At 54.5% G+C, this 57671-nt stretch carries 40 protein-coding genes and 3 tRNA genes (1 of these 43 running past the window's edge); 20 read left to right on the top strand and 23 right to left on the bottom strand.

What is annotated here, in order from left to right:
- The 8 genes from ppk1 to P1X16_RS07295 all read right to left on the bottom strand — a co-directional run.
- Positions 1–1498 carry the 5' portion of a polyphosphate kinase 1 gene (gene ppk1 / locus P1X16_RS07330; protein ID WP_277227293.1) on the bottom strand. 836 nt of this gene lie to the left of the window's left edge, so 1498 of the gene's 2334 nt are visible here — the first part of the coding sequence; the start codon lies at positions 1496–1498; the stop codon falls past the left edge of the window.
- Positions 1499–1565: 67 nt separating this feature from the next.
- A complete protein-coding gene (locus tag P1X16_RS07325) occupies positions 1566–1946 on the bottom strand; it encodes a RidA family protein (RefSeq protein WP_277229482.1) in 381 nt (126 codons plus the stop codon).
- Positions 1947–2095: 149 nt separating this feature from the next.
- Positions 2096–4072 carry a DNA topoisomerase (ATP-hydrolyzing) subunit B gene (gyrB, locus tag P1X16_RS07320; protein ID WP_277227292.1) on the bottom strand — a complete coding sequence of 659 codons (1977 nt, stop codon included), beginning with the start codon at positions 4070–4072 and terminating at the stop codon, positions 2096–2098.
- A 1088-nt stretch (positions 4073–5160) separates the two neighbouring features.
- Positions 5161–5949 carry a DUF1206 domain-containing protein gene (locus P1X16_RS07315; protein ID WP_277227291.1) on the bottom strand — a complete coding sequence of 263 codons (789 nt, stop codon included), beginning with the start codon at positions 5947–5949 and terminating at the stop codon, positions 5161–5163.
- A 431-nt stretch (positions 5950–6380) separates the two neighbouring features.
- Positions 6381–7046: a DUF4468 domain-containing protein gene (locus P1X16_RS07310; protein ID WP_277227290.1), complete on the bottom strand. Its 666-nt coding sequence runs from the start codon at positions 7044–7046 to the stop codon at positions 6381–6383.
- Between the two features lie 236 nt (positions 7047–7282).
- A tRNA-Arg gene (locus tag P1X16_RS07305) sits at positions 7283–7356 on the bottom strand.
- Positions 7357–7396: 40 nt separating this feature from the next.
- Positions 7397–7470: transfer RNA gene (locus P1X16_RS07300), tRNA-Pro, on the bottom strand.
- Positions 7471–7550: 80 nt separating this feature from the next.
- Positions 7551–7638: transfer RNA gene (locus tag P1X16_RS07295), tRNA-Ser, on the bottom strand.
- A 200-nt stretch (positions 7639–7838) separates the two neighbouring features.
- On the opposite strand from P1X16_RS07295, the gene P1X16_RS07290 reads away from it, so the two are divergent.
- The 6 genes from P1X16_RS07290 (at position 7839) to P1X16_RS07265 (ending at position 19333) form a co-directional block, all read left to right on the top strand.
- On the top strand, positions 7839–8810 hold the full coding sequence (locus P1X16_RS07290; protein ID WP_277227289.1) for a VWA domain-containing protein: 972 nt from the start codon (positions 7839–7841) through the stop codon (positions 8808–8810).
- Positions 8807–9802 carry a tetratricopeptide repeat protein gene (locus P1X16_RS07285; protein WP_277227288.1) on the top strand — a complete coding sequence of 332 codons (996 nt, stop codon included), beginning with the start codon at positions 8807–8809 and terminating at the stop codon, positions 9800–9802. Before P1X16_RS07290 ends, P1X16_RS07285 begins: the two co-directional genes overlap by 4 nt.
- 151 nt (positions 9803–9953) lie before the next feature.
- A complete protein-coding gene (locus P1X16_RS07280; protein ID WP_277227287.1) occupies positions 9954–11138 on the top strand; it encodes an acetyl-CoA C-acyltransferase in 1185 nt (394 codons plus the stop codon).
- Positions 11139–11409: 271 nt separating this feature from the next.
- Positions 11410–15936, top strand: a complete 4527-nt coding sequence (gene gltB, locus P1X16_RS07275; protein ID WP_277227286.1) for a glutamate synthase large subunit — start codon at positions 11410–11412, stop codon at positions 15934–15936.
- A gap of 137 nt (positions 15937–16073) precedes the next feature.
- Positions 16074–17549, top strand: coding sequence for a glutamate synthase subunit beta (locus tag P1X16_RS07270; RefSeq protein WP_277227285.1), 1476 nt, complete (start codon positions 16074–16076; stop codon positions 17547–17549).
- Positions 17550–17887: 338 nt separating this feature from the next.
- On the top strand, positions 17888–19333 hold the full coding sequence (locus P1X16_RS07265) for a toxin-antitoxin system YwqK family antitoxin (RefSeq protein ID WP_277227284.1): 1446 nt from the start codon (positions 17888–17890) through the stop codon (positions 19331–19333).
- Positions 19334–19346: 13 nt separating this feature from the next.
- On the opposite strand, the gene P1X16_RS07260 is transcribed toward P1X16_RS07265, so the two are convergent.
- From P1X16_RS07260 to P1X16_RS07220, 9 genes are all read right to left on the bottom strand, one after another.
- Positions 19347–20645: an ATP-binding protein gene (locus tag P1X16_RS07260; RefSeq protein WP_277227283.1), complete on the bottom strand. Its 1299-nt coding sequence runs from the start codon at positions 20643–20645 to the stop codon at positions 19347–19349.
- Between the two features lie 48 nt (positions 20646–20693).
- Positions 20694–22076, bottom strand: coding sequence for a sigma-54 dependent transcriptional regulator (locus tag P1X16_RS07255; RefSeq protein WP_277227282.1), 1383 nt, complete (start codon positions 22074–22076; stop codon positions 20694–20696).
- A 103-nt stretch (positions 22077–22179) separates the two neighbouring features.
- Complete coding sequence (locus tag P1X16_RS07250) at positions 22180–23376, bottom strand: FtsX-like permease family protein (RefSeq protein ID WP_277227281.1); 1197 nt, start codon at positions 23374–23376, stop codon at positions 22180–22182.
- Positions 23377–23401: 25 nt separating this feature from the next.
- Positions 23402–24649, bottom strand: a complete 1248-nt coding sequence (locus P1X16_RS07245; protein WP_277227280.1) for an ABC transporter permease — start codon at positions 24647–24649, stop codon at positions 23402–23404.
- Between the two features lie 464 nt (positions 24650–25113).
- The gene (locus P1X16_RS07240) at positions 25114–25704 is read right to left on the bottom strand and encodes a sigma-70 family RNA polymerase sigma factor (RefSeq protein WP_277227279.1); all 591 of its coding nucleotides are present in this window, start codon (positions 25702–25704) and stop codon (positions 25114–25116) included.
- A gap of 74 nt (positions 25705–25778) precedes the next feature.
- Positions 25779–26522, bottom strand: coding sequence for an ABC transporter ATP-binding protein (locus P1X16_RS07235; RefSeq protein WP_277227278.1), 744 nt, complete (start codon positions 26520–26522; stop codon positions 25779–25781).
- A 403-nt stretch (positions 26523–26925) separates the two neighbouring features.
- Positions 26926–28371, bottom strand: a complete 1446-nt coding sequence (locus P1X16_RS07230) for a TolC family protein (RefSeq protein ID WP_277227277.1) — start codon at positions 28369–28371, stop codon at positions 26926–26928.
- Positions 28372–28378: 7 nt separating this feature from the next.
- Positions 28379–29626, bottom strand: coding sequence for an efflux RND transporter periplasmic adaptor subunit (locus P1X16_RS07225; protein WP_277227276.1), 1248 nt, complete (start codon positions 29624–29626; stop codon positions 28379–28381).
- Between the two features lie 260 nt (positions 29627–29886).
- Entirely contained in the window at positions 29887–31488 is a 1602-nt protein-coding gene (locus P1X16_RS07220) for a family 43 glycosylhydrolase (protein ID WP_277227275.1), read from the bottom strand.
- 1639 nt (positions 31489–33127) lie between these two features.
- On the opposite strand from P1X16_RS07220, the gene P1X16_RS07215 reads away from it, so the two are divergent.
- The 9 genes from P1X16_RS07215 (at position 33128) to P1X16_RS07175 (ending at position 44834) form a co-directional block, all read left to right on the top strand.
- A complete protein-coding gene (locus P1X16_RS07215) occupies positions 33128–35584 on the top strand; it encodes a TonB-dependent receptor (protein ID WP_277227274.1) in 2457 nt (818 codons plus the stop codon).
- 523 nt (positions 35585–36107) lie between these two features.
- On the top strand, positions 36108–36551 hold the full coding sequence (locus tag P1X16_RS07210; RefSeq protein ID WP_277227273.1) for a carboxypeptidase-like regulatory domain-containing protein: 444 nt from the start codon (positions 36108–36110) through the stop codon (positions 36549–36551).
- A 152-nt stretch (positions 36552–36703) separates the two neighbouring features.
- The gene (locus tag P1X16_RS07205; RefSeq protein WP_277227272.1) at positions 36704–37084 is read left to right on the top strand and encodes a hypothetical protein; all 381 of its coding nucleotides are present in this window, start codon (positions 36704–36706) and stop codon (positions 37082–37084) included.
- Positions 37085–37572: 488 nt separating this feature from the next.
- Positions 37573–37923: a hypothetical protein gene (locus tag P1X16_RS07200; protein WP_277227271.1), complete on the top strand. Its 351-nt coding sequence runs from the start codon at positions 37573–37575 to the stop codon at positions 37921–37923.
- Between the two features lie 125 nt (positions 37924–38048).
- Complete coding sequence (gene hisS / locus P1X16_RS07195; protein WP_277227270.1) at positions 38049–39458, top strand: histidine--tRNA ligase; 1410 nt, start codon at positions 38049–38051, stop codon at positions 39456–39458.
- 119 nt (positions 39459–39577) lie between these two features.
- Positions 39578–41080: a histidine ammonia-lyase gene (hutH, locus tag P1X16_RS07190; protein WP_277227269.1), complete on the top strand. Its 1503-nt coding sequence runs from the start codon at positions 39578–39580 to the stop codon at positions 41078–41080.
- Positions 41081–41283: 203 nt separating this feature from the next.
- Positions 41284–43215 carry a gliding motility-associated C-terminal domain-containing protein gene (locus tag P1X16_RS07185; protein ID WP_277227268.1) on the top strand — a complete coding sequence of 644 codons (1932 nt, stop codon included), beginning with the start codon at positions 41284–41286 and terminating at the stop codon, positions 43213–43215.
- Between the two features lie 178 nt (positions 43216–43393).
- Positions 43394–43723, top strand: a complete 330-nt coding sequence (locus P1X16_RS07180) for a YbaB/EbfC family nucleoid-associated protein (RefSeq protein WP_277227267.1) — start codon at positions 43394–43396, stop codon at positions 43721–43723.
- Positions 43713–44834 (top strand): glycosyltransferase family 2 protein, encoded by a 1122-nt coding sequence (locus P1X16_RS07175; protein WP_277227266.1) that lies wholly within the window; start codon positions 43713–43715, stop codon positions 44832–44834. Before P1X16_RS07180 ends, P1X16_RS07175 begins: the two co-directional genes overlap by 11 nt.
- 71 nt (positions 44835–44905) lie before the next feature.
- On the opposite strand, the gene P1X16_RS07170 is transcribed toward P1X16_RS07175, so the two are convergent.
- On the bottom strand, positions 44906–45124 hold the full coding sequence (locus P1X16_RS07170) for a PspC domain-containing protein (protein ID WP_245124465.1): 219 nt from the start codon (positions 45122–45124) through the stop codon (positions 44906–44908).
- A gap of 234 nt (positions 45125–45358) precedes the next feature.
- Here P1X16_RS07170 and P1X16_RS07165 point away from each other — a divergent pair, with 234 nt between their 5' ends.
- Both P1X16_RS07165 and P1X16_RS07160 read left to right on the top strand, forming a co-directional pair.
- The gene (locus P1X16_RS07165; protein WP_277227265.1) at positions 45359–47086 is read left to right on the top strand and encodes a tetratricopeptide repeat protein; all 1728 of its coding nucleotides are present in this window, start codon (positions 45359–45361) and stop codon (positions 47084–47086) included.
- Positions 47087–47723: 637 nt separating this feature from the next.
- On the top strand, positions 47724–48707 hold the full coding sequence (locus P1X16_RS07160; protein WP_277227264.1) for a pyruvate dehydrogenase complex E1 component subunit beta: 984 nt from the start codon (positions 47724–47726) through the stop codon (positions 48705–48707).
- Positions 48708–48804: 97 nt separating this feature from the next.
- On the opposite strand, the gene P1X16_RS07155 is transcribed toward P1X16_RS07160, so the two are convergent.
- Both P1X16_RS07155 and P1X16_RS07150 read right to left on the bottom strand, forming a co-directional pair.
- The gene (locus P1X16_RS07155; protein WP_277227263.1) at positions 48805–50205 is read right to left on the bottom strand and encodes a hypothetical protein; all 1401 of its coding nucleotides are present in this window, start codon (positions 50203–50205) and stop codon (positions 48805–48807) included.
- Between the two features lie 132 nt (positions 50206–50337).
- On the bottom strand, positions 50338–51801 hold the full coding sequence (locus tag P1X16_RS07150; RefSeq protein WP_277227262.1) for a hypothetical protein: 1464 nt from the start codon (positions 51799–51801) through the stop codon (positions 50338–50340).
- Positions 51802–51934: 133 nt separating this feature from the next.
- Here P1X16_RS07150 and P1X16_RS07145 point away from each other — a divergent pair, with 133 nt between their 5' ends.
- A complete protein-coding gene (locus P1X16_RS07145) occupies positions 51935–52483 on the top strand; it encodes a DinB family protein (RefSeq protein WP_277227261.1) in 549 nt (182 codons plus the stop codon).
- A 52-nt stretch (positions 52484–52535) separates the two neighbouring features.
- Here P1X16_RS07145 and P1X16_RS07140 read toward each other — a convergent pair whose 3' ends face one another.
- Both P1X16_RS07140 and P1X16_RS07135 read right to left on the bottom strand, forming a co-directional pair.
- Positions 52536–52985 (bottom strand): thioesterase family protein, encoded by a 450-nt coding sequence (locus tag P1X16_RS07140; protein ID WP_277227260.1) that lies wholly within the window; start codon positions 52983–52985, stop codon positions 52536–52538.
- Between the two features lie 142 nt (positions 52986–53127).
- Complete coding sequence (locus P1X16_RS07135) at positions 53128–53862, bottom strand: methyltransferase domain-containing protein (RefSeq protein WP_277227259.1); 735 nt, start codon at positions 53860–53862, stop codon at positions 53128–53130.
- Positions 53863–54069: 207 nt separating this feature from the next.
- Here P1X16_RS07135 and P1X16_RS07130 point away from each other — a divergent pair, with 207 nt between their 5' ends.
- Positions 54070–54462 carry a hypothetical protein gene (locus P1X16_RS07130; RefSeq protein ID WP_277227258.1) on the top strand — a complete coding sequence of 131 codons (393 nt, stop codon included), beginning with the start codon at positions 54070–54072 and terminating at the stop codon, positions 54460–54462.
- Positions 54463–54955: 493 nt separating this feature from the next.
- Here P1X16_RS07130 and P1X16_RS07125 read toward each other — a convergent pair whose 3' ends face one another.
- Positions 54956–56842, bottom strand: a complete 1887-nt coding sequence (locus P1X16_RS07125) for a CHRD domain-containing protein (protein WP_277227257.1) — start codon at positions 56840–56842, stop codon at positions 54956–54958.
- Between the two features lie 191 nt (positions 56843–57033).
- Between P1X16_RS07125 and P1X16_RS07120 the strand changes: the two genes are divergently transcribed.
- Positions 57034–57510, top strand: coding sequence for a nucleoside deaminase (locus P1X16_RS07120; protein WP_277227256.1), 477 nt, complete (start codon positions 57034–57036; stop codon positions 57508–57510).
- Positions 57511–57671 lie beyond the last annotated feature (161 nt).

Raw genomic sequence — 57671 nt, 5'->3', positions numbered from 1 at the left:
ATTCTGACACGTCATGACCGTACACATCGTTGGTAGTGAGTAAGCTCACGTCGGTATACAGCTTGCTGGTTTGCTCGTTGTAGTTGCCCGACCCAATGTGCATGTAGCGCGTCACCTTCTCTCCTTCCTTGCGGATAATCATCAGCATCTTGGTGTGCGTCTTGTACTTCGACACGCCGTAGATGACAAAGCAGCCAGCCTTTTCCAGCCGTGCCCCTTCCCGAATATTACGTTCCTCATCGAAGCGCGCTTTGATTTCAAACAAGACCGATACGTGCTTGCCGTTCTCGGCCGCCTTCAGCAACGCCGCCGACACCCGCGAATCTTCGGCAAGGCGGTAGATGGTTTGCTTGATACCTAGCACCTGCGGGTCTTCCGCCGCTTGCTCCAGCAAACGCACCATCGGCTCGATACTGTTGTACGGATGGTGCAGCAGCACATCGTGGTGCTTGAGGTACTCAAACAGGTTCTCATCGGCACCCTCGGGTAAGCTCAGGGGGGCCACGGGTGCAGGCAGCCGTGAGCCACGGTTGCGGAAGTTAGGATGCTTCAGAATCTGGAGCAGCCCCTTCAAATCAATCAGCGAATTGATAACGAAGACGTTGCCATTATCAATTTTCCAGCGCTCCTTCAGCACCGACATGAGCAAGGCCGACGTGTTGGATTCCACTTCCAGCCGCACTACCCGCCCCCGCTTACGGGTCTTGAGTCCCTGCTGGAGTTCCTTGATAAAGTCGGTATCTATATCCTCCGACTCTTCCAGTGTGAAGTCTCCGTTGCGGGTAATGCGGAACAAGTCGGCTGACTCGATGCTGACGTTGCGGAACAACTTAGGCAAGTTGGCGCGCACGATTTCCTCGATGGGCACGAATATCACCTTGTCTTTGCGACTCAGTTCAAAGAAACGTGACAAGTTCTGCGGAATCTGCACGAACGTAAGGCGCTCCTGCCCCTTCTCAGTTTCTAAGTCGCCATTGCCCGTCCGCGTCACTACGCCCAGAATCAGCATCTGGTTCATCATCAACGGAAAGCCGTGGTACGAATCGTACACCATAGGCGTGAGCAGCGGGAAGATGGTGTTTTTGAAATAGCCATCTACCTTTTTCAGCTCCACTTCCGTTAAGTCCTCCATCTTCAATATGTTGAAGCCGTTCTTCTCGAACTGTGGCTTCAATTCATTGATGTAGGTGAGCGACTGATCGTTCACGAAGCGGTGCGCGAAGTCGAGCAGCTTACGCCGAAAGGGCAACTCGCGCAGCCCCGAATAGTCGACTCGCTCCTTGCCATAATCGAGGTAATTATACAACGACCCCACCCGAATCATGAAAAACTCGTCGAGGTTGGACGATGTGATACTCAGGAACCGCAACCGGTCAAATAGCGTCCGGCCCGGATCCTTGGCTTGGTCGAGGACACGGTAGTTGAAGCGCAGCCAGCTTAAGTCGCGGCTGATATATTTGCTTTTGCGGATGAGGTCGGCAGATTTGAATAGCTTCATAGTACTAAGGCAGCGCGGAAAAACGGGGTAAGATACGGGTTTACAGCCCGGAAAGGGCATTTTAAGATTAAGAAATGATGGCCGTTGCCTCAATTTCTACTAGCAGCCGGGCATCAATCAGGGCTCGGACTTCCACCATGCTCGAAGCCGGTCGGATGTCTTTGAATATTTCTCCGTGGGCTCGCCCGACACTTTCCCACTGCGAAATATCAGTTACGTAAATCCGAGTCCGCACGACATCCGTTAGCGCCGCGCCGGCTTCACCCAGCGCCGCTGCAAGCTTCTCTAGTATCCGTTTGGTTTGGGTGTAAGCGTCGTCGCCCGTTACTACCTCCCCGTCTTGTGCTGTGGTGCCAGCCACTTCTACTACATTTCCCACCCGGACGGCCCGTGAATATCCTACTATTGGCTCCCACGGAGCTCCAGAACTAATGTTTTGACGCATGATCTAAATCACCTTCTCACTGTACGTACTGTGCTTGCAAAACACTAAACGTTGCTGCACATCGAGCTACGCCGAAATGTGCTTACTTCTAGGTATTAAACAGTAACCAACAAAAAAGGCCCACTTTGCAGCGGGCCTTTTCTTATTTCCAATTACACATCGAGCTTAGCGTATTTAGCGTTTTTCTCGATGAAGTCGCGGCGGGGCGGTACCTCGTCGCCCATCAGCATGGCGAATAAGTGGTCGGCTTCAGCGGCCGATTCCACGTCCACACGCTTCAGAGAGCGAGTATTGGGTTGCATGGTAGTGGTCCAGAGCTGCTCGGCGTTCATCTCGCCAAGACCCTTATAGCGCTGCACGTTTACCGTCTCCGGCTTACCGCGGCCCATTTCATCCTGAGCAGCTATGCGCTCCTCTTCGGTCCAGCAGTAGCGTTCTTCCTTACCGCGCTTCACCAGGTAAAGCGGTGGCAAGGCAATGAAGATGTACCCCTTGTCAACCAGCTCACGCATGTAACGGAAGAAGAAGGTCAAGATCAGGGTCCGAATGTGCGAGCCGTCGATGTCGGCGTCGGTCATGATAATGATCTTGTGGTAGCGCAGCTTGTCAAGGTTCAACGAGCGGCTGGAGCTGCCGTCGTCCTCGTCAGTTTTCTTTTCGAAGCTCACGCCGAGGGCCGTAATCATGTTCCGGATTTCCTCGTTTTCGTAGATGCGGTGCTCCTGCGCTTTCTCTACGTTCAGAATCTTACCACGCAGCGGCAGAATAGCCTGGAACGCACGGTTACGCCCTTGCTTGGCAGTACCACCAGCCGAGTCACCCTCAACCAAGTACAGCTCGCAAACCTCGGGGTCTGACTCCGAGCAATCGGCCAGTTTGCCAGGCAGGGAGTTGGAACCTAGTACAGTTTTACGCTGCACCATTTCGCGCGCTTTGCGGGCGGCAATACGGGCCCGGGCAGCCAGAATCACCTTCTCGATGATGATACGAGCTTCCTTGGGGTTCTCCTCCAAATACTGGTTGAGGATTTCGCCTACTACAGTGTTCACCGCGCCACTCACATCGGAGTTGCCAAGCTTGGTTTTGGTCTGACCTTCAAACTGCGGCTCAGCCACCTTCACTGAAATAACAGCTGTAAGGCCTTCGCGGAAGTCGTCGCCCTGAATCTCCACCTTGGCTTTTTCAAGCATCCCCGATTTATCGGCATACGCCTTCAGGGTACGAGTGAGAGCCGAGCGGAAGCCCGCTACGTGCGTGCCGCCCTCGATGGTGTTGATATTGTTGACGTAGCTGAAGATGTGCTCCTGGTACGAGTCGTTGTACTGCAACGCCACTTCCACAGGTGTGCCGCCCTTCTCGCTGATAACGTGAATTGGGTTGGGCATAAGCACCATACGGCCAGCGTCGAGATACTGCACGAACTCGCTGAGACCACCTTGCGAGTAGAACACTTCCCCTAGGAAGGTGCCATCATCGTTTTTCTCACGACGGTCAGTGAGCGTAATGCGAATGCCTTTGTTGAGATACGCCAGCTCGCGCAAACGATTGGCTACAGTTTCATACTTGTAGACGGTTTCGGTGAAGATAGAATCGTCGGGCAAGAACTCTACTTGCGTACCGTGCTCCTCGGTATCACCAATTTCCTTTACGGCGTACTGTGGGACGCCAATTTTGTACTCCTGCTGATAAATGTGCCCATTGCGGCGCACAGTCACTTTCAGGTCCTGGCTGAGTGCGTTAACGCAGCTCACCCCTACCCCGTGCAAACCACCGGATACTTTGTAGGAGTCCTTATCGAATTTGCCACCAGCGTGCAGCACGGTTAGCACCACTTCCAAAGCGGAGCGGCCTTCCTTTTGGTGGAAATCAACAGGAATACCCCGGCCGTTGTCACGGACGGTAATAGAATTGTTTTCGTTGATGGTTACTTCAATCTGGTCGCAGTGGCCGGCAAGGGCTTCGTCGATAGAGTTATCAACTACTTCCCACACCAAATGGTGCAGTCCTTTGATACCGGTGTCGCCGATGTACATGGAGGGACGCTTGCGCACGGCCTCCAACCCTTCCAGTACCTGAATGCTATCGGCAGAGTACTGATCGTCGGCTCTTTTCTCTTTCGTTTCGCTCATGTTTCGGGCGTAAGTTTAGCGGTTGTGCTATCCTACAAAAGTACCGATTTTATTGCGTTTTTACCAGCGTTTGCCACAATTATGCTATATATCTACAGCAAAAAATCCACTAAAAAATACTCGTAAAAAAAGCCCGGTTTACAGGCTACGAGAAACGCTTTTTAAGTGGCTGATAGTGTTCAGTTTCTTCAGCCACTGCCTCTAGTATATCTAGCATTTAACGCCATCAGAATAACTGTTTTCAGTGGATGCCTACTCCTAAAACGACCAGTCCATTTTTGCATAAGAAATGCCTCCGTTAACCACTGGGTACTTTGGCTACTTTGAGGCTAGCTCTATGATTGCCTTCCTCAAAATCTTTGTGGTAGAATAACCTGATTACTTGAGTACCACAGCTACTTACCAACACTGCCTTTGCTGGCTGACGAACAACACAGTGAAGGCACTGCAGGCTGGCTGCTGACGGCTGTTGCCGCAGATACTATTTTGTGCACGACTATGCCACACGAAATGTGATATAACCAATAAGTACCAAACGCACTTGCCAAACCTGCGTACAGTCTCCGTTGTGTGCATCAGCCATTGTGCGGCTTTGCTGTTTGCTGGCGAAGAAGGCACTAGGTTGCTTGTACTATAGAGTTGAATATAAGAAACAGCCTAATCGAACAAGTGTCCAATTTTCGAGATATATGAGTGCAGCTGCTTCGCCTTGGATTCTACGAGTTGACAAACTTCCTCAGCCCGGGCAACAGGTATTAGTATACGTACCTACTGCCTGGCAACAGATAACGGTTGCCGCTTTCAAAATTCCCACCACTGCGGGGGCCAAACATATGTTTGTAGCTCCTGACCGCAATGGTGTTAACCGTTACGTAAAGGGCGTAACTCATTGGATGCCCTTGCCTGAACCGCCTGCCAACTAATCTTGGTGGGCACATTTAGGAGCTATACAACCCCTTTTGCCAAGGTGAGTTTTATTGTCAGTCAACCTAACCGCGGTTCGACTTTCTTTTGCCTTTACTATTACCCCCGAAACAAGAACCAGAAAGAGCGTCGCCCCAACCTGTGTCTGTTGTCGGTGCACGTGGCTAAGCTACCTTGAGCGGGAAGTAGCGGGCCATGATGAACATAAACAAGCCGAATAAGAAGATTCCTCCTGCCAGCAGCAGCAACCAATTACTGCCATTTGGTAAGCGTCCAACTAGCTCCAGCAAGTCGTCTATACTTTTCACATACCTGGGGTTCTTCATCCAAGCGGCTCGGAATAAATAGTAGCCCATGCCTGCTAGTATGGCAGATTGAGTGATGAATCCTACTGCTCCTATTAAGCGAATCAGGGCACGCCAGAAATAAGCTAGCTCATCAATTCTTAAGCTTTTGTATAACCCTTGGGTTATGGCTTTTTTAAGTTGTACAAGTGCCCAAGTAAGCATAATAGCTCCTGCTGTCACTACCAACCATTCTCCTCCATCACGGTGCAGGAGCTGGGCTACCCAGAGTTGTTTGGAATTTTCACTCCCTGCCTGAATACCGAATACGAGCTTAAATGTCGTGACGGCCAAGCTTCCGTAAGTAATACCGCTTAGCAGGTAGGTGAATCGATGCAACAATCCACCTGGGCTCTTGCCTTTTTGATAAGGATCCTCAATGGTTTCCACTACCCGCCATACAGTATGAGCCGATAAAGCTAGCGCTATCAATACCAATACAAACCGGCCCAAAGGCTGAGAAAACAAAGTTTCTAGCACCTGGCGTTGATTAGGCTCTTTGCGGCTTAAACCCAACGCCATACGCGCCGCGAAAGTCGCCACGCCACAAAACAGAAAGCCCTTTACAACGTAGCTCCAGCGGGCCATTACCTGCACCGTTTTTTTCACTGGATGCGGCAGCTTTGGCTCAGTAGTCATATCTAAAAAAAGGATCTGATATGACTAGCAATACCAACATCTAATAGCTATTTAGAAGAAAGGTTAGTTAATACAATCTCTAGAGCTCAAGCTTACTACGTGATTTAAGAAAGTAAAGCTTAGAAGAAGTTTTATTGCAAGAATATAACGAAGCCTATATACCCACTCTAGGGACCCAGCGGATTCTTTATATCAAGGCCAGTGACAAGTTAGAGGTATGCAGAAAGGTAATTGTGTAGCTAGCTATAAAAGCACGGGCGTGCCTACTATGGCTTATGCTCATAGTAGGCACGCTTACTTGCCTGTACTAATTCCGTGCTTGCATCCAGATGTAGCAAGGTATTACACCTTAGATAGTATGGTGCAGGCACCTCGCAAGTACAGCAGCGTACTAAGTACTGCTACCAGTCCTGTGCTGTAGACGTAGCAAGAGCAGTGTTCAGTGATTTCACTATCTCTGCCATTTGCTCCTGCACCGCACCTTTGTATTGTTGCAATGGGTCAACCGGAGCAACAAAAACTGGCTGCTTCTTGCGACTAGCTACGGCCTTGATACCTTGAGTAGGCTTTCTAGCAGCCACTACAGCCTTATGCGGAGGCGTAACTGGTACACTACGCGTTGGAGATTGCACCTGTGGACTATCTACCCTCGCGGCCATTAAAGTAGCAGCCAACGTGGTAGTAGTATCCATCTGGTTTTGCAGATCCTTCAGCTGATAGCGGTAACGCCCATCGTTGGCCTCCAACGTGAAAATGAACCATACCCGATGGCCTCGGCTCTTTTCGTTACCTGCCAATTTCACTCGGGTAGACCCTTTGCCTACAAGCGAACCATTTTCTGTGTTGGTAAGCATGAGCGGATTAGATGCATCAATGAAGTGTGCAGCAAACCAGTTTTTTGCTCGGTTTTGCAGTTCCACTCTCGTAATGCCAGGCACTTGCACCTCGCCCTCATACTTAACTTTGTGACCGGCGCTATCAACCGTATTCGGAGCCTTTCTGGCTTGGATTTGTGCTTGAGCCACAACACTACTCAACACACAGAGCGAAAGCAAGATTGTTTTCATAGTGGCCAAATCTACAAAAACACAAAGGAAAAAACCTATTCCTTATCGTTATCTTACAAAAAGCAGTGTACCTATCTAGTTTATTTACTCAAATCCTAAAATCTTACTCCGCTTAAGTCCCTAAGTATGAGACGGCCATAATATTTCATCATTTACTCAACCACATAATTCTACACTTTGCCATTGGGGCATAAAAAAACCACTCAGCAGTTACGCTAAGTGGTTAATTTTGAAAGTGGCCCCGATTGGATTCGAACCAATGACCGGCTGCTTAGAAGGCAGCTGCTCTATCCAACTGAGCTACGGGGTCAGAAGCCATGGGCTCCGGCCCAGCGGCTGGGGTACTTCTGTCGGGGTGGCAAGATTCGAACTTGCGGCCTCCTGCTCCCAAAGCAGGCGCGATACCGGGCTACGCTACACCCCGAAAAAAAGTTAAATTACGAATGTTGAAGGTTGGATGATGGTCATGTAACCTTCAACATTCGTAATTCAACATTCGAAAAGTAGAGAGAGGGGGATTCGAACCCCCGGTAACCTTTAGAGCTACGGCAGTTTAGCAAACTACTGGTTTAAGCCACTCACCCATCTCTCTATTTCTATCCCCTTCCGGCTGAAGAGTGCGCAAATATACAAGGCAAATAGATAAACAACCGCTTTTCAAGAAAAATTTCTTGCTTGCATATGCGTTTAAAACGAAATGCCGCCCAATTACAAGGCCTTATCTTTGTTGCCTTGCCCAGGGCTTGAAACACGTTTCTTTATGATTCTCATTTTGTTGTCTTTTCAAATTACGTGCTAAACTGGGCTTATCCTATAGCGTGGCCGGAGGCGTTGGCGCTAGGTGTTTTTTTTGTGTTTTATGTCGGCTTTGCGCTGCGGACGCGGCGACTGGCGGCTCCATTGGGGCAGCGGGGATGGCGGCTGGGTTGGAAATTGGTCCTACGCTTAGCGTATTTCGGGCTGTTCGCTATAGCCCTACTAGGCCCTGCCTATGGTGTAACACAGCGCCCGGTTAGGACTACAGGCAAGGATGTATGGTTGCTCGTTGACTTGTCGCGCTCTATGGATGCGCCAGATGTGGCACCTACACGCTTGCAAAAAGTGAAGGCTGAACTAGCAACTCTCATCAGCCGCTTTCAGGCAGATCGAATTGGGCTCGTGGTGTTTGGAGCAGATGCGTATGTGCAATGTCCGCTTACTTATGACCAAGGTGCTTTGCAACTATTCCTTAGCACTCTCCAAACTAGCTTACTACCAGCTGGCGCCACCGATTTTACACCTCCCTTAGAATTGGTACTGGACCGCCTAGGGAAGATCCTTCCTACTGCTACTCCCCGCGCCACTGCTATTGTGCTAGTAAGCGACGGCGAGGATTTCGGCGAAAACCTGGAGCCTACGCTACGCGTGCTCGCTCGGTCGGGGGTGCGACTTTTTACATTGGGCGTTGGCACGCTGGAAGGCAGCCGGCTACCGCGGCCGCAAGGAGGGTACTTACGGGATGCCCGAGGCCGCGACGCGGTGAGTCATTTGACGCCAGCACCTCTACAACGGCTGGCCGAGCAAACCGGTGGGCGGTATTTCGAGTTGTCGGAACGGCGTGATGAGTTTCCCTTGTTGGTGAATGCGCTGAACCGGCTTGAGGGGCAAACCGAACAAGTGCGCTCGGTGGCAGTTGCCGACAACCGCTACCGCTATCCGCTGGCTTTGGCGTTAGCGTTGCTAGCTCTTGATATTTTGTTAACGGTACGGGTAATCAGACCATGAAAACCGGTATTCTACTTTTCTTTTCAGTGTTATTCGGTGGTTGGGGTGGTTTAAATGTCATTCATAACCGCAATGAGGCAGTACAAAAAGCGCAAGCTGCCTACCAGCGTGGCAATTACTCGGTAGCAGCTACTTTCTACAGAGAAGCTGTAGAAAAGCTAAGGGCTACTGACGAAGCCGTTTTGTTGAACTGGGGCCATGCCAGCACGCGGGCGGGGCAGGTAACGGCCGCGCGAGCTGCCTATGGCCGGCTACTCACTAGCCGTCAACCGCAAGTGCGGAGCGTAGCCCGACAACAACTAGGGGTTTTAGCGGCTGATAAGGGCGAGTATGCGCAGGCATTGCGTCTACTACGAGAAGCACTATTGGCTAATCCGAATAATGCAGTAGCGCGCTACAACTACGAGTTGATCAGTGACTATTTGCGGCGCCGGCGTGACGATCCTAGTATTCCGCCTCCAGCCACTGCTGGTGCTCCTCCCACCGCCGATACTAAGCGAGACACCCAACAAGACCCGGCTAGCCAACCCCCACCCCGTCCTGGTCAGGACAAACAAGGAGAACTCAACGACCCCAATCAACCTAATGAGCCGCGCAATGCGCCCCAATCACGCCCCGACCAAAACGGACAGTTCGACCCAAATCGCCCTTCAGGGGCGCCCGGCAACTCGGCTAATGGCAGCTTTAAGCCAGGCGAAGGAGCGGAGCGTAATGTAGCGCAAGGCTCTAAACCTGGTTCTACTCTTGGGTTAAGTGACAGTGAAACTGGCCCTGAAGCCAAGTCGGGCGTCAGCAACCGCGCTGGCACGGAAGCAGCAACGCTAGATGAAGCCCAGCTACAGACCCAACGGGCCCGGTTGCAGCAAATGAACATCAGCAGCGGCCAAGCCCGCCAGTTGTTGCAAGCCCTAGAAGCGGCAGAGCAGCAGTATTTGCAGCAACTGCCACGCAAGAGCACGCGCAAGCCCGAATCGGGCAAGCCAACGTGGTGAAGCAACCAGCTGGTGGGATTGAAATAATGCGTTTGATGTTCTATTCCTGCGTATAGCACTGGCGGCTCTACCAGAACGGCAAGTGCACTATTTCACCAAGTGAAGCACTTACCTTTGTCCTTCGTTTCAATCAATTCCCACCCCTCTTTTTATGCAAATCAAAGAAGTAGTAATAGTGGCGGCGGTTCGTACGCCAATCGGCTCGTTTGGCGGTAGCTTAGCCTCATTGTCGGCTACCGAACTCGGCGCCATAGCCATAAAAGGCGCGCTCGAAAAAGCTGGCGTTGACCCAAGTGAGGTAGATCAGGTGATTATGGGCAACGTTATTTCGGCCAACTTGGGGCAGGCGCCCGCGCGGCAGGCGGCGCGTAAGGCTGGCTTGCCCGACACAGTGGAGTGCACCACCGTTAATAAGGTGTGCGCTTCGGGCACCAAGGCCATCATGTTTGGCGCACAGGCTATTATGCTGGGCCAGTCGGAAGTGGTGCTGGCGGGCGGCATGGAGAGCATGAGCAACGTGCCATATTATCTCGACAAGGCCCGTTTCGGGGCGAAGTATGGCCATGGCCAAATGATTGACGGTCTGGTGCGCGACGGTCTGTGGGACCCCTACCACGATTATGCTATGGGCAATGCGGCCGAAAATACAGCCAAGGAAATGGGTATCACCCGCGAAATGCAGGATGAATTTGCCATTGAATCCTATACCCGCAGTGCGAAGGCAGCCAAAGCTGGCAAGAAAAAAGATGAAATCGTGCCCGTAAGCGTCGAGAGCCGTGGCAAAATCACAGTAATTGAAGACGACGAAGAATACCTGAAAGTCGATTTCGCGAAGGTTCCTGGCCTGAAACCAGCCTTTTTGAAAGATGGAGGAACTGTGACAGCTGCCAATGCCTCTACTCTCAACGATGGCGCAGCAGCCGTACTGCTCATGAGCCGGGAGAAAGCCGAGGAGCTAGGTGTTACGCCCCTAGCCCGCATCAGAGGGTTTGCCGATGCCGAGCAAGCTCCCGAATGGTTTACAACTTCGCCAGCCCTAGCCATTCCCAAGGCGCTGAAACACGCTGGCTTAGAAGCCAAAGACGTTGATTTCTACGAAATCAATGAGGCTTTTTCAGTGGTATCGTTGGCCAACAACAAGCTGCTGAGCTTGGAAGGCACCAAGGTGAACGTGTACGGGGGTGCCGTTTCGTTGGGGCACCCGTTGGGAGCTTCTGGGGCACGCATTATTACCACCTTGGTGAACGTACTACACAATGAAGGTGGCAAGATTGGCGTTGCTGGAATATGCAATGGCGGTGGCGGTGCCAGCAGTATTGTAGTAGAAAAACTCTAGGATAGATTTTAGAAATAATATCATAGAGGCCGCTGGATTACAGAAAATGCATTGATACGTCGCATTTTCTGCGTTTTTGAGACGCTACTAACGGTTTTAGAAATAACATGAGAAGCTCCGGTCCTTTTTTGGGTCGGAGCTTTCTTATTGTTATTGTAGATTCAGTCAGGGCAGTGTGCGCCATGAGTTCTGCAGATTGAGTTCGATGATTTTCCTTTCGCGGACCTTCTGCCAGCCATAGCTTCCGCTGCTTCACATCCTCTACACCGTTATGGAAACTTCCGCTCCTGGCCAATCTATGGGCCTTTACCGCCCCGAGTTCGAGCACGATTCCTGCGGCACTGGCTTTGTTACCAGCATTCATGGCCGCCGCTCGCATCAAACTATTCCTGATGCGCTAACCATTCTGGAAAATATGGAGCACCGCGGCGCTTGCGGCTGCGACGCCGACTCTGGTGATGGGGCCGGCATTTTGCTCCAAATTCCGCATGAGTTCTTCATGGAAGAATGCTTAGCGCTGGATATTCACTTGCCCGAACCCGGCTACTATGGCGTGGGCATGGTCTTTCTGCCTAAGCGTATTGCTGCGAAAGCCTCCTGTCATAACCTTATTAATAAAGCCGCCGAGCGATTAGGCTTGCGCGTGCTAGGTTACCGCAAGGTGCCCGTCAATCAGAAAGGCATTGGTACGACCGCCCTAGCAGCCGAGCCCGACATGGAGCAGGTGTTTGTGGCCAAGCCCAATGGCTTAGCGGTAGGCGAAGATTTCGAGCGCAAATTGTTTGTCTTGCGCCGCTTGATTGCCAAAACTGCCAAAGAAACTCTTAAGGACGACGCGGGTGACTTTTACTTTGCTTCGCTCTCCAGCCGCGTTATCGTATACAAGGGCCAGCTGACCTCGTTGCAAGTGCGCGGCTACTTCCCCGATTTGTCGGACGAGCGGGTGAAATCGGCCTTTGGCATGGTGCATTCGCGCTTTTCCACTAATACATTCCCGTCGTGGAAGCTAGCGCAGCCATTTCGTATGCTGGCGCACAACGGCGAAATTAACACGCTCACTGGCAACTTAAACTGGTTTTATTCGGGACTACGCTCCTATGCTTCGCCGTACTTTACGGCCGAGGAAATGGAAATGCTGCTGCCTGTTATCGATGACGGTCAGTCGGATTCGGCTTGCCTCGACAACATCATTGAGGTACTGGTGCATTCGGGTCGTTCTTTGCCCCACGTCATGATGATGCTGGTGCCCGAAGCCTGGGACGGCAACGAGCAGATGGATCCGCTGAAGAAGGCTTTCTACGAGTTCCATGCCACATTTATGTCGCCCTGGGATGGCCCGGCGGCTCTCACCTTCACCGATGGCCGCATCATTGGGGCCATGCTGGACCGCAACGGCCTGCGCCCCCTGCGCTACGTCATCACCGACGATGGCCGCGTGATTATGGCCTCGGAAGCCGGTGTATTAGCTATTCCAGAGAAAACCGTGTTGCAGAAGGGCCGCTTGCAGCCCGGCAAGATGTTCTTGGTGGATACAGTAGCCGGTCAAATCATCACCGACGAGGAAATCAAAGCCGACCTTGCGGGCCGGCAGCCGTACGGACAGTGGCTGGAGAACTACAAAATCCGGCTAGAGGAGTTGCCAGAGCCCCGGCAGGTGTTCACGGACTTGGCCGCCGACTCGGTGTTCAAGTACCAGCAGGTGTTTGGCTACACGCGCGAGGACCTGGAAACCATCTTGAAGCCGATGGCGCTGGATGGCAAGGAGCCCGTAGGCTCGATGGGTACCGACGTGCCGCTGGCCGTGCTTTCCGATCAGCCCCAGCACATTGCCAGCTACTTCAAGCAGTTTTTTGCGCAGGTAACCAACCCGCCCATTGACCCGATCCGGGAGCGGCTGGTAATGAGCTTAGCTACGTTCATCGGCAACAACGGCAACACCTTCGACGAAAACAAAATGCACTGTCACTGCGTGGCTTTGCGGCAGCCAGTGCTTACCAACCACGAGCTGGAAAAGCTGCGCAGCATTGACACCGGGCACTTTCATGCAAAAACTCTACAAACTTATTTCAAGGCCGATGGGCAACCCGGCTCTTTGCAAAACGGCCTGGAGCGTCTTTGTCGCTACGCCGAAGATGCGGTGCACGACAAATTCGAGGTACTGATTTTATCGGACCGGGCCATTGACTCGGAGCACGCGCCTATTCCGTCGTTGCTGGCCGTGTCGGCGGTGCATCACCATCTGGTGAAGAAAGGGTTGCGCGGCGAAGTAGGACTGGTAGCAGAAGCAGGCGACGTATGGGAAGTGCACCACTTTGCTACGTTGCTGGCATTCGGCGCCACAGCCATCAACCCGTATCTGGCCTTGGCTAGCTTGCGCACCATGCTCGAAGCGGGTAAGCTGGAAACATCCCTGGATTACTACACGCTGACCAAGAATTACCTGAAGGCGGTGTGCGACGGATTGCTTAAGATCTTCTCGAAGATGGGCATTTCCACGTTGCAGTCGTATCACGGGGCGCAGGTGTTCGAGATTCTCGGCATCAACCAAAGCGTAGTGAACCGGTATTTCACCGGGGCCGTAACGCGCATAGGTGGCCTCGGGCTCGATGAACTGGCCCGTGAAACGCTGTACAAGCACTTCAAGGGTTTCGGCGACGAGAAAGCGGACGTTCCGCTGCTGCCGGAAGGCGGCCTCTACCAGTGGAAGCGCCGCGGCGAAGCACACTTGTTTAATCCGCAGACGGTACACCTGTTGCAATTAGCCACGCGCACCAACAACTACACCACTTATCAGCAGTATGCCAGCATTGTAAACGAACAGGCTGATAAGCTGTTCACGCTGCGGGGCTTGCTTGGCTTTGCCCGCCACCGCGAGCCAGTGCCGCTAGAGGAAGTAGAGCCAGCATCGGGCATCATGAAGCGCTTTGCCACGGGGGCCATGTCGTTTGGCTCGATTTCGCACGAGGCGCACAGCACGCTGGCTATTGCCATGAACCGCATCGGCGGCAAAAGCAACACCGGAGAAGGTGGCGAAGACCCGCTGCGCTACGAGAAAATGGCTAACGGTGACTCGATGCGCTCGGCCATCAAGCAAGTAGCTTCGGCCCGCTTCGGAGTAACGGCCAACTACCTCACCAATGCCGACGAGCTACAAATCAAGATGGCGCAGGGCGCTAAGCCCGGTGAAGGCGGCCAGTTGCCCGGCCACAAGGTAGACGAGTGGATTGCGCGCGTACGCCATGCCACGCCTGGTGTGGGCCTCATTTCGCCCCCACCCCACCACGACATCTATTCGATTGAGGATTTGGCGCAACTCATCTTCGACCTGAAAAACGCCAACCGCGCCGCCCGCATCAACGTGAAGCTGGTGAGCAAGGCAGGTGTCGGCACTATTGCGGCCGGGGTTGCCAAAGCCCACGCCGACGTGATTCTGATAGCCGGCTACGACGGTGGCACGGGTGCGTCGCCCCTTAGCTCAATCAAGCACGCCGGTTTGCCGTGGGAGCTTGGCCTGGCCGAAGCACACCAAACGCTGGTGCGCAACGGCTTGCGTAGCCGCGTGGTGCTGCAGACCGATGGGCAGCTGAAAACTGGTAAGGACTTGGCCGTTGCAGCGCTGCTTGGTGCCGAGGAATGGGGCGTAGCCACTGCTGCGCTGGTAGCTGGCGGCTGCATTATGATGCGCAAGTGCCACCTCAACACCTGCCCGGTGGGCGTAGCTACCCAGGATGCGGAACTGCGCAAGCTGTTCAGCGGGCAGCCCGAGCACATTGTGGCCCTTTTCCAGTTCTTGGCCGAAGACTTGCGCGAAATCATGGCGCAACTCGGCTTCCGGACGGTAAACGAAATGATAGGCAAGGCGCAATTCCTGAAAGTGCGCGAAGATTTGCTGCATTGGAAAGCCAAGCATGTTGATTTGAGCGGCATGTTGCACCCTGCTCCTTCGCCAGCCGGTACCACTGCCTACAACAGCGAAGGCCAAGACCACGGCCTAACCAACGTGCTGGACTGGAAGCTGCTAGAAGCTGCGCAACCTGCTCTCGAAGAAGCTACACCGGTTTTTGGCAACTTCGACGTTCAGAACACGGACCGTACTATTGGGGCGCTGCTCTCGAACGAGATATGCAAGCGCTACGGAGCACCTGGCCTGCCCGATAACACCATCAACTTCAATTTCCGTGGTTCGGCTGGCCAAAGCTTTGGGGCTTTCTCTGCCAACGGTCTAACCTTCAGTCTGGAAGGCGAAGCCAACGACTATGTTGGCAAAGGCCTCTCAGGGGCGCGCTTGGCCATCTTCCCTGCCGCTGACAGCCGCTTCGAGCCCGACCAGAATATCATCATCGGTAACGTAGCCCTATATGGAGCTACTTCCGGCGAGCTGTTTGTGCGCGGACAAGCCGGCGAGCGTTTCGCGGTACGGAACTCCGGTGCCACGGCCGTCGTGGAGGGCATAGGTGACCATGGCTGCGAATACATGACCGGTGGCCGTGCCCTCATCCTAGGCGAAACGGGCCGCAACTTCGCGGCCGGTATGAGCGGCGGTATTGCGTGGGTATATGACCCACACGGCACGTTCCCGGTGAACTGCAATCAGGAAATGGTGGACTTGGAAGGCTTGGAGGAAGAAGACGAGAAAGTTATCCGGACTTTGCTGCAGCGCCACGTGCAACTGACGCAGAGCCGCCGGGCCTCCTTCCTGCTCGACAACTGGGCTACCGAAGCCAGCAAATTCGTCAAAGTGTTCCCCATCGAATACAAGCGCGTGCTGCAAGCCGCGCAGAAGGTGGCGGTGCAATAACGCTACTACCGATAAGCTCATGAAGCGGCGCGAAGTGTCGTGCCGCTTCATTGAGAGGTCAGCATTACCAATCATAAAAACTTCCGCAAGCAGCAGACACCCCTTCTTGCGTCTGCTAACCTCAAAAACTACACGTCATGGGACACGTCACCGGCTTCAAACAATTCGACCGGGAGCTACCGGCCAAGGTGGCCCCGCAAGAGCGTATTAGTAACTACAAGGAGTTTGTGGGGCTCTACTCGCCCGAGCAGCTCAACCACCAAGCCGCGCGATGTATGGACTGCGGCGTGCCGTTTTGCCACTCGGGCTGCCCATTAGGCAACATCATTCCCGAGTTTAACGACGCGGTGTATCGGCAGGATTGGGAAGAAGCGTATCGCGTGCTGATTTCCACCAATAACTTCCCCGAATTCACCGGTCGGATTTGTCCGGCTCCCTGCGAATCGGCTTGCGTGCTGGGCATCAACCGGCCGCCTGTGGCTATCGAGGAAATCGAGAAGCACATCATTGAAACAGCGTTCCAGAAAGGTCTGGTCCGGCCTTCGGCTCCGCTGCTAAAGTCGGGTAAGACGGTGGCCGTGGTTGGCTCCGGGCCAGCGGGTTTGGCGGCCGCAGCGCAGCTCAACAAGGCGGGCCACACCGTCACGGTATTTGAGCGCGACGACATGCCGGGCGGGCTGCTACGCTACGGCATCCCCGATTTCAAGCTGGAAAAATGGGTGGTAGAACGCCGCATCAGTTTGATGGAAGAAGAAGGCGTAATCTTCCGTTGCAATACCGAAATCGGCAAGGACGTACCGGCCGATACGCTGCTTCGCGAATTCGACGCCGTAGTGCTGACGGGCGGCTCCACCATCCCGCGCGACTTGCCCCTCCCGGGCCGCGACTTACCGGGCATTCACTTCGCCATGGACTTCCTGAAGCAGCAAAACAAGCGCGTAAGCGCGCGTGCCGTAGAGCAGGAACCTATCATCGTGACTGGGCAGGACGTAATTGTGATTGGTGGTGGCGACACGGGTTCCGACTGCGTGGGCACCTCCAACCGGCAGGGTGCCGCTTCCGTCACGCAGTTCGAGTTGCTCGCTCAGCCACCCAAAGAGCGCACTGCGCACATGCCCTGGCCCAACTACCCGATGGTGCTTAAAACCACTTCCTCGCACGAGGAAGGTTGCCAGCGGTACTGGGGCATCAATACCAAAGAGTTTTTGAGCGACGGAAATGGCAACCTGCGGGCACTGCGCATCACCGACGTGACTTGGGAAACCGACGTGATGGGTCGTCCAATCAAGTTTCAGGAAATACAAGGCTCGGAGCGGGAAGTGCCATGTCAGCGTATTTTCCTGGCCATGGGTTTCCTGCATCCGCAAGCCAACGGCATGCTTGAGCAGCTTGGTGTGGCGCTAGATGGCCGCGGCAACGTGCAAGCCACCGAAAAAGCTTACCAGACCAGTGTGGCGCGCGTGTTTGCGGCTGGAGACATGCGGCGGGGTCAGTCGTTGGTGGTGTGGGCTATTTCAGAAGGCCGGGAAGCTGCTCGCCAAGTAGATAAGTTCTTGATGGGCAAAACCGTGTTGCCGACCAAGGATGCGGAGCCCATGTTCGCCTCGGTGTAGCGTCTCACGGCTAGTCTCCTCCAAGGATGGAGCTAGCCGATTCAGGGCCGGGGGCTCGGTTTGCGTCTCACGAATGGCTACCGCCAGAGTACTTATTTGATAGGCTTATCCACGAAGGCCCGTAGTTGAAAAGCTGCGGGCCTTTCGTATCCTAATGCTTACTGGTATAAGGGTAATTGTTTGTGAGGTACGAATTGAAAGGGAGGCACTGTATGAGTTTGCTCACTTACTCTGCACGGGTGGTTGGTGGTAGAAGCTACCTGTTGCCGTCTATGGCACGAAATCAGCTGTAGCTTGCCAATATGCACTTTGCCAAGTTTTCGTGCGTTCTTGTCCTTATGAAACGAATTACGCTTCTTCTGCTTCTGCTTTCCACCGCCGCTCATGCGCAAACGCTGCGACGCTTCACCACTTATTTCGACTCTACCAACACCCATAAGCGTGAAATCTACTCGGCTGTAGTGGCCGGCGACACGCTTATGGAAGGGCCGTACAAGCGTTTTTACTACTCCGGCAAATTAGAGGCGCAAACCCGCTACGCTGGCGGCAAGCGCGATTCTGCCTATGTCGAGTTTCACCCTAATGGCGGACGGCGGCTGGAAGTCACGTATGCTGATGGAATACGCCAAGGCCCGTTCAAAACCTACTACGATACCGGCAAACTGGCCCAAGAAGGCACCTACGAAAACGACCAGCCAACGGGCTTACTGCGCTATTTGTACCCTGATGGCCGCGTAAAGCTGGAAACTACGCTTACCAACGGGCAGCCAGCCGGAGCCGTAAAGGAACTGTATCCGTCGGGCAAGACCAAGGTGGAAATCACCTACCAAAACGGGCAAGCCAACGGTCCGGTGAAAACCTATTACGAAAATGGCCAGCTGCAAAGCGAGGCTACCTTCGCCAAAGGACTGCTGGCTGGTCCCTACACCACGTACTACGACAACGGCCAAAAGGAAACCGAAGTCCTGGCCGACAAATCCGGCAAAGGCACCTACCGCAGCTATTACCGCTCGGGCAAGCTGCGCACCGAAGGCACTTCCGTAGCCGGCAACTTTGCGGGTCGGGCCGTGAAGAACCCACTCGGCGACGACCTGACCAAGCAGGCCCGCAACCTAACCGGCGGTTCTTCTATGCTCGATGGGCCGGCTAAATCATATTATGAGAGTGGGGCCCTTAAGAGCCAGCAGACCTACCGCCAGGGAGTACTGATTGGCACGCAACAAGACTTCTACGAATCAGGCAAGCCAGAGCAGAAAATCGACTACGCCAACCAAGGTAAGGACCGCAAAATCACGATGTACTTCGAAGACGGCTTGCCGAAAGCCGAACAGCAGTACAAAAATGGGGTACCCGTAGGGCAATGGCGCACTTTTCACCCAGGCGGCAAGCAAGTAGCTAGCCAGGAAACGTATGTCAACGGGCGTTTGGCTGGTGAAAAACTGGCCTATTACCCTACCGGCACTATCCAAAGCAAAGTGCTCTACGAAAACGGCAAATCCACTGGTTTAGGCCAGGAGTTTTACGCCTCAGGTAAGTTGAAAGCTGAAACCACTTATGTAAAAGGCCTGAAAATGGGCAACTACCGGCAGTTGCGCGAAGACGGCACGCCTGAAGTCACGGGCTTTTACCGCAATGGCAAAGAATCAGGCACCTGGACGTATTTCGGCCCTGACGGCAAAACCGTGCAAGAGAAAAAGAACTTCCGCAACGGCCAGCAAGTAGCCGAAGGTGCCGCACCCGCCGGCAGAACCGCTCCAGCCCGCAAGCCCCCTGTTAAGCGGTAACAGGTTTATAAAGCTAGAACCGAATTGTAAAGGCTGTGCGGCCGCTTTCTTGAGTTTCCAGGCTGAAAGTGAAGTTGTGCTGTAAGAGTGTGTCGCGAATGAGGGTAAGGCCGATGCCCTGACCGTCGCGCTTGGTGCTGAAGAAGGGCGTAAACAAGCGGCGCTGCACGTCGGGCGGGATACCGGGCCCGTCGTTTTCGATGACGAGCTGCGGCGGATGCTGCTTGGTGCGCACCCACAGGTTGCCGCCCTCGCCAATAGCCTCAAGCGCATTCTTGCAGATGTTGAGCAACGCTTGTTCTAGCTGCTGACCGTCCAAATTGACCACCAACGAACCCGGCGCAAGGTCTTGGTGCCACCCTATGTGGCGGCGCTCGGCTTGCACGTGCAGCAGTCGCTCGGTGTGGCGCAGTAGCTCGTGTACATCCGTAGGCTGACACGTAGGGAGCGGCAAGCGCACAAGGTTGGCGAAGTTGGCCACGAAATTGGCGAGGTGCGTATTGCGGGCAATGGATACGTCCAGCGCTTCCGTGAAATCCGGCTGGTCGGCGGGGCTGAGTTGCGGGGCGTAGTGGTGGAAGCTTTGCAGAATGGAGTTGATGGCGCCGATAGAGTTGTTGATTTCGTGCGACATCATCCGAATCAGCGTGGAATAAGCCTGCTTTTCCTGCCGGATTAGGTCTTGCGTTAGCTCTTCCAGCACAATGAAGTGGCGCATGAACCCCCGATCCACAAAATGCGAGCGACTGGCCCGGTAGGTCTGAATACCCGACAGACGTACTACTTGGGGTTCGTGCTCGGTAATGTGGCCCAACGCAGCTCCCCAATCACCCGGCAAGTGGGCGGGTTTTTGGCCTAGCAAGCTGCCTACGGGCAGCCCAAGTATACGCTCTGCGGCGGGGTTCACCCCTTCGATATAACCATCGAAAGTGAGCAGCAGCACGCCAGCCGGCGACGCCTGAATCAAGCTTTCTAGCAAGAAGCTTTTCTCGTGCTGCGTAATACGCTCCTTGCGCAGCTCGTCTATCATGTGGTTGTACACGTCGATGAGTTGGTCCATCTCCCGCTGCCCTACGGGCACAAATTTCATCGAGAAATCCTTGGCGCGAATGGCTTCGGTACCGGCGGCTATCAGTTGAAACGGCCGCACAAAGCTCTTGTAGAGCTGCACCGTGAAAATAATACTGACGAGCAGCAACACCTCTAGCCCAACAAACAGCGGTGCATTGGTACGCATCACCTGTCCGGCCAACACAATCAATACGGCATGAATGATGGTGACGAACAGGATAAACTTGACGCGCAAGGACATAGAAGGGTGCTTATCTAAATATGGAAGGCTACGAAACTAGCTCCCCTCCTATTCCGCATCAAACGGAATGGCATATTTCTCTAAGCGCCGATACAGGGCGCCACGGCTCAGCCCCAGAGCTTTGGCTACCCGGCTGATATTGCCGCTGTAATGTTCGAGCGTGCGGCGTATCATTTCAGCTTCCAGTTCGTCGAGCGTCATGGTGCCGGGTTCGGGCAGCTCGCCGGGCTCAGCGGTGCGGACAGGAGCGCGCTGAAACTGGGCCTGGAAATCTTCGGGGCCAAGCTCGTCTTTGCCGCTAACCAACACGGCGCGCTCCACCAAGTTTTTCAGCTCCCGAATATTGCCCGGCAACGGCTGCTCTTGCAGCCAATGCTGCGCCCGCGCGCCTATTTTCAGAGCCGGCCGGTTGTAGGTGGCGCGCAGGCCATCCACAAAGTGCTGCACCAGCAATGGTATATCCTGCGGACGCTCGCGCAAAGCTGGCAAACGCACCGTAATGAGGTTGATGCGATAAAACAAGTCTTCGCGGAAGCGGCCCTGCTGCACCATTTCAGCGAGGTTGCGGTTGGTGGCGCAGATAACGCGGATATCGAGGCGGCGGGGTTTACTGTCGCCGAGCACTTCGTAGGTGCGGTCTTGTAGCACGCGCAGTAGCTTCACCTGGCTGCTAAGGTCCAACTCCCCTATTTCATCGAGGAAGATGGTGCCGCCGTTGGCTAGCTCGAAACGGCCGACCCGGTCGGTTTTGGCATCGGTAAAGGCCCCGCGGCGGTGCCCAAACATTTCACTCTCAAACAGCGAAGCCGAAATACCGCCGAGGTTCACTTTCACGAAGGGCTGGCGGCGGCGGTGGCTGTTGTGGTGCACCGCCTCGGCAATCAGCTCTTTGCCGGTGCCGCTCTCCCCTTCTATCAGTACCGAAGCATCGGTGGTAGCCACTTGCCCCACGTTGCGCAATACGTGCAGCAAGCGTGCATCCTGCCCTACTATGTTCTTGAAGTTGTACTGCTTGTCGAGTTGGCGGCGGCTGAGGGCAGCGGGGTCGGTTTCCGTTTCAACCTCGTGCAAGCTAAGGATGGTACGGATGGTTTGGAGCAGGGAATCGTTGTGCCAGGGCTTGGTTACAAATTCAGCCGCCCCGGCTTTCATTCCCTCCACGGCCAGCGTGATGGACCCCCAACCTGTAATTAGGATAACGGGAAGCTGCGGGGCCACTTGCTTTACTTGGGCCAGCAGTTGCAAACCGTCCTGGCCGCTGGTGTCAAGCGAGAAGTTCATGTCCATGAGCACCAGGCGGGGCGGCGTTTCCTGCACAATACGCAAGGCTTCCTCGGGCGTAGCTACGCTTTTCGCGGGGTATCCTGCCTGCTTCAGCAAGAGCCCCAGCGAGGTACGCACGGCCACATCGTCGTCGACAATCAGTATCATAGCTTAAAGGGCGAAGAACGCAGTTCGCACGGGGATTTGAAAGTAGATGAGACAGTAAATAGTGCTTTGCGCAACTGGTTGCGAACACGCAACCTGCAACTACTTACTCTTCCCGCAACGACACGGCGGGCTGAATTGCTGCCGCAATACGGCTAGGCTGCCAGGCACAAATAGCGGTGAGCGAAAAGATGAGCAGCGTAGCCACAATCATGGCCTGAAAATAAACGGTAGAGGCTACGCTGAACACGCCGAGCAAGGGAAACTGCATGGCCAGCACCAGCCCCACGACCACACCCAGCGTAGTAACAACGAGCATTTCGCCCAGGAACTGGCTGCCAATAGCATTTCCAGTTGCACCCAGCGCCCGCCGGATTCCTATTTCGGCTTTGCGCTGGTTGATATTGTACCACAGTACGCCAAACAAGCCCAGCGTCACGTTCAAAATCAAAAATCCGCATACCATGCCCAATGCGAGGAAGGGCGTGACCACTACTTTCAGCTTGGCCGTACGGTTCTGCTCGAGCGAGCTTACCGTCACCGACCACGTCTTGGTTACATTCGTGATTTCCTTGATCAGCTGTTGTTCCAGCACGGCCCCGCTGCCGGGCTGTACGCGCACCAACAGGACGGGAATCTCGTACGAAAATGACTTCGCAGCCACCTCATCCTCTAAAGGACGCCGCCGGAAACTAACAGGCACGTCTTCGGCAAAGTCGCTGCTTGCCCGGTATTTGTCTACCACACCTACCACCTGCCATTCGGTGGTACCCTTTTCGTCGGTAAATATCTTACCAACTGCCTTTTCGCCGGGGAACATAGCGTTTTTCATCGCCGAATTGATAACGAGCGGCTTCCGGGTGCTGGCGGCGTCGCGCCGGTCAAACCAGCGGCCTTCCACTACGTTTAGTTTCAGCACGTCCCGGAAATCGTCTTCGACATCGTAGTTATCAATTAACGGGCTTTGCTTGTGCTGGTAGTAGAGGTGGCCGTTCATGTTGCTAAACGAGAAGGGCGTATTGGAATTGGTTTTGGACACATTTACAACTCCCTTGCTTGCCTTCAGGCGCTGCACTACCAATTGCAGCTTCTGCCGATAAGCGATGGTGTCGGCGCCCGGATCTAGGTTGAGCTCCCACACATTCTGGTACTCGTACCCTAGTGGCTGGCGGTAGTTGTAGTAGTTGTACACCAGCATGCTGCTGACCACGAAGAGTACAAAGAAGGACAGCACTATTTCTGCAATCAGCAGGAAGTTGGACCGCTTACGGTTCCAGATCAAAGTAAACAGGTGACGTATCATGGCAGAGGAAAGGCTACGTAGATAATTAGTTGGTACCGCCCTTCAAGGCTTGTACTGGCTGCACCCTCGACATTTTGAAGGCCGGGTATACCCCCGATAGCACGCCAAAAAACACTGTTGCAAGCATGGCCCAGGCAAAGACGCGCAGATTGAGCGTGAACTGAGCGTAGGAAATGAAATTGGAGTCGCTGAGTAGCTGGAGCGCTACGAAGGCAAGCCCCAGCCCAAGCAGCCCGCCAAGGAGCGTGAGGAAAATGTTCTCGATCAGAAACTGGCCAATCAGGGTGCCATCCGTGGCACCAAACGCCTTGCGCACTCCTATTTCCGAGCTGCGTTCCATGATGCGGCTCAGGTTGATGTTCACCAAATTCAGGGCTGGCAGCAGCATAAACAGCAGAGCCAAGCCAAAAGCAAACACATAGAACTTGGTAAGATGATTTGATTCGTCGCTGCCGCGGCCCAGCAGTTGCCGCGTGATGGTAGCCATCAGGCCATCAGCGTGGGAATGAAGCTTGGTGATATCGGGGTTTGGGATGGACACGCGCTTGAGGATCTGCTGATACTCGGCATCCAGAGCGGCTATATCGGTACCCTCTGGGGCCAGCAGCGCGGCGTAGTAATCACCCTCAATCACTGGCTTTCTGATGTCGGCCTTGGAGGTGGTCATGGGTGCCCACACCTCCGCGTAGGAATTGTAGCGGATAATCCCAACATCACTCACGACGCCGATAACCCGAAACTTGCGCTGGTCCACTTCAATCTCCCTACCTACTACGCCCCGGGCTGTACCAAAATATTGCTTGGCCGTGGTTTCGGTGATGACAACCACGCGGTTTGCGTCGCGCAGATCGTTGGCGTTGTAGGGCTTGCCTTCGAGAAAGTTGAAGTTGAATATTTCCCAAAACACGTTGTCGGTGAAGCGAAGGTCGAATTCCAGCTTCGTATTGCCGACATAGCTAGGCGTGCCGTGAAACTGTGAAAACATGGCTATTTTTTCCGGGGTTTTCATAGCGCGCACGTACTTGTTGATGAAATACGGGCTAGGTGGGGTATTCATAGCGCCTCCATCCTTGAAGTCCTGCCTCGTAAACGAAATGAAGGCGATGCGCTCAATCTGCGACTCTGGTGCGTGGGCGCCTTTGAAGTGGTCGACCATGGCCACCACTACGAGCAGCACCATCAGCGTGAAGCTGATGCCAAACAGGCTAATGAACGTGAAGAACTTGCGGCGCAGCAAGACCTTCCAGGCAATTTTGAGGTAACTAAGCAACATGGCGTTATCGATGAGGAGTGAAGTATAAGGAAGGTGGCGCCGCCTCTTACCGGGCAACTTGGCCCTGGCTGACTGAGCTATAAAATGCTCTAAGGGCGCTTTAAAGCCTATTAGAGGCTGGCCATTCAGGTGCTAGGCATCAGGTTTCAACTACCAGAATTATCGGTTTCACGGACAAGCCAGAAGTCGAGGAGTCGCTTCGCGTGGGGCGTCTATCACACGTTGTGGAATAGTTGCTGCCGGGGGAAGAGGGACACCCAAGCATTGCATTCGGCTGGTTATTCACCTGAAAGCTCCGTTTCAGAAGGGCAGCCCAAGCAGTTTGCCCGGTTCGCAGTTCAACACAATCTGGGCTTAGAGAACGGTCGAACAAGGAACGGACAGCCAACAGCATTACAAGCGTAATACCAAGCACCGCGAGCAGCTTACAGCATTGCACAAGGTGCCAAATACTCTTTAGATAGCTAAGCAACATGAGCTGAGACATAGTCAAGGGTAGATACTGAAGATTGAAGCGCCGCCACCTGCCGCTGCAGCACGCCCCGGGCCTTGCTAAGCTGCGACTTGCTGGTGCCCTCCGTTATCCCAAGCAGATCGGCTACTTCCAGGTGGCTATAGCCTTCCAGCGCGTAGAGGTTGAACACCGCCCGGTAGCCAGCCGGCAACTCCTGCACCAGCCGCAGCAAGTCGGCGGCTTGCAGTTCCACATCGGCAGCAGGCAAATCGGTGGCGAGGTGGTCGGTAGAGCAGTCTTCGATGCTGAGCGTAAGCGACTCCCCGCTGCGAAGGAAAGTCAAAGCTTCGTTTACCATGATGCGGCGCACCCATCCTTCCAGGCTGCCCTTGCCTTCAAACTGGCCGAGGCTGTGGAACACCTTCACAAAACCACGAATCAGCACATCCTCGGCATCAAACTCGTGGCGCACATAGCGCAAGCACAAAGCCAGCATTTTGGGCGCGAAGCGCCGATAGAGCTGCTCCTGCGCCGCCGCACTACCCCGGCGGCAAGCAGCCACCAAGTCGGCATCGGGCAGTGGAAGGGAAAGCGTTTTCATTTTATTACTGCTTTTAGCGTAGGGTGCAGAGCTGGTTAGCTGCTTTGGCGCAAGGCGGTTAGCTCCGGGCCAACCTAGTTGACTTGGCTGCCGTCGAAGAAGCGGATGAGCCGTTCGGTGCGGCGAGCCTGCTGCTCGTCGTGGGTTACCATCACGATGGTGGTGCCTTCCTGCCGATTCAGATCCAGCAGCAGGTCCATGATTTCCTCGCCCATTACCGAATCGAGGTTGCCTGTTGGTTCGTCGGCCAAGATGATTTCGGGCCGGCCAGCCAGGGCGCGGGCAATAGCCACCCGCTGGCGCTGCCCACCCGACAGCTGACTTGGGAAGTGGTTGGTGCGGGCGCTCAGCCCCACTTTGTCGAGGGCCGCGTAGGCTCGCTGGCGCCGTTCTTTGCCACCTACGCCGGGCCGGTACAGCAAGGGCAGCTCCACGTTGTCTAGCACCGATAGGTCGTTGATGAGGTGGTAGCTCTGGAAAACGAACCCGATTTTCTGGTTGCGCAACGAAGCCAGCTCTTTGTCGGAATACGAATGCACTGGCCGGCCATCCAGTTCGATTACTCCGCTAGTTGGCTCGTCGAGCAAGCCGATGATGCTCAGTAGCGTCGACTTGCCGCAGCCCGACGGCCCCATAATCGACACGAACTCGCCCTTGTTAATGGTCAGGTTCACGCGGTTCAAAGCCACTGTTTCAATGGTTTTGGTTTGGTAGACTTTCTCGATGTCGCGCAGCTGAATAACGGGCTGGCTAGCAGCAGCAACTGCACCGGTGGAAGCTTGAGGCCGGGCGGCCGATTGGGAGAGAATGTTTTCCATGAGATATAACGAGCGTTAGGAAGGATGGCGAAAGAAGTTGTCCGAATTCGAGCAGTATTGCCCTAGGTTCATAGTAGTATAGCCAAGCGCCGTGCCATTATTATAAATAACTTATTTACAGTTATTTATATAGCATACAGAAAAGTTAGCAGATATAAAATATGTCCGTTTTCGGACAGAGTGTTCGATAATGCATTGGGAGTGGACATAAGAGTTTATCCTATACACCAGTCATGTTGAGTGGAGCCGAGGCACACTCTTTTTGCTTGCAGCAACTTTGCCAGCACCGCTTTGCTACTATCCTGCCGGAGCAGCCCGCTAAAAGCCAAACCGCGTCGTAGGCTGGTGCTACGGCGCGGTTTAACTTAGTTGAAGGCTATAGAAGTGTCAGGCTTCCTGCTCCCTACTTTGCTGCCAACGGTATTTGTCGTTCGAAATCATAGAGAGTGAGCGCACGCAGGCGGTAGTGCGCCACCCAAGCGGCGCGCAGGGCTAGAATGTAAGTACGGCGGGCCTGATCTTTTTCGGCGGAAGCAATAGTAAGGTCGGTGAGGCTGATGCGGCCTACTTTATAGGTGGCCTGCGCAATATTGTAGCGTTGCTGAGCCAGCGAATCGGCATGGCTGGCCAGGGCTAGCTGCTCGCTCAGCGTATTGATTTGGGTGGCCTGCACCTGCACGCTCTGCTCTAAGCTAAGCTCTTCCTGCGCAACATCGTTCTGCACTTGGCGGCGGGTTAGCTCCGCCGTTTTTATAACGGACCGCTGCTTGCCCCAGTCCACGAGCGGCAGCGAGAAAGTGAGTTGCACCTGTTGCTGGTTTTGCAAGGCCGCGTACGTATCCCAAAGGTTACTGGCCTGGTTTACGTAGCCCAGGTTGGCCGACAGCGTGGCTTGAAAACCTGTAGTACCGCGGGCCAAGGCCACTTCTCGCTCTGCCTGTAGCAGCCGGCGGCGGAAGCCAAGCACCACGCTTCGGTTTTGGCGGGCCTGGGCTAGCGCCAATTCGGCAGGCACCACCAAGCGCGGTGCCGCAACGGGCACGGCAAGTTGCAGGGTTTCTGCCCGCAAGCCTGTGTAGCTCTGCAAGCTTACGGCCGCGTTCTGGGCATCGAGTTGGCCTTGCGCCATGGCTTGGCGGGCATTCAGCAGGTTCAGTTCCAGCCGCAGCAAGTCGCTTTGCGAGAGGTAGCCTAGCTGGTGGCGCTCCTTGCCGAGCCGCAACAGTTCCTCGTTGGCACGCACGTTTTGGCTGGCTACTTGAGCATTCACTTGCTGTTGCAGTACATCAAAATATAGTTCTGTAATGCGCTGCGCTATGCCTTCGCGCTCCTCCACGTATACCCGCTGGCTTTCCTGGTAGCGCAAAGGCTCAATGCGGTTGGCCCAACGCAAGCTGTTGAACTTACCAAGTGGCTGCGTCAGCCCAATGCTAACGGGCTGATTGTTGTAGCGCTTCAAGCGGCCATTGAAATCATCGAAACGCTGCACTTCGGAGGCGACAAATACTTGGCCACCCGTCAGGCCAATGTTCTGGCTTACCGTCATGGCCAAGTTAGAATTGTTGATGCGTACGGCCCGGAAGTCAGTGGTACCATCGGGCTGCACTACGGGCGTAACGGCACGGCTGAAATCTGGCAAAGTACCTTGCAAGCCTAGCTGCGGTTTGTAGTTGGCCTGGTAAGTGCGCCACTGCCAGTAGCTTTGGTCGCGGGTGGTTTGGGTTTGCTTGGCCACCGCCGACTGGTTTAGCGCCAGTTCTATAACTTCATCCAGTGTCTTCGTGGTGGTTGGGACTTGGGCCGCGGCACTCCCCCCGGCCAGCAACAGAAATGTAAGTATCCGTTTCATGAGCCGCTTAGTCGTTGAGGGTGAATTCGGGAGTGTCGAGGTAGTCCTTCATGTCGGACACCACTATTTCTTCGCCGGCTCGCAGGCCACTTTTCACTTCCACGAAGTCGAAATTGCTGTCGCCAAACTGCACCGTACGCCGTAGTAGCTTGCCGTCGCGCACCACGAATACCGGCTGCTCTTTGCCGCCTTGGTAGAAGGGACCGTTCTTAACTCGCACTACATTATGATGCGCCTTGGTCACCACGAATACATCGGCCCGCAAGTTGGAACGCAGCCCCGGATGGTGGTCTTTCACCAACGAGGCATAGAAAGAAACCACGCCTTTGTCCACGGCCGGACTAATGGTGCTGATGGTGCCGCGCAGGTCGGTATCATTGATGCGAACCACTACTGGGTCGCCGAGGTGGAGGGCATCGGCGTAATTATCGGAAATGGTGGCGCGCACTCGAAACCGGCTCAGGTCGGCTATCCGCGCTAGGGCGTCGCCGGCCTGCACGGTGGTACCCAGGTCTTCATTCACCCACGTAAGCACGCCTGCTTGTTGGCTGCTGATGTTGGCTTGCGCAAGTTTGCTGGCGAGTTCCGCAATGCTACGGTCCTGAATCTGCATGGTGAAGCCTAATTCCCGCACATCCGCGGCATTGGCGGCTCGCTGGTTGCGGATTTGCTCTCCTAGGCGCTGTAGTTCTAGCTGCGCAACTTTCAAGTTTAGCTCGGCCTGACGCACGCTTTCGGAGGTGCCACCTCCAATCTTTAGCAGATATTGCTCGTCGCGCAGCGTCGACTGCAGGCTACGGACTTTCACCTGCTGTACCTGTTCCTGGGAGCGAAGGTCGTTTAGGGCCTTTTCCAGGGTTAGTTGTAGCTGGCTGTTCTTGATGCGGTTTTGCTGCTGCTCGTCTTGGAGCTTGGCTAGCGCTGAAGTGGTCAGTTCCTTGTCCAGTTCCAGGATAGTTTGGCCGGGTTGCACCTTGCTGCCCACGGCCACAGCTACCCGCCGAATAGTGCTTTGGATGGGACTGGTAATCACAGCTTCGTAAGCCGGAATAATGAGCCCCGAGGCGGTGAGGGCCGCTTCCACATCCCCAGTCTCGGTGGTAGCGGTAAGGATGGCGCTGCGCTTTAGACTTGGCTTTAGGGCTCCCCGAAAAGCCAGCAGCCCCGCTACCAACAAAAAGACTATGCCGCTTCCGATAAACCAGTTGCGACGTTGGCGGCGCTGTAAAGTAGAAGTTGAAATTGCTCTGTCCATTTTCGTACAGGAGAGGAAAGGTTTCCTCTTCTGTCAGCCAAGGGATGTGCCATTATTACAAAGTTTTCATTTTCAATGCTTTGCAATCAGTCTTACCTTTGTAGCAATCAAGAAACATGTCCATTTATGGACAGAGTGTTCGAAAGTGAAAAGCTGGAAAACAACAAAGCCCAGTCACCTAAGTGACCGGGCTTTGTTGTTTATGTAGTTAGTAAGCTTACTAAGAACCTAGCCGAAGCTTGGCTACTCGCTTACTTAGGCTACCGCTGGTTACGAATGGTAAACTGGTTGAAGGCCACAGTAGAAGTAGCAGGACCTTGTGCCAACAAGCCCACCCGGATACCCCGGTCCCAAGGTGGCAGATACGTACCGTTGAGCGCGAAGCTGTCGAGTACAACCGGCTGCCAAGAGCTACCGTCCACGTTGTAAGTGAAGCGGAAGCGCTGGCCGCCCCACGACTCCAGACGCAGATTGACGGTTTTGCCGGTTGGCAGATCAATCTTGGTGATGCTTTCGTGCTTACCACCTTTCACCGACCACACTTGCAGCGTACCGTCACCAACTACCAGAGCCAAGGCGTTGTTTGGGTCACCAATGGCCGATAGACCAGCGAAAGTAGCAGGCTCAAGTGAGCTTAGCTCCACGGCGGTAGTTACCTTATAAGTGGCCGTAAATGTGCGCTGTGCAACAATAGAACCCATGCCGGTTGGGCTAGCGGTGAGCAGCAGTTGCCCGTCGCTCACGCCTACTTCAGGCTCACGCCCGATTGGCCACTGCCAAGTACCTGCTAAGCAGTTACCCTCGAAGTTGTCGGTTACGTTCAGGATGCTTACGTCGTGCAACGGGGCTGCCTGTGGGCTTTTGCCTTCAAACTCAGGCCAGCCTTCCTCGTTCCAAGTGAACTCGCTCAAGATACCTTGCCGACCCACAAACTCGTGGCTCTGCACATGGTACGCGTGGTGCAGCAAGAACCAGCGGCCTTCGAACTCGGCTACCGTACCGTGCCCGGGGCACTTCCAAGTGGTGTTCTTCTTGAGAATCGGGTTTTCAGGGCACTTCTCCCAAGGGCCTAGCAGGCTTTCGGCACGAGCCACGCCGGTAGCATAGGTGCAGCACTTACCGCAGCAGCCATTGCCAGCATAGAACATGTAGAAGTAATTGTTGTGGCGCACAATGGCAGAGCCTTCTACCAAGCAGCCTTCCCACGGAGCGTCGTTGCGGAACAACTCCACTTTCTTACCCACTAGCTTGGTGTGCGTGGCGTTGATACGCTGCGCCCAGATCGGGGTAGGCTTCTTGTATGCGTTACCGTCTTCTTTCCACACCAAGTACAAGTCGCCCTTCTCGTCGCGCATCGGGAAGCCGTCGATGGAGCCGTACCGCTGCGCTACTAATGGGCCGTGGTCGGTATAAGGGCCGGCTGGATCGTCGGCGCTGGCTACACCTATAGCCAACGGGCCGCCTTTCTTGCGGGCAGTATAATAAACGTATGTTTTGCCGTTCTCGTGAAAAATCTCGGGAGCCCAAAAGTTGGCTTCCGTCCACTCTGGCAGCGAATCATTGGTTGGAAAAACGTGGCTAACTAGCTGCCAGTCCACCAAATTGGTGGATTTGAAGAGTGGGAATACGGGTCCCCACTCCGCCGAAGTGGCGCTAGCCCAATAGGTATCCCCAATTTTGGCAATAGTCGGGTCGGGAAAATCACCGGGCAATACAACGTTGGCGTAGGAAGTAACGGGCGCTGTTTCAACAGCAGGCGCCGCACTAATGGCCGTGTTGGTAGCGGTAACGGGCGCACAATCCGTTGAAAGAGAAGTGGCAGGCGTTACGATCTGAGCTGGTGTTTCTACTTCGAAAGACACAACAGAAGAGAACAAAGAGTGAAAAGAGAGAGAAGTGCTAGGCAGCAATGAAAGAATAAGCCGCTAGAGTAGTTCGCAGCCAGATCTTTATGAAATAGTCGGGGTGTTATGCTAACCCAACGGTCGGGGTCCACACAAGTTCGAGAGCGGGAGTTAACAGAGAAATACCGTTGGGAAGAGCTAGAACTAGAAATTCATTGACGCTGGTAAAGGCATTCCAGTTGATTTCAGTTCCCTGAAAAGATCTATCTGTTGTAAGATTCATAAAGTTAGATTTTTCCAGAGTTCTTAATACACATCATCAACTTCCGCGCTTCTGTTTCCAACAACACTGTTTCGTAATTCAAAGGTAAACATTTACCTAGAATACCCTAACAGCACGCAAGGGCAGCATTTTTATCTTTCAACCTCACAGTTACCTTTACCTACATATTTCGGGCCAATCCATAGCAGATTCAATAACTCTGCTTATAAAAAATTATAAATTTACCTATATTTTGAAGCTTCGAGCCTCGATTGACTTAGAAGCTCATGCGTGGGAGGCTACAAAAAAAATTCGGGCATTTGAAAAATTATCTTCTTGGCAGAAGAGAATCCCGACAAAAATGCCTTAACAGTTGCTTTATTATAAGGTAGAAGCACGGTAACGCACTTTACTGCCAGCCTCCAAATACAACTTCCATCAACACTGGCCTTGGTTACTTTCTATTGTGCTGCTACGACTGCTTCCACTTTAGTTACGTCCGGCCAGTGCATCTCGCTATTGTTTATAGCTAAATAGAGCATCAAGGCAAAGGGAGTCGGAGCCTTAGTCAGGTATTAACACTTCTGAGCGTCATTGTTCAAGGAGTTACTTCTTCAGCAGCCCGCTGCAAGCGCTCTACTTAGCACATGTGCCGTAGCGGATAGCTCGTGTATAGATGAACGAGAGAGCAGTTCACTGTATATATCGAGGCTTAACGAGGAGCATATTGCCCGCACTCTGATAAGGTAAGAGTGAAATGGCCGTGTACTATGGCTGAAGTTTGGGCAACACTTTGGGGTGACGCACATCTGGCGAGCCTTGAATTATGGATAAGATTTCAGAGGAATAGTAAGCGAGAATCGTCTTAGCTAAATAGGAAAAGCAAATTATTTCGCTCTTCGATATTTTAAAGGAATGCTATTCACTAGGGCTAGAAGAGGCATAGAACGCCATGGGTAAGCTGTATAGTTCAAATTCTAGGACCACATTTTGTCAGCTTCAAAAATTATTTATCGAAGGTACCTTGCGTCACATAGTACCTTCTGTTACCTTTGGATCATTAAGTAGATAATCTCTCTGCCGCGCCACTGGCCTCTACCGGGGTGCCACCGCAGCAGACGCCGGACACCAGCTCACCAATCGGGTGGGTTGCCAGGCGGCCCGAGAGAAACAGTTGTTTCACTCCGCCGCTTACCGTGTTTCGGCCGCTTGATGCCTGGCTTCGTGCCAAATGCATCCTTCTTCACTGTGCTTGAATTTCTGCAATTAGCCACCTAGCGGAGCCGCGGCCGCCTGGAACGGCACTTCATTGCCTGATTCGTTCCATTCTACTCACCACTTCCGATGACTTCCTCTCCTACCAACCATGCACTCCGGTGCCTGGGCCTCCTCACTATGTCTGCACTTAGCCTCTCTGCTCTGGAACTGCGCGCTCAGAACGTGGCATCTACTAAGGTGGCGGTTGGCACTACTACCGGCTCTGTTTCGGGTACTTTGCTCGACCAGAAAACCGGACAGCCGCTTTCTTTCGCCAGCGTGGTGCTACTGCAAGCACACGGCGACAGCAGTTTTGTAGCCGGAGCCCAAACCGCAGACAACGGGGCCTTCGAGTTGGCGAAAGTAGCAGCCGGGCAGTATATGCTGAAGGCTACTGTTCTTGGTTACAAACCCCTGCGCCAATTGGTTACGCTTACCGGAACCGCTCCTGCGGCTCGGCTCGGCGCCCTGAAACTTGCTCCTACGGCCACCCAACTAGCTGGCGTGACGGTGCAGGGCGAGCGGGCTACTGTAGAGGAAAGCCTTGATAAGAAGGTAATCAACGTAGAAAAGGATTTAAGCAGCGTAGGCGGTACGGCCGTAAATGTGCTGCAAAATGTGCCTTCGGTAGCCGTATCGCCCGACGGAACAGTGAGCATGCGGGGCAGCAGCAACATCACCATTCTTATCGATGGCAAGCCCACCAACACGGCAACGGGAGGCAACCGGCTAGAACAAATTCCGGCTAGCTCCATTGAGAAGGTGGAAGTCGTTACCAATCCTTCGGCCCGCTACGATGCAGCCGGTGGAGGCGGGGTGATCAACATCATCCTGAAAAAGCAGAAGAAAGACGGCTGGAACGGCCAGGCCACCCTAAACCTAGGCACCCGCGACAAATACAACACCAGCCTCAGCTTAAACCGTCGCGCCGGTAAAATCAACTGGTTTGGCTCGTATGACTTCCGCGACGACCGGTATCGGAGCTTGATGAACAGCAAGCAAACCACCATTTTGGAGGGCCAGGAACTGCGCGTCGACCAAAACGGGACCAACCGCCGCCACAACGAAACGCACTCGGGCCGCCTTGGCTTCGACTACACCATTTCGCCAGAGCAAAGCCTGACTGTGTCGGTGGAGCCTAACAAAAACAAAGGTCTCAACACCGGCAACCAACTCGCTACGCTGACGGATGCCACGGGCACCAACCGCATTAGCAGTTCTTTCGCGGTGACGGAAGACGTTATGAACACGGAGGCCTCAGTGGATTACCGCCACACCTGGGATGCCCACAAGGGCCGCGAATGGACTGCTAATGTTTCGTACACCAATTTGCTGGCCGATGTAGTGGTTGGGCAGCGCAACACGGAAGGTTCTATCGACCTGCGCGAGTGGAAGCAAGACCTGGACGTAACGCTCAATGCCGCTTCTTATCAGACCGATTATGTGCATCCCCTAAGCGACAAAAGCCGCGTCGAGGCTGGTTTAAAAGGACAGATTATGCGCAACGACGGTACCGATGATTTCTTGCGCCAAGCCGCCGACGGACCGAGCGTGGAGCGAATTGCCGACCGGTCGTATGCCTACGAATTCCGCGAATACACACAAGCAGGCTACGTTAATACCCAGCACGAACTAGGCAAATGGCGGGTGCAAGGCGGGGTGCGGGCTGAATATACCAACACCAGCGGCCAAGTAGAAGGTGGCACTGGCAAGTTCAAGCTTAACTACCTCAACCTGTTCCCCTCGGCTACCGTCGTCCGGACGCTGCCCACCGCCGACCAGCGCGTACAGCTTAGCTACTCGCGCCGCCTCAACCGCCCCGGCTTCATGCAGTTGCTGGCTTTCCCGCTCTACCAAGACCAGCGCACCTACCGTATCGGCGACCCTACGCTCCGACCCGAGTACATCAATGCCTTCGAGCTAGGGCATCAGGTGACGATAGGCAAAGCTTCGCTCAACTCCACGGTGTTCTATCGGCAAACCACTAATGCCATTCAGCGCTTGGTGCGGGTAGATACCACGGCCACTCGCCTCTACGGCAACGGCGCAGTTATTACGGCCACCTACGCCGACAACTTCGGCCAGGCAACTAGCTTTGGAGGCGAGTTGTCCTACAACCAGCCTCTCACCAGCTGGTGGCGCCTGACGGCCAGCGGCTCGTTGTTTCAAACCAACGTAACCGCAGCCACGGGCAACGAATCGAGCCGCCGCACTGTGTCGGGCACGGCCCGCCTGATGAACAGCTTCACGCCTACTCCGAAGCTGGATGTGCAAGTAACTGGCAACTACCGCGCTGCCGTGATTACCACGCAAGGCCGCCTTGCACCAGTGGGCTCTGTTGATGTAGCACTACGCCAGCGCCTATTCAACGACCGGGGCGCCCTGACTCTGCGGGTGAGCGACTTGTTTAACACCCAACGCAACCTGACGGAAGTGTACACCACGAATGCTGGCACCGATTTCCGGGCCCGCTACTACAACAAGTGGGAGTCGCGGGTGGGCTACCTAGGCTTCTCTTGGTACCTCGGGTCCAATAAGCCCCCGAAGAAGATTGAGAACCAGCCCCAAGGTGGCGGCGGTGGCTTCGGTGGGTAATTGACCAATACTTACACCGCACAAAAATTATTTTTCTTTCCCTGTAACGTCCGCGGATTAGGGCGGTATCCACATCATAAACCAGCTATTAAAGGTGACATCATTATGCTACTGGCCCCAGAAAAAAGCTCGATTACGCTTGCTTTTCCACCTCAGAGAAACTGTAGCAAAATGTTGAAAATATTTTTCGTCACGCAGGCATCTTTTCTCCAACAGCTTCCATCTATATAGGCAGTTGCGCATCTCCCCGGCAGACAGCTAGCTACTTCCGCCGTTCTTTCCCGCTCCTGCTTCGGCCCGCGGCGACTTCTACCTCCCGGTAAGGTCACGGCCACCCGCCCGCCGAAGATGCCCCACCGCACGTGGTGGCGCTTTGTCCCAGGCTGCTTGCTGGCCAAGCAAGTGGTTTCCTTGGGCCCGACTCTTCACTCTCTTTCTTATTGCTCCTGTTTTTATCGGCAGACCTGCAGCGTCAGGTTGGTCGGCAGGTGGCTCTTTGTGCTCTTTTTTCGTCAACATCGCCATGAAAACTTCCTTCGTAAACCGCTCCTTGCTTGCTTTCATTCTGTTCATGTCCGGGTTGCAACTATCAGCCCACCTCCTCAGCTCAGGCACTCTTTCCGGCAGCCTGCGCGATGGTGACACCAAAGAGCCCATTCCGCATACTAGCGTAGTACTGCTCCGCGCCACCGACAACCGCGTAGCCGCTACTGGCACCACCGATGCGCAAGGCAACTTTCACTTTCGCAGAGTGCCCATTGGCGAGTACGTAGTGAAAACGACCGTCCTCGGCTATCAGCCCCAGCAACCAACCATTGCGCTCCGGGCCCTGCACAACCGCCACCAAATGGGCGTGCTCACGCTCCGTTCTTCCTCGACTCAGCCCACCGTAACGGGTAGCCGCAATACCAGTGTAGTAGCCCAGCAAGTGGAGGCGAAACCTGCGGCAGTTAAGCCCGCCGCTTAGCCCCCTCGGCCTACTGCTCTAGTTGGCCCACCCTTCTTTCTTGAATGTTAATTTTCAATTGCTTGGCGCCTAGCATCGGCCTAGCCTGGCACCCTGTTTCCAAAATTTCTCCTTTCCCTTCCTACTTCTTATTCTTAAATCTCTTTTCCGTCATGAAAACTTCCCTGATTTCCCGTTTGAGTTTGGTGTGCTTGATGCTCATGCTTTCTGCCACCATGGCTATGGCCCAAAAAGTGGTTTATTCCGAAGCCCCTATGATTGCAAAGTCAGGCTACTGGAGCTTGGTAACCGACCAAAGCAACCGCGACCATACGGTAGTGCAGTTCTTCAACGACAAGCATGAGCTGCTGTATGAAGAGCGTGTAGATGGTTTGTGCCTCGACGCCTGCAAGAGCCGCGCTTCGCACCGCCGTGTAGCCAAGATGCTCGGTGCTACCCTTCAGCAAGTACAGCGGATGCAGTCTAACTCTATGGTTTCGACCAAGCTGGTTGCCCTGAATCGGCACACCTTGCGGGAATATGCCGCTCGCTAATTGAAGCCGGCACCGGCTCTACCGCGCAATAATATCCTTCCAGGCAGGTAGCAGCACCCCTGAAAGCCCCCGCTTATCGACATAATCGCACGACGAATTATGTTGATAAGCGGGGGCTTCCGCTTTTACGCAAGCTAAAGATCTGGTACATAGCAAATACGTTGCTAACGTTGAGCTTCACACCTATGTATGTATAGCATTAATAGTCAACGCGCTACCTGCGCGGCCTGAGCTTACTGAGATATATTCTACTTTAACAGATGGTTCTGACCTGATTGCGACGAGCGAAAACCATGTTATTGTCCTTGAACAATAAAAAGTATAAATGCTATCAGAATCGTTATTAGAGAGGTAACTAAAGCCAACTATACACGGTAAAATCCTCGATCTTCGCAGCCGAATGACGGTTGACAACGAACCTATTCTTCCGGATAAGTTCTATAAGATTGGTTTAGTGCGGTTCTTATTCAAATCCTGTTATCTCGCGAATGCTTGACGTCTACCGGGAAATGCTCCCTAATGGGTTTCTGCTGATTCTCTCCCCTGATATTGCCTGCCAGCAAGGCGAAGTAAAACTTACCCGCGCGCTACACCGTGCCAGCCGCAGCGAAAAACGCGCTGTGCTAGTGGATTGCAGTTTGGTGGAACGGCTAACCGAAGAAGCCGTGGATTTGCTGTTGGCTTACGCCTTCATGCTCCGCACCCAAAGCCGGCGCTTGGTGCTGTGTCACGTTCCCAACGCAGTGAGCCACCATTTTCTTAACCTGGATGCGGCCTCTCAGCCCGTGTTAGTGCCCTCGTTATTAGATGCAGTAGATGAAATAAACGCTCCGCATTAGCTTGCTGAAACGATAAAGCATATAAGATAAAAAGTGGCAGTGGCTTCACTTAATCGAGGTGAGGACGGGTACCGCCGCGCGGTTTGCGTAGTTTTGCGCTCCGATCTGCTTCTATTTGTTTCCTGATGAGCACCCCAAAACCTAGCATTCCCAAAGGCACCCGCGACTTTGGCCCGGCCGTGGTGGCCCGCCGCAACTATATCTTCGGCATTATTCGCCGGACATTCGAGAAGTTTGGCTACGCTCCACTTGAGACGCCAACGCTCGAAAACCTATCGGTACTGACGGGAAAATACGGCGACGAAGGCGACCAGCTTTTGTTCAAGGTTCTCAACTCCGGTGACTTTTTAAAAGACGTTAGCGCGGCAGACTTAACCAACGAAGACGGCAAAGCCACTCGGCGTGTGCTACCCAAGGTAGCCGAAAAAGGCTTGCGCTACGACCTCACCGTACCGTTTGCGCGCTACGTGGTAATGAACCGCAACACGCTCACCTTTCCGTTCAAGCGCTACCAAATTCAGCCGGTTTGGCGCGCCGACCGGCCACAGCGCGGCCGCTACCGCGAGTTTTATCAGTGCGATGCCGACGTGGTGGGCACCAACTCGCTGCTCTGCGAGGCGGAAATCGTGCTCATGATGTGCGAGGTATTGAACACGCTGGGCCTGACGGATTTCACCATTAAAATCAACCACCGCGGGGTACTGCGAAACATCTATCAGGCACTCGGCGGCGAAGGCACCGAAGTGGACCTGTTCACGGCCATCGACAAGCTCGACAAGATTGGCGTGGAAGGTGTACGAAAGGAATTGGCCGACCGTGGTTTTTCGGAAGAAGCCATGGGCAAGCTCTTTGCCTTATTAGGTGTAGAAGGCAGCTTCGAGGAAAAGCTGGAGCGGCTCCTAGCTGGCTTCGTTACGGCGGGCGTTGACGCCGACAACGCTACTACCGACGGCTACAAGGGCCTGCAAGACCTGAAGCGGGTGTACGAGTATCTGCAGAGCTTCCAGTTCACGGAGTTCAACCACCTGGATTTCGACGTGACCCTGGCCCGCGGCCTGAGCTATTACACCGGCTGCATCTTCGAAATCAAGATCAACAACGTGAATATGGGCAGCGTGAGCGGCGGCGGCCGCTACGACAACCTCACTGGGGCCTTTGGGTTGCCGGGCGTGTCGGGGGTAGGCTTCTCGTTTGGTGTGGACCGGCTCTACGACTGCCTGGACGAGCTAAATCTGTTCCCGCCTGCTGTGGCTACTACCACGCGCTGCTTGGTAGCCAACTTCGATGAGGAAGCCGAGCTGGCCGTGCTGCCAGCCTTGCGCCAACTACGCGAAGCCGGAGTAGCCAGTGAGCTGTACCCGGAAGCAGGCAAGCTCAAGAAGCAATTACAATATGCCGACCAAAAGGGTATTCCGTATGTGCTGCTGCAAGGCTCGGAAGAGCGGATCGCCGATAAATTTAAACTGAAAAACATGGGTACCGGCGAAGAAAAGCTGCTCTTCTTAGAAGAAGTACTGACGGAGCTAACCAACTAGTAACTACATCAGAAAAGGCGCCGCCGCTTTAGCTTGCTAGAGCGGCGGCGCCTTTTCTATTCCCTCGGAAAAACTCACTTTTGAGATTCCACCCAGCCACCCGCTGCATTTCCCCACCCATGCCCCACAACGACGATTACGCCCTTACCCCTTCCGCCCGCCTCGATCTGGCTACCCTCCGGCACCTGCTCCGCGACAACACCCGCATTACGATTTCTGCGGAAGCCCGCCAGCGCATCGAGGACTGCTATAGCTACCTGCACAAGCGCATAGAAGACTCCGATACGCCGGTGTATGGCATCAACACGGGTTTCGGGGCGCTTTGCAACACCAGCATTTCGCCCGCCGACCGGAGCCAGTTGCAAGTCAACTTAATGATGTCGCACGCGTGTGGCACCGGCGCCGAGGTGCCAGCCGAAATAGTGCGGCTCATGCTGCTGCTAAAAGCGCAAAGCTTAAGCTACGGCCACAGCGGCGTGCAGTTAGCCACCGTACAACGCCTGCTAGACTGCTACAACCGCGAGATTTTGCCGGTGGTGTACCAGCAAGGCTCGTTGGGTGCCAGCGGTGACTTGGCGCCGCTGGCTCATCTGTGCTTGCCGCTGATAGGCCTCGGCGAAGTGAACTACCAAGGCTACCGCCTCGCCGCCGCCGATGCGTTTAGTCTTTTCAGTTGGACGCCTCTCACATTAGAAGCCAAGGAGGGGCTGGCGCTGCTCAACGGCACGCAGTTTATGTTGGCTTATGGCGTGCACTGCTTGCTGCGGGTACAGCGCCTGCTCGATGCCGCTGATGTGCTCGGTGCCTTGTCGTTGGAGGCATTTGATGGGCGCAGTGAGCCATTTGATGAGCGTTTGCACCGCATCCGCCCCCACGCCGGGCAGCAATTGGTAGCGCAGCGCATTCGGGAGCTACTACGCGGCAGCGAGTTGCAGCAGCAACCCAAAAAAGCGGTTCAAGACCCCTACTCTTTCCGCTGCCTGCCCCAGGTACACGGTGCCTCTCGCGACGCGCTAACCTACGTGCAGCAAGTACTGGAAACAGAGTGCAACTCCGTTACCGATAACCCCAACCTCTTCCCCGACGACGACCTGATTTTGAGCGGCGGCAACTTCCACGGGCAGCCACTAGCGCTGGCCCTGGATATGCTGGCTATAGCTACCGCCGAACTAGGCAGCATTTCCGAACGGCGTACTTACCAGCTCCTCAGTGGCCAACGGGGTCTGCCGCCCTTCCTGGTAGCAGAGCCAGGCTTGAATTCGGGATTGATGATTCCGCAGTACACAGCCGCGGGCATCGTGAGCGAAAACAAGCAGCTCTGCACCCCGGCCTCGGTGGACAGCATAGTCAGCAGCAACGGCCAGGAAGACCACGTGAGCATGGGCGCCAACGCCGCCACCAAGGCACTACGGGTAGTTGGCAACGTCGAGCAGATTTTGGCTATTGAGCTGCTCACAGCGGTTCAAGCACTAGCCTTCCGCCGACCCGCTCGCACCTCAGAAGCGCTAGAGCAAGTGCTAACTGCTTTTCGTGCCAAAGTCAACTTTGTGAGCCGCGACCGGGTGCTCTACCCCGATCTGCAAGCTGCCGTAGCTTTCGTACGGGCGTACGAGTGGGTATAATATTTTCTTTGTTTGTGGGTTACTAAAGTGCTTTTGCCTGGCTGGGTCTAACTGATCAGACGTCGGTTGGCTTCGGCGTCTTGGCTGTAGCCCTACCTTTGGGGGAAAGGCGTCAGTGAGACCATCCTAAAACAGGAAAGACGTTCTTCTAGCATCGAGCAAGCATTTATCTTCTGGTTGGTTTTCCGCGTTACATGCCTTTTGTGAAATCCTTACTTTTCTGGCTGTTTATCGGCTGCACGTCGTTGTTAGCGGAAGTGGTGCAGGCGCAAACTTGTCCGGTTACTCCTAATGCTCCTGCGTGTACTTTCGAAGTGACGGATGCGCGCACGGGTACCGTAGTGGATCGGCTTTGCGTTGGCCGCCCCGTACGCTTCACTCCCTGCTCTAGCCGCGACCTTAGCTTGGTGTACACGTACCAAGTAACGCAAGGCAATGCGGTACTACCCAATCCCTGCGGCCCCGGCTTTGTACCGGCTTCCACAACTTATACTCCCACCCAGGCAGGATTTATCACCGTAACCGAAAACAGCCAGGCCGTTGGGGGGTCTATTTCTACTATCTACTACCAAGTATTTCAGGTAGTCGACAGCCCGGCCCCCAACTTCACGGTAGCAGCCTGCGCCCCAGGTTCAGTACAGGTTACCCTGCCAGACACCCCCTACGACAGTTATGATGTGCAAATTGGCAGTGGCACGCCCGTTACGGCTGCACCGGGCGCCATAGTCAGCTACCCGGTGCCTGCCGGCGCCAATTCCGTTACTGTTACGGGACGATACACCGACAATAGATTGTGCACCAACTCTGCTACCAAGCCCATTTTGCAGCTTGCAGCTCCTAGCGCACTTGTTATCAGGAGTATAACCCTGCAAGGCGCCAACGCTCTACTCGATGTGGCGCCGCTGGCTACAGGCTACCGCTATTTTGTGGAGCGCGAAGACGCCTCTGGTGTATATCAGCCCTTGCTTGCCGCTGTGCAGAACAGCACCACTTCGTTCACGGTGCCCAACGCGCAGCCGGGCCGCTACCGCCTGCGCACCGCCGATGCCTGCTCGGAAGCGGTAAGCACATCGAGCCCAATTGCGACCCTGACGCTAACTGCTACACCCGCTGAGCGCCGCAACGAGCTTACTTGGCTACTACTCGACAACCCCACCGCCTACGAGCTGACCCGCAACGGTACGCCAGTAGCCGTGCCGCTGCAGCCTGCGGCCCGCGCCTACTCCGATACCTCAGTAACCTGCGGTGTACAGTACACTTACCGCCTCACGGCCCGCTTCGCTGGCACCAGCACCTCTGTTTCGAATGAGGTACAGGTGCGCGCTACTGCTACCCAGCCCCCAGCAACCCCGCGCCTGTTTGCCTCGTTTGATTTGCGCAACCGAATTGTGCTCACGGCTACTGTTCCCCGCGCCCCTACCACCGGTCAGTTAACCTACACGAGTGGCACCCGCCAGCTAGCAACCACACCCAGCCGAAGTCTGCGCGACTCATCGGTTACTACCTTCAGCCCCGGCTCGGCTCCGTGTTTCCAAGTCAGCTTCGTTGATGATTGCTTGAACCGCTCCGCCGATAGTGCCCCCTTCTGCCCTGCCTTGCTGGCCGCCGAGCTTGTTGACTTCCGCGGCTCTTCGGTGCGCCTGACGTGGTCGGAGTTGCGCGGGGCAACGGGCTTGAGCTACCGCCTGCTCGTACTAAACCCCGATAATTCGGTGCTGCGAAGCCTGCCAGTAGCATCGGGTACTACTTACGTGGATGCTGCTCCCCCCGCTACATCGCAGCAGGTACGCTACCGCCTCGAAATAACCGGGGCAAGTCTGCCGGGGCCTAGCTATTCCAACATTGCCAGCGTCACGCGGCGCCTCGAAGCCTTCGTGCCCACCGCCTTCACTCCCAACGGCGACGGGCTCAACGATGTGCTGGAAGTGAAAGGCCGTTTCCTGAAAACGTACCGCTTCACGGTGGTGGACCGCAACGGCCAAGAGGTATTTCAAAGCACCAATCCTTCCCAAACTTGGGATGGCCGCGTCCGCAATCAGCCGCCGGTGCCAGGTTCCTTTGTTTGGCGCTTCGAAGCAATCGATGAAGCCGGCCAGTTGGTAGTGCAGCGCGGCACCGTCACGATAGTTAAGTAAATACTGCGCTAATACAAACAGCCTGGCCTTAGGCCACCTAATGAACCTAGTCCGCGCCAAACATAGGTGCAGCAAGCAGGCCATAATACATGGGGCATGCATCTCCGGCTAGCTGCTGACGTACCTTTGTTCTGCGGGAGGCTTGGCTTCCTTTCAATCACTCTGAAAAAGACGACCTATGTTTGATATGATGGGCATGATGGGCAAAATGAAAGAGTTGCAAGAGAAAATGCAGCAGGCCCAACAGGAAATGCAGTTTGTAACCGCCGTTGGGGAAGCCGGTGGCGGCTTGGTGCGGGCTACGGCCAACGGCCACCACCGCCTTGTGAAACTAGAAATCGACGACTCTTTGCTGTCCGACAAGGAAATGCTGTCCGACTTGGTGGTTGCCGCCGTCAACAAGGCCCTCAACGAAGCCGGCGAAAAGGCCAAGGAGGAAATGAAAAACAAAACCAGCGGCTTGATTCCCAATATTCCGGGCCTCGATCTTGGCGGCTTTGGCCTCTGATTTGGCGGTGCCCCTCCCCGGCTCAGTGCTTTGCGAAGATGTGGCCGTCGTTGTCTTGAATTGGAACGGCGCGGCCTGGCTGCGCCGTTTTTTGCCGTCGGTGCTTGCCTGTTCTGATGGGGCCCGCATCATAGTGGCCGACAACGCCTCTACCGACGACTCGATAGTACTGCTGCAACAGGAATTCCCACAGGTCCGCATCATCCAGTTTTCTTCTAACCTAGGCTTTTGTGAAGGCTATAATGCCGCTTTCGAGGCGTTACGTACTCCGCAGCCCGCTTCCATCTCCATTTCTCCTGAGTCAGAAACCGAGTTTCACTACTACGTGCTGCTAAACTCCGACGTGGAAGTGACGCCGGGCTGGTTGCGCCCCCAGCGCGACTTGCTGGAGCAACGCCCCGCCGTAGCCGCCTGCCAACCCAAAATTCGTCAGTACAGCGACGATCCGGCTCAGCGCAAGCTGTTCGAGTATGCCGGAGCGGGCGGGGGCTACCTCGACCGGTTCGGCTACCCGTTCTGCCGCGGCCGCCTCTTCGACACCCTGGAAACCGACGAAGGTCAGTACGACGACCCGAGACCGGTGGCTTGGGCTACGGGCGCCTGCTTCATGATTAGAGCCAAAGATTGGCACGCGCTAAACGGATTCGAGCCGACCTTCTTTGCGCACATGGAGGAAATTGATTTGTGCTGGCGACTCTGGAATGCCGGGCGCGAGGTGTGGTACTACGGAGGCAGCGTGGTCTACCACGTCGGGGGCGGCACGCTGCACAAGTCGAACCCGCGCAAAACCTACCTCAATTTCCGCAACGGGCTGGCTCTGCTGTACAAGAATACGGCTGCCTCAGAATTAACTGGCGTGTTGCTTACGCGGCTACTTCTGGATTGGGTGGCCGCTCTGCGCTTCTTGCTGCAAGGCGCTGTCCCTGACGCCCAGGCTATTCTGCGCGCCCATTGGCACTTCTACCGCAACCGCAGCTATTGGCAACAGCAACGGCGCGTCTACCCGGCGCGTTTGCTAGCGTCTCAACGGCCTGCGGTGTACCAAGGCAGTTTAGTTTGGGCGTATTTCGCGCAAGGCAAACGAAAGTTTTCGGAACTAGAGGCCACGTAGCGCCACTCTTAAAAAAGAAAAACCTGCCTCCATTGGAAGCAGGTCTGAAAATCAGCTAGAAACCGTAGGTTCTACAAGTCCCAAACGGTGCTGCGCTGCTGGCGCATGGCGCGGCGTACGTTCATCCAAAAAGCCAAGGCAAAATAAAGAACGAGGGGCGACCCAAACGTGAAAAACGAAGCATACACAAACGATAGCCGCACGCTGCCCGAAGAAAAACCCAGCCGATTGCCGAGTGCATTGCAGACGCCGAAGCTCTGCTTTTCAATGTAGTCGGTAATTTTTTTCATAGCTATTCGTCGTTTAGTTCAGTGGCTAACTCAGTACAAAATAAGCAGATACGTTAGGCCAAACAAGCTCGTCTCCGCAAATTCCGTTTAATATACCTCTTCCCCGGCTACTTTTTCGTTTGCTTGCGGAAGTTCCCGCCCGCCTGTTTGCCTATGAGAAGTTCTTTGCCTTTACTTTCCCTTTCGCTGCTAGCTGTTGTAGCAGGCGTTCTACCTAGTTGTACGTTGCCCCGGATGCTCAAGGTTGCAGAAGCCGGGCAACAAGTAAGTGTGCAGCCTACCGTGCTGGAAACCAACGGTGAAAACGTGCTTTTCGAGGTAACCGCCCGCGTGCCGGCCAAGCACTTACAGAAGGGCGCGGCGTTCAATCTGAACCTGCGCTACCGTTACGACAATGGCCTGCGCGAAGACACGCTAGGCCGCCTCTCGTTTCAGTCGGGCGAGTACACCTACGACGAGGTTCGGAAGGATTTGCTGATCATCAAAAAACAGGTATCCTTTCCCTACGCCCCCAACAAAAGCCCCGGTGAACTGCTGGCGCTGGCGGAAGTGCGCGAGCTAAAGCCCAACGGCAAGCAACTGAAAGGCAAAGAAACCCGCGTGGCCCGCGGTATTGTAAGCACTGGCCAATTGGTGGTGCGGCAGGACACGGCCATTGCCTTGCTTCCCGAAACAGCCGAAAACAACATGGGCGGCACCCGCGTGCTACCATTCTTCTTCGACAACGGCAAGTCGGAAATTCGTAATTACTTGGGCACCAACGTGGCTGCGCTGGAAGACTTCATCGAAGCCAACCAGCACACCGACAAGGTGATGATAGTGGCGGGCCACTCCCCCGACTCCATCGACACCCGCGACGCCCGCTTGGCCGACAAGCGCGTGCAAGCCTTGCTTCGCTACTACAAAAAGCGCGTCGATACCGACTCTTACCTCAACAAAGTCAACGAGATTGACTTTGAAACCGAGGCCTACCACCGCCGTTGGGACTTGTTCCTGAGCAAGGTGCAGCAGTCGGCGCTCAAGCCGCAACAGGTTGATTCGGTGCTGTTGCTCATCAATGACACGCCCGGCACCTACGCCCAAAAGGAAAAGAGCCTACACAAGCTCACGTACTTCGATTACCTAGAGCAATACATCTACCCTGTGTTGCGCTTCGGGACGGTGGCCGTACAATACAGCGCGCCCAAGCGCTATGATTCCGAGATTTATCTGCTCTCGAAAAAGATAGTGGAAAAGCAGGTGGAAGTGGACGTGCTAACGCCCGAGGAACTCCGCTATTCAGCCACGCTCACGCCACTACTCGCCGAAAAGCAGCGCATCTATGAAACCTCGGTGGCTGCTACGGGGCGTTGGGAAGCTTATCATAACCTAGCGGTAGTACTGCTCCAGCGTTCAGAGAAAGAAGTTAATGAGAAAGTGCGCCGGGCTTATCTGCGCCGGGCAGGCGTCAACTTCACGCTGGCCGCGCACCGCAATCCTACGGCCACCATGTTCTATCGGGTGGCTACCGCCTACCACCGGGCCGGCGACAAGCTGGAAGCCCTTCAGAACTACGATTACGCCATCAAGCTCGGCGGCGCCCGCCCAGTGCTGGACAAGGTTTTCGCCGACAAAGCCGCTCTGGAAATTGAAGTTGGTCAGCTTGATGATGCGCTCGGCAGCCTCAGCTACAGCTCGAAAAGCTACCAGAACACGATGAACCGCGCCCTCATCTTCATGCTGAAAAGCAATTATGGGGGTGCTCACAACATCTACGAGGAAGCACTCAAGCTTAAGCCCAACGACCCGCTGGCCTATTACTGCCTGGCCGTAGTGGCCGCCCGCCAGAAAGACGAAGCCCAAATGGGCGAAAACCTGCGCCGCGCCGTGCAGCTAGACCGCAAGTTCGCCCAGCGCGCCGTCGAAGACCTGGAATTCATGGACATGGCCCGCAGCAAGACGTTTCTAGAAGTGCTGCGGTAATTATCCGCTTTATACTTGTTTTGAAGCAATTCAGGAATCCACCGGGCCTGTCATCCTGAGCTTGCGAAGGACCTTATTATAGCTGAACAATTCATTGTTAAGACAGTCGTTCTACTGGCATAAGGTCCTTCGCAAGCTCAGGATGACAGACCTGTTGAGTTTCTGACGATTTACAACCGAATAGGTCTATTCTCAACAAATAAGAAGCTACTACTCTATTTAGCAAAGCATGCTGAGGCTACTGAAACAGGAGAATACAACAGCGGAAATATCGCCTACGCGTAAATTATTAAGGCCTTGAAGTGGTTGAGCGCCAAACAAGAAACACAGCTGATTTATCCTCTGTTAAGCGTCTCAAATGTTGGGGTTCGGTTGTGGGCGGCTTCTTAATTTGTTAGCAACTAGTGACACAGCAGCAGAAGCCGTTTTAACCGAATTAGCATTCTTGCAAAATATTCATTGGCTCAGTGCTCGGATAACGTTGCAAGAATGGAGAGCTGGAAGGATACAAGTATTGGTTTAAAGGCCACGTACTCTTATTTGCTTGCCCATACGCCCGTGTCGTCGTAGCTTTACGCACCGGCCCGAGCCGGTTTTTGCTGTTTTCAACTTTTCGATTTTCTGCTAATCAACATCTATGCGGACCATTCAATTCCGGGAAGCCCTGCGTGAAGCGCTGTCCGAAGAAATGCGGCGCGACCCGCGCGTGTTTCTGATGGGCGAAGAAGTAGCCGAGTACAACGGGGCCTACAAAGTAAGCCAGGGTATGCTCGACGAATTCGGCCCGGAGCGCGTGATTGACACGCCGATTGCCGAGCTAGGCTTTGCTGGCATCGGCGTAGGCGCAGCCGTCAACGGCCTGATTCCGGTTATCGAGTTCATGACCTTCAACTTTTCGTTGGTGGCCATCGACCAAGTTATCAACTCGGCGGCTAAGATCTACTCCATGTCGGGTGGCCAGTACTCTTGCCCCATCGTATTCCGCGGCCCAACGGGCAGCGCCGGTATGCTTTCCTCGCAGCACTCACAGAACTTCGAGAACTGGTATGCTAATACTCCTGGTCTGAAAGTAGTAGTTCCTTCGAACCCCTACGACGCAAAAGGCCTGCTGAAAAGCGCTATCCGGGACCCAGATCCAGTGATTTTCATGGAATCGGAGCAGATGTATGGCGACAAGGGCGAGGTGCCCGAAGAAGAGTACCTGCTCGAAATTGGCAAAGCCAATGTGGTGCGCCAAGGCAAATCGGTTACGCTGGTTAGCTTCGGCAAGATGATGAAGGTAGCCCTGGCTGCCGCCGACGAGCTAGCTAAGGATGGCATCGAAGCCGAAGTAATCGACCTGCGTTCCGTACGCCCGATTGATTACGATACGCTGGTGGCTTCGGTGAAGAAAACCAACCGCATGGTGGTAGTAGAAGAAGCTTGGCCGCTGGCTAGCATCAGCTCCGAGCTGGCCTACGTAGTGCAGCGCCGCGCCTTCGACTACATGGATGCTCCCGTAGTTCGCGTCACCTGCATGGACGTGCCCCTACCCTACGCTCCTACCCTCATTGAAGCGTCGTTGCCTAACATAGCGCGCACGGTGCAGGCAGTGAAGGAAGTAACCTACCAGAAAGCTTAATTACGAGCTTCGAGAGTATTAGAAAAGCCCCACTGGCAGCAACCAGTGGGGCTTTTTCATGAATCAGCTTCGTGCGTTGGCCATTTTGCCATGTCTCTTACCACAGCGACCTAGCCCCAAACTCTAGGGTAGCCTGCGCGGCAGTTGAAGCATAAAAACACAGGGCCACAAATACCACATATGCAGCCCCTACGGTCAGCAAGTGGCGCCGGCTCACTGTGGATGGCCGCCAAGTGGCTGGCCAGCCGAAGCACAGCACCGCGCAAAGCAGCAGATGCAGTGGCAGCAGAAAGCGGCATTCCATACTCATGGGCAACATCGGCAAGCATGGCACCAGCAGCACTGCCAGCACCAGCCACTGCCGCGCCGTCCAGGTCTGGAACTTGGCTCGTAGGAGCACTAGCCCGGCTCCAAACCAGACAGTGTAGTTTAGCCAGGCCAACCCCAGGGTCGATACATAGATTTGGCGGATGTAGGGCGTGGGGTACTGGATATCGAGGCCGTTGAAGAGGCGGCGGGCATATAGGCCGGTGAAAGTGAGCGGATGGCGCAGCACCAACTGGAAGTAATCGGCGTAGGAATCAAACCAAGTGATATGCTCGTCGCGCACTAGTTTCTCGCCAGCTAGGTCGCGGAAGACCATCATCTGGTCGGGGTAGCTGCGGTCGAGCGTGGTTTCAAGCTTCTGGTGCAGCAGGCCCCACTTCATCTTTTCGCGGTAGAGGTTGTTGGTTTTAAGTGCCTTTATATACGACAGCACAACCGGCGTATTTTGCTTGAACTGATGGCGGTTGATGGCCCATTGGGGCGCCATAACCAATGCCGCACCTAGCACCAGCGCCGCTACGCCCGCTAGCCGTCGTTGGGAAGTAGCAGCAGGGGTTAGCAGCTGGATTGCCAGAAAGAACGGGGCAGCAATGCTATAGCTCGGGCGAATATTGTAGGCCGCCGCCATGCACGCTCCGGCGGCTACTAGCCAGCCCAGCTTCTGGGGTCGGTGCAGCAACAACAAACCCAGACCCAACACCCAAAGGGCCGGAAAATCAGAAAGCGTAAAGTTGAAGTAGTCGCGCCAGAACGCGAAGCCTAGCCCCGCAAACGCCAACCGTCGAACCCAGGATAGCACCAGGGTTTTATTTTGCACCACCTGCCAGAGCGCCGGAGCCAACCAGCCAAAACCAAGCGCGGCCGATACTGCCCCGAGCACTCGCCCGAACACTATGGGCGGCACATTTGTGTAAAACTGAATTACCCGAAAGGGAAACAACAACAAGGGGAATAGGTAGCCCCGTAAGCTGTTGTGATAGTTCAGTAAGGAAATAGACCCTTTATGATGGAAATAGATGGAGATAAACCAGTAGTCTATGGCATCATAATACATCCGGGCATACCCTGAAAAAGGCAGGTAGACCAGATAGACAATCAGAATCAGCAGTACCAGAAACCGATAGCAACGAAACGAATGCCCGGTTGCCAGTGGAGATGCAGCGTGTAGCAAAGACGAATTGAGTTTCAAGAAGCAGCCAGGCAGCAGGTTTTCAAGTAAAGGTAACGCGCACTCCCGAGTTGCTTTTCACTCAGATGCTGGCTTGCAGTGCCTCTTATTCTGCCTATTTCCCTGCTCGCGTCTTCAATCATCAACCAACGATTTGCCCCGGTCGGGCACTAAGTTGCGGGTTGTGGTAGATGACAACCAGAAGCAGCCGCCAAGCCACGCAGCCACTAATACTAGCATAACGAGTGCCCGTATTGGTTGGCCTTGCAGCCAGCGCTTGGGGTGCTGTGGCTTAAACTCAAATGCTGCTGTCGTGAGTAGTAGCAAGTGAAGTGGCAGCAAAAAACGGCCTTCCATGGCCATTGGGACGGCAATCAGGCAGGGCAACAGCAACGTTAGCACCGCCCAGGCCTGTGGCCACCGGAGCCAGCGGTTAAGCGGACCTGACAGCAATACACTCAGCCCGAGCCCTATTGCGCTGTAGTTGAGCAGTTGCAGCCACGGCCGTTCCGGGCCATAGTCGCGCAGCAGGTATAGCGAGGGCTGCAACACATCCAACCCGTTGAAGAGATGCCGTATGTAGCGCCAACCGTAGTCTACAGGGTGTCTGCCAACGGTACCGAAAAATTGCCCATAGGAAGTGTATTCCATTAGCCCTTCGCGGCGGAGCACTGCCAGCCCTGCAGAGTCGGCGTAGACCAGGCGCTGGCGTAGGTCGGTGTCGTAGCGCAGTACGCGGGTGCCCCAGGTGAGCTGTTTGAGGTAAAGCGGCGCGTGCTGCACGTTAGACACCTGCGCCTCAACTAACGGACTGTTGCTATTGAAATGAAGGCGGTTGATGGCTAGTTGCGGCCCCAACGCTACGGCAGCACCTACCAGCAGCGCCAGCCACCGCTGCCACGAACGGCCGTGCTGCCTACTCCACCAGGCGGCTAGCAGCAAGGCTGGAGGCACCGCCGCCAAATACATGGGGCGGCAATTGGTTGCGCCTGCCAAGCTTAACCCGGCTACCAGCCACCAGCCTACCGGCGCACAACTAACAGCCCAGAGCGCCAACAGCAGCAGCGCCAAGGCGGGTATGTCGGAGGCCGTGAAGCTAAAATGGTCACGCCAGAACCCGAACGTCAATAGCACCAGCAGAAGCCAGCGGCCGCCACTTATGCGCCGACGGGCAAGGCTTTGCCACAGCTCCGGAATCAAGAAAGCGAAAAGGAAAGCTGCCCAGCCAGTGCCTGTTACTTTGGCCGCTGTAGGCATGGTGCAGTTGGTCAGGTAACGCACAATCAGTGCCGGAAACTGAACAAGAGCGGCCAGATAGCCGCGGGTTGGGTCCTGAAAGTTGAGCAAGGAAAACGACCCATTCTTCCCCTTGAACCCGACGGCCAACTCCCAATAATGACCCGCGTCGTAGGGCATTCGCTCCCCTTGCAGTCCACCGCCCAGCAGAAAGTAGCAGCCATACAGCGCCACTACTACCACTATCCGCACCGCCACCGGCCACGGCTGCCTCAGAGCGGTCAGCCACCAAGCTGTGGTTTGGTGGCTAGTAGCTGTAGCTTGGGCATCACCTGCCTGGCGTATGAATTCCGGAGAGTGCAACGAAAAAAATGTAACCGAAAGTAGAGAGGATATAGCCTTCGAAAATCAGGGGTACCGCAGCATGCAAGCTCGGCCGGTGGCAGGTATTTTGCGTACCTTTTCCTTAAAGCTACGCCACTTCCACCCTCTCCCCATGAACCACCGTTTGCATCTCCGTTTCGAGCAGCTTGAACACGTTACCAATCAGTTGTTTGCGGCAGCCGAAGCGCTTGGAGATAAGGCACATCAGGCCCCAGCGCCCGGAAAATGGTCAGCAGCACAGGTGATATATCATTTATTAATTTCCGAAACCGGCATAAACCAATACATCGAAAAAAAGCTGCGCAACAGCGAAGAACTACAGAAAGCCGGACTCACTCACCTCTTCAAGTCGAGGTTGCTGCGGGTGCTACTACGCCTGCCAGGCCTCAAATTCAAGTCTCCGCCCCGACTCAAAGAACTTACTCCGGACCAGGTGCCGCCCCTTGCGCAAATGCGTGAGCAATGGAATGGGGTGCGGCGCCACCTAGAGCAGATTCTTAATGAGTATCCGGACAAACTACTAAGCCACGCCATCTTTAAACACCCTCGCTCCGGCATGCTGACCATCTACCAAACGCTGGACTTCATGGTAGACCACATCCTGCACCATCAGCGCCAAATCGAGCGAGTTTCCAGCTTCCTTCAGAAAGCAACGAAGTAACTGTATAAAGTAGCTGAGCAAGCAAATTGCCTTACTCAGCTACTTCACACAGTTAACCTTTTCGCTCCCGCACGATATCGGCGTAGCTGGTATGGCGGGGGAAGTCGGTGAAGGCGTCCATCAGCTCCGTGGATGGCACGGCCAGTTTACGCAGGTTCAAGTCAAGCCAAGCTCCCTCTACCGTTACGGTGGCGGCTTCGCGCCCGTCGGCCTTGTAGATAGTATGAATGATGTTCCACCGGGAGCCGTCGGAACTGATGCCGGCCAGCTCGGCTGTCACCCGGATAGTTTCGCTCATCCCAACTTCTTTCAGGAAGCGGGTGTCCTCCCGAAACAAAATGGGGCCAATGTTGAGCTGGGCAAACCGCTCCATCGAGAATCCCTGGTCGGCTAGATACTCGAGGCGTACTTGGGCGGCATAATCGGTATAGGCCGAGTGGCGCATGTGTTTGTTTGGGTCCAAGTCGGCCCAGCGTACCGTGAACGTCTTTTCGTAAGACATGAAGTAGGGTATTAATTGTTGTGTGGTTAATCAAACCTGCCTTGCAGGAGTTAGTAGCTCTCAGCGCATTATAAATTCTATAAGCCGTTGAACGCTCATGATATTCTTTGCTACAATATGCCCGAAGTAGCGGTACCGACAATCAGCCCTGATAAGTGAGCCGCACAAGGTACTGCTGTTGCTCGTCCTCACTCAGAAATTCCACTTCATAGCCTGCTTCTTGGGCATAATCCTGTAAAATGCTGGCATCGGCAAACAGCCAGTTGAATTGGTGACTAGCCTCCTTGCCGTAGTGCATAGTGTACTCTACCTCGCCATAATATGGGCCGTTCAAGTCGAATACCAGGGCGCCATCTTCGTCTTCGTAGAGGTAGCTGATATCGGAGGAAGTAGCCAAAATCTGACCACCAGGGGCCAACAGCGTCGGCGCGTATTCCAGAAACCGTTTGAGGCCGTCGAGAGTACCGACCAGTCCCAGGCCGTTCATGAGCATGAGCAGCGTATCGTATTTGCCGGTTTCATGGGTTAGCTCGAAAATGTTGTGGCGTGCTACTTCGCGCACCCCGCGGGCCTGCATCACCCGCACCGCCCCTTCCGATACATCCACAGACTTCACGTCGAAACCCCGGTTTTGCAATTCCAGCGCGTGGCAGCCGGCCCCGCCCCCAAGGTCGAGCACCCGGCCCCGGCACTCTTCCAGGGCTTCGCGCTCGAGTTCGGGCATCTCCCACAGGCTACGAAAAAAGTAACTGGCCGGCAGCGGCTCCTCTTCGGCTACGTTGCTGAAAACAGTGAGCGTAGCATCAAGTTGGCCTTGTTGGTAGTCGAGCAGGGCGTGGCCCAGCGGATCGGGCACCGAGGTTGGGGAAGAGGACATAGAACAGAGTAAATCAGAAAATACGAAGCCGAAGCTTGCGCTGCAAGTTAGGCACCAACCCCATGAAACGTGATGTAGTGACTAGTGGGTGTATGGGTTTCGCGTTCTACTTGAGCTGGCAGGCTGGCGTTTCATCACTCCATACGCATCCTTCCACAGCTGGGCTGCGTTGTGTGTTTCAGACTCCACTATTTCTTCTCGCTCCCTATGTCCAGCAACCTTAATTACCTTGATCCGGCTCTGCAACCCCTCGAAGACAAAGTAAGGGCCTACCTGGCCGCTGAAAAAGAGCTGGAAAGAGCGCAGATTGAAGCCGCGAATCTGCCCCTGAATCAAGCGCAGGAACAAGCATCGGCCAGCGCGTTTGAGCAGCGCCCCCCTACCGGCAGCTACGACCAGCACCCCGACCAAATGCGGCAAGAGTTGGAAAACCTCCACGATGACCTAACCCTGTTGCGCCGCGAAATCATCGGTATGCTTCCCGCCCGCGACGAGTGGGTGAAAGTGAACCTAGGCTACGGTCCTAGCCGCGTGGGAGCTTTCCGTATACCCGGCACCCCTGATGAAGCCCCCCAATACGAGCTACGGGTAATACAATAAGCTTACACATCGAACCGACGAAGCTCCTAGCTTTGTCTACTAGTTCACAGCAATACCGGGCCACCGGCTGATGTACTGCAACGCGCAGTACGTCAGCCGGTGGTTTCATTTTAAGCTATATCACTCGCAGTTTACACTTGCTCGACCTTCGCCTGCATCACGCTTTACTAGATATAGAGGCCAGGTTTCTTCCTTCTTTATTATTGGCCTGCTCCTAGTACCTGCTTTAGCGCTTGTACCGCCCCTTACAATAGCCAGTGCCTATAAAAACAAAGAAGGACAGACCAACGGCCCGTCCCTCTTCCACAACCAAAACACCTAAAAAATAATCTTTCTGATGAAGCTACTCACAACTATCAGGCCAAACCATTGAAAAGATTAGCTTCGATAGTATTACCTCACCTCTTTTTCAACAAAAAAATAGTCTCCTGGGATCAATCCAGGAGACTATTTTTTTACAAAAAGTAAAACTAATAGTAGGAGCCCTTCAACTCTATTCTTTCACTACCCGGCTCACAATGCGAGAATCCGCTACGTCAACCGTAATTAGGTACACGCCAGGAGCTATACCTGGCAAATCGAGCTGGGGCTGGTTGGCTCCCACCCGCACTTGCACAGGCTTGGTGGCCACGGTGCGCCCTAGCAGATCGGCAACCTTCACGGTAGCTATACCAGCTGCCCGCGACTCGAAAGAAAGTGTAATGGCATCCTTGAAGGGGTTGGGATAGTAGCCAAACGTTTCGGCTACAAGAGCGGCGGGCTGATTGCTAAGCACGACACTCAGGTCGCGAGCCCCGCGGAACACTTGGCCCCTGATTTCGCCGCCCGGGTACATTGCCGTGTGAATGTTGGCGTAGATACTGTCGCGCCGAAATTGCAGGGCGCGCCGGGCCGTGAAGTTAGCTGTAGTATTGGGAGCCGCATTGCCAGTAGGCTGCCAGAAACCCTGAGCCGAGATGGCCGCGCCACCAGTTGGGGTGTAGAAAGGGCTTAGATCAAATATCACCGGGCCCGCCTGATTGCGCAGACCGCTATGGAAGTGTCCGCCCGTAACGGGGCCACTCAACCCGCCCCATGCCAAACTGAAGTGCACATTGCTTTGGTCGCGGTCCATGCTCACGAAGCCAGAACCATAGGCCGTACTCGGATTGGGCGTAGGTCGTTCCTGCGAACCATTCATTGAAATAGTATAGCCCTCACGCGCCAGCCGGTATACTTGCCCTCTAATCTCGCCGTTGGGGTTAGCAGCAGTTGTATAGACAAGATTGGCGCCGCCGAGCAAAAACAGATTCACTGCAGCCGCGTTGAGCCCTGTTACGGCTATAGACACAAAATTGGGGGTGGTAGCATTTAATGGTACAGTCAGAAGCGCAGCACCTGGATTAGCTACCCCCGCATTCGCCGCAAACAGCTGAAGGCCAGTAGGAGCACTGCTCAGTCCGGTGTGCCCTATTAGTACATTCAACGTATCGAGTGTAGCGTTGAGTTGGAGTACGGCTACCCCTTTGCCTGTTGCAGTACCTGCGGGTACCAGTTGGGCAGCATCAAGACGGGCATCATGACTGATAAAGCGGGGCTGCCGGAACAATTGTCCCCGTATCTCGCCACTAGGATTAGCCGCCGTATGGACGTTGATATAGATTTGCCCGGCCAGCATAGCCGCAACTATGGCCGGTGTAGGAGCAACTTCCCCTTCTATAACATTGCCACTGATATAGGGCATCAAATCCAACACCACAGGGCCAGCCACCCCAGGTGCCCCTTGGTGAAAGTGCGCCATCGTGATGGGGCCGCTCAGACCAGCTATTACCACTCTAAACTTAAGTTTGTCCTGCGCCTGCGCCAGATTAAACGTACCCAAACCGGCACCATTGGTAGTCACGGGCGGTACTTCCTGCGTGCCCGAAAGCACGGCCACAAATTCCTCGTCCTTTTCCAGTTCAATCTGCCCCCGGATTTCGCCGCCTGGGTTGGCAGCCGTGTGCACGTTCAAGTAGTAACCGCCCCGTAAGTAGCGGTCCAGCTTACCCCGGTCGATGTCGGCGCCGGTAAGATACCCCTGGATGCGGTTGCCTCGAATAAAACGAAACAGATCAGTTACGACCGGCCCCGCTACTCCCCTAAAGCCGAGGTGCGTATGCGCCATTGTAATCGGGCCGCTTAAGCCACTAAAAGAGCCCGAGATGAATAGCGTGTCCCGCGTAGGGTTCAGCGTGAAACTGACTGCCCCGCGAGCTGCCGTTGGCACGGCTGGTACTTCCTGGGCTCCATCCAAAGTAGAGCCTAACAGCAAATGAGCCCGTAAATGATCGGCTCGGGAACTGACGCTGAGTAGCAAGATCAACAAGCCTGTCAGCAGATGCGTAAGTTTTTGTCCCATAGGTAGCTTACAAGAGATTTGGTGGAAATGAAACTACATAGTAGTACTGTTACAGACGAGTTTTGTTCTGTTATATAAGTATATAAAAATGTATGCAGGTTTTGTGCAGTTATTAAGTGCTCCGTCGCGCATAGCGTACTTTGCAGCTTTGGCCTGTTGGCCTTTTCCTTCACCTTATTTCCAGTAACAGCATGGAAGCTCCCAATCCTGACTTCATGCGCGAAGCTATTCGCCTTTCCATCGAGAAAATGCAGGCCGGCTACGGCGGCCCATTCGGGGCAGTTGTCGTGAAGAACGGCGTTATCATTGCGCGCGGATTCAACCAAGTAACCAGTACCAACGATCCTACCTGCCACGCCGAAGTTGATGCCATTCGAAAAGCATGTGCCGCACTCGGCAGCTTCCAGCTCGATGAGTGCGACTTGTACACTTCCTGCGAACCCTGCCCTATGTGCTTAGGCGCCATCTACTGGGCCCGGCCACGTCGCGTGTTCTATGGCAACACCAAACAAGATGCCGCAGCCGTCGGCTTCGACGATCAATTTATCTACGATGAAATAGAAAAACCCCTCGAACAGCGTCATATAGTTATGACGGAATTGCTACGCGAAGAGGCAGCAGCTGGCTTCCAAGCTTGGGAAGCTCAAGAAAGCAAAAATAAATACTAAGAATATTACAATAATATCTAGCCTCTCATCAACATGACTAACAGTATTGTTGGCGAGAGGCTTTTTGTATCATAACACCTCATACATGAATTCAAGTGGTTTTTACATTGTAAATAGCACAAATTGATTGTCTTTTTTTGTTTTATTAACTTTTTTCATCG

Origin of the sequence: Hymenobacter sp. YC55 (genome assembly GCF_029433095.1) — a bacterium.
GTDB lineage: Bacteria > Bacteroidota > Bacteroidia > Cytophagales > Hymenobacteraceae > Hymenobacter.
Note: the sequence above shows the minus strand (reverse complement) of the source record. Positions and strands in the feature narration are given on the sequence as shown.

Coding starts and splice junctions, on each gene's coding strand:
- gyrB (WP_277227292.1), bottom strand. CDS start 4,072: ATGAGCGAAACGAAAGAGAAAAGAGCCGACGATCAGTACTCTGCCGAT.
- P1X16_RS07310 (WP_277227290.1), bottom strand. CDS start 7,046: ATGAAAACAATCTTGCTTTCGCTCTGTGTGTTGAGTAGTGTTGTGGCT.
- P1X16_RS07285 (WP_277227288.1), top strand. CDS start 8,807: ATGAAAACCGGTATTCTACTTTTCTTTTCAGTGTTATTCGGTGGTTGG.
- P1X16_RS07280 (WP_277227287.1), top strand. CDS start 9,954: ATGCAAATCAAAGAAGTAGTAATAGTGGCGGCGGTTCGTACGCCAATC.
- gltB (WP_277227286.1), top strand. CDS start 11,410: ATGGAAACTTCCGCTCCTGGCCAATCTATGGGCCTTTACCGCCCCGAG.
- P1X16_RS07270 (WP_277227285.1), top strand. CDS start 16,074: ATGGGACACGTCACCGGCTTCAAACAATTCGACCGGGAGCTACCGGCC.
- P1X16_RS07265 (WP_277227284.1), top strand. CDS start 17,888: ATGAAACGAATTACGCTTCTTCTGCTTCTGCTTTCCACCGCCGCTCAT.
- P1X16_RS07260 (WP_277227283.1), bottom strand. CDS start 20,645: ATGTCCTTGCGCGTCAAGTTTATCCTGTTCGTCACCATCATTCATGCC.
- P1X16_RS07255 (WP_277227282.1), bottom strand. CDS start 22,076: ATGATACTGATTGTCGACGACGATGTGGCCGTGCGTACCTCGCTGGGG.
- P1X16_RS07250 (WP_277227281.1), bottom strand. CDS start 23,376: ATGATACGTCACCTGTTTACTTTGATCTGGAACCGTAAGCGGTCCAAC.
- P1X16_RS07245 (WP_277227280.1), bottom strand. CDS start 24,649: ATGTTGCTTAGTTACCTCAAAATTGCCTGGAAGGTCTTGCTGCGCCGC.
- P1X16_RS07240 (WP_277227279.1), bottom strand. CDS start 25,704: ATGAAAACGCTTTCCCTTCCACTGCCCGATGCCGACTTGGTGGCTGCT.
- P1X16_RS07235 (WP_277227278.1), bottom strand. CDS start 26,522: ATGGAAAACATTCTCTCCCAATCGGCCGCCCGGCCTCAAGCTTCCACC.
- P1X16_RS07230 (WP_277227277.1), bottom strand. CDS start 28,371: ATGAAACGGATACTTACATTTCTGTTGCTGGCCGGGGGGAGTGCCGCG.
- P1X16_RS07225 (WP_277227276.1), bottom strand. CDS start 29,626: ATGGACAGAGCAATTTCAACTTCTACTTTACAGCGCCGCCAACGTCGC.
- P1X16_RS07215 (WP_277227274.1), top strand. CDS start 33,128: ATGTCTGCACTTAGCCTCTCTGCTCTGGAACTGCGCGCTCAGAACGTG.
- P1X16_RS07210 (WP_277227273.1), top strand. CDS start 36,108: ATGAAAACTTCCTTCGTAAACCGCTCCTTGCTTGCTTTCATTCTGTTC.
- P1X16_RS07205 (WP_277227272.1), top strand. CDS start 36,704: ATGAAAACTTCCCTGATTTCCCGTTTGAGTTTGGTGTGCTTGATGCTC.
- P1X16_RS07200 (WP_277227271.1), top strand. CDS start 37,573: ATGCTTGACGTCTACCGGGAAATGCTCCCTAATGGGTTTCTGCTGATT.
- hisS (WP_277227270.1), top strand. CDS start 38,049: ATGAGCACCCCAAAACCTAGCATTCCCAAAGGCACCCGCGACTTTGGC.
- hutH (WP_277227269.1), top strand. CDS start 39,578: ATGCCCCACAACGACGATTACGCCCTTACCCCTTCCGCCCGCCTCGAT.
- P1X16_RS07180 (WP_277227267.1), top strand. CDS start 43,394: ATGTTTGATATGATGGGCATGATGGGCAAAATGAAAGAGTTGCAAGAG.
- P1X16_RS07170 (WP_245124465.1), bottom strand. CDS start 45,124: ATGAAAAAAATTACCGACTACATTGAAAAGCAGAGCTTCGGCGTCTGC.
- P1X16_RS07165 (WP_277227265.1), top strand. CDS start 45,359: ATGCTCAAGGTTGCAGAAGCCGGGCAACAAGTAAGTGTGCAGCCTACC.
- P1X16_RS07160 (WP_277227264.1), top strand. CDS start 47,724: ATGCGGACCATTCAATTCCGGGAAGCCCTGCGTGAAGCGCTGTCCGAA.
- P1X16_RS07145 (WP_277227261.1), top strand. CDS start 51,935: ATGAACCACCGTTTGCATCTCCGTTTCGAGCAGCTTGAACACGTTACC.
- P1X16_RS07140 (WP_277227260.1), bottom strand. CDS start 52,985: ATGTCTTACGAAAAGACGTTCACGGTACGCTGGGCCGACTTGGACCCA.
- P1X16_RS07135 (WP_277227259.1), bottom strand. CDS start 53,862: ATGTCCTCTTCCCCAACCTCGGTGCCCGATCCGCTGGGCCACGCCCTG.
- P1X16_RS07130 (WP_277227258.1), top strand. CDS start 54,070: ATGTCCAGCAACCTTAATTACCTTGATCCGGCTCTGCAACCCCTCGAA.
- P1X16_RS07125 (WP_277227257.1), bottom strand. CDS start 56,842: ATGGGACAAAAACTTACGCATCTGCTGACAGGCTTGTTGATCTTGCTA.
- P1X16_RS07120 (WP_277227256.1), top strand. CDS start 57,034: ATGGAAGCTCCCAATCCTGACTTCATGCGCGAAGCTATTCGCCTTTCC.